Here is a 57,499-nt window from a genome sequence, read left to right on the forward strand (position 1 = left end):
CGGTCGTCCTTGAGCAATTCGGCGCTGCTGCTGGGGCCGGAATAAGTGGTGTAGCGCACGATGTCACGCATCAGGCGAATGAACGGCAGGTTGATCGACTCGCGGATGGCATCGCGCAGGGTCGGCAGGCGGCCGTTGTCCTCGTTGCGAAAGTTGTGGAACGTGTGCAGCCCGCCACCGGTGAAGAAGGCTTCACCGGGGCTGGCCGAGTATTTGCGGTCGAGCGCGGCGCCGAGCATTTTCGACAGGTCGCGGTCGTTGTTCTGGATCAGGTAATCGACGACCCAACGGCTCAGGCGATCCTGATCGGGGACGTCGGTTTTTTTCAACTCGGCCACGGTCTTGTCGGCGTACTTGTCGTGCAGCTCGGAAATGATCTGCAAGTATGTGGTCAGCACCCGCATCTTGGCGGTGGAACCCAGTTCCAGTTTGCTGCCTTCGTTGATGTCGAAGGGCTGGTCGGTGCTGTCAGTCTGCACCCGCACGCGAGAACCATCCGGGGTCAGTTCAAACAGCGTGAAGCTGTAGCGCACCGCCGTGGTACTGGTGGGGGTGAGCAGGCGTTCGCCGATCAGGCCGATCTGCCCGGCAAACACTGGGTCGGCGAGGTGCTTGAGGTACTCGGTGGCCTGGGCCTGCAGGTCACTTTGCAAAGTGCTGGTGGCTGACAGGTCGAGGCGGTCGAGGTCGTACAGCGGCCGGTTGAGCATCGACGCCAAGCGGCTGCGCGCAGTGCTGATGCCTTTATTGGTTTCAATCGGCTGGATGGTCGGTTGGGTCTGCCAGTCGCGGTAGGTGACTTTGCTGGCCAGCGCGGCGGCGGCGAACTGCGCATCAATGACATTGTTCTGGGCCAGCAGGCGGATGTGGCTGTCGGTGAGGTCGGCCAGTTCGTCATGACCTTTGGTCAGGTAGTGAGAAGGGCGGCGCTGGGCGATCATCAGCGACAGCATTTCACGCAGGGCCAGGCCTTTGGCGGCCATGGTCTTTGGATCCGTGGCGGTGCTGGCCAGGGTTTCATTGGCCTTGTTGAAATCGGCGCCGTACCAGACGCGCAAGCCTTCGGCCATGCCATGCACTTCACCGTGACCGGGAACGGCCGACAGCGGCACGCTGTTGAGGTAGTCGCGCACCACGTTTTGCCGCGACTGCAAGGTCTGCGGCCCGCTCTGATAGGCGCGCACGCTGGCGGAAATCATCTGGCGGATCTTCTCCGCGCCCGAGACGGTCAAGCCGTCGGGGGAGTGGCGGTATTTCTCAAGCTGCGTCGCCAAAGTACTGCCGCCCGCCGACTGCCCCGGCAAGTGCATCAGTTTCGCCACTTGGGACCATGCGGCCATGCCGAACCGCGGCCAGTCCACGGCCGGGTTGGCCAGGGGCTGCTTGGGGTCGAGCAGGAAACGGTTTTCGATGAATAGCAAGCTACTGACCACCACCGGCGGGATCGAATCGAAGCTGGAATACAGCTGTTGCGGATAGTTGAACTGGTACAGCGGCGCCGCGCGGCAATCGGTGATCGACAGCCCGGCCTGGATTTTCTCCGCATAGGGCACGAAAAAGCCCCGGTCGCTGTACTTCATCAGCGCCGGCGAAAAGCGGGTTTGCGAAGCGATGACGTAGTTGCGCTTGAGCAACCGGGCAAGAAAATCTCCCATGGAGCTGTAGCCCAAACGCAAATCGAACGGCCCCGCACCCGGGTAGCGAATCGCGTCGCTGGGACCGGGTTGAACCTCATAACTCAAGGACGCGGCAAATTTGCTGACTTCCCGGGCCTGAAATTTAGAGGTGCGCATTTCCTTGGCGGCGGCCAGCCCCAGCACGACCAGGATAATCAGCAGCAACAACCAGAATGCCTTCCAGCCGTGTTTGGCACGACGGGGTTTTTCAGGTAAAGGCGCATCATCCACACGTTCAGTCGGAACCACGGTTTTACTCGAATCGGATTGCCATAACGCGCCCATAGTCGACTGATCCATTCACGCAGATTGATCGGACTTGTCTGAAGCTTAGACGGTGGTTGGCGCTGGTGAAAAAATTGTGAATAGAGAAATATCGAAATCGTATGAGTGGTTGTGTGCAGTGAACGGACTTGCCCGTAAGTCCAACACAGTCTTGTGGCGAGCGAGCTTGCTCCGGGCGGCGTTCCGACGCCGGGCTGCGAAGCGGCCCCTTTTTGTGAGCGCTGCGCGCTCAAGCGGGAGCAAGCTCCCTCGCCACAATGAATGTCCAACCTTGGATCCGTGTTCAAAGCCAGCAAGCATCCCAAAGCGGATAGTCGCCAGTTTTCTCCACGAGCCCGGCACGCACCGGATTGGCAACGATGTAGCGGGCGAAAGGCCGAAGTTCTTCGCCGTCGCGGATCGCACGGTCGTGGTAGCCGCTTTGCCAGAATGCCCCACGAGTGCCTGACGCTCGATTGATACTCAATGTGCTGCGAGACTTGATGGCCTGCATCAGTTGCGCCAGAGAGCGCTGTTCCAATTGCACCAGCCAATGAAAATGGTCCGGCATGACAACCCAGGCTATTGAATTAACCCATTGCTGTTCATGGGCTCGCCTGAGTTCAGCAACCAGTAGACGTCCCAAGCGCCAATCACTGAAAACACGAAGACGTTGATAGACGACTGCAGTGATCAGATAGCCTCGCCCTTGTTCTGAGTAACGTCCATGACGCAGTCGATGGGAGTTCGGATGTGGGTGCATTCCATTGCGTCCTTTTGCAGTGACCTGAAAGAACCCTAGCCCGCTACCTTCCTACGTGAGCCGGCAACTACTGTCTGAAAATTCCGAAGCTGTCGAAGGACTAAAGCGCAAAACATTCCCTGTGGCGAGGGAGCTTGCTCCCGCTGGGCTGCGAAGCAGCCCCAATCCCGGTATCGCGGTGTGCCTGATAAACCTATATCACTGGGTTGGCGACTGCTGCGCAGTCGAGCGGGAGCAAGCTCCCTCGCCACAGGGTCTCATCGTCTGGAATTGCTGTGCTAGACGCTTGCGATGGGCCAATACGACCTGCGTCGATACATGACGACGCACCATTACCGTGCAATACTCCCCGCCGTTTCAGCAGCGAATAATCCTGCAAAACCCAGGTAATGCCCCTCCGTAAACCGGGCTTTTGGCGAGAGTTGTGCCTGAATGTTGTGGTTTATAGAGTGAAAAGCCCTGTCCGAAGCTTTTTATACTGCACGCCCCGCTGATCTTGCAGGTTTTGTCCTACAAGACGGGTTTGCCCACAAGGCAGGCCCGGTATCGGGAAGCGCTGGCTTACCGGTCTGCGCTTCGTTTACTCGGTGGTCACATCCAATAACAAGACGAGGTTGTACCCCTATGCCAGCAGGCAATCATCTGCCCCAAGGCGAGACCGCTCAGGGCGGCCCGCTTAAACGCGAACTGGGCGAACGGCATATTCGCTTGATGGCACTCGGTGCCTGTATCGGCGTCGGCCTGTTCCTCGGGTCGGCCAAGGCCATTGAAATGGCCGGCCCCGCGATCATGCTGTCCTACATCATCGGCGGTCTGGCGATCCTGGTGATCATGCGCGCCCTCGGCGAGATGGCCGTGCACAACCCGGTCGCAGGCTCCTTCAGCCGTTACGCCCAGGATTATCTCGGTCCGTTGGCCGGTTTCCTTACCGGCTGGAACTACTGGTTCCTGTGGTTGGTGACCTGCGTTGCGGAAATCACTGCGGTGGCGGTGTACATGGGCGTCTGGTTCCCCGACGTGCCGCGCTGGATCTGGGCGCTGTCGGCGTTGATCAGCATGGGCACCATCAACCTGATCGCGGTAAAAGCCTTCGGTGAGTTTGAATTCTGGTTCGCCCTGATCAAGATCGTCACGATCATTGCGATGGTGATCGGCGGTATCGGCGTGATCGCGTTCGGTTTCGGCAACGACGGCGTGGCCTTGGGGATTTCCAACCTGTGGGCCCACGGCGGCTTCATGCCTAACGGCGTGCAAGGCGTATTGATGTCCCTGCAAATGGTGATGTTCGCCTACCTCGGCGTCGAGATGATCGGCCTGACCGCCGGGGAAGCGAAGAACCCGCAGAAGACCATTCCCAATGCGATCGGATCGGTGTTCTGGCGGATCCTGCTGTTCTACGTCGGCGCGTTGTTTGTGATCCTGTCGATCTACCCGTGGAACGAAATCGGCACCCAAGGCAGCCCGTTCGTGATGACTTTCGAGCGTCTGGGGATCAAGACTGCCGCCGGCATCATCAACTTCGTGGTGATCACGGCAGCGCTGTCGTCGTGCAACGGCGGTATCTTCAGCACCGGTCGCATGCTTTACAGCCTGGCGCAGAACGGCCAGGCCCCGGCCGGTTTCGCCACGACCTCGAGCAACGGCGTGCCCCGTCGCGCACTGCTGCTGTCGATCTTCGTGCTGTTGCTGGGTGTGCTGCTCAACTACATGGTCCCGGAAAAAGTCTTCGTCTGGGTGACAGCGATTGCCACCTTCGGCGCGATCTGGACCTGGGTGATGATCCTGCTGGCCCAGCTCAAATTCCGCAAAGGTTTGAGCGCCAGCGAACGGGCCGGCCTGAAATACAAGATGTGGCTGTACCCGGTCAGTTCCTACCTGGCGCTGGCATTCCTGGTGCTGGTAGTCGGCCTGATGGCGTACTTCCCGGACACCCGCGTGGCGCTGTATGTCGGCCCGGCGTTCCTGGTGCTGCTGACGGTGTTGTTCTATGTGTTCAAGTTGCAACCGACCAATGTGGCGCAAGGTGCGGTGCGTTCGGCGTCTTGAAGTTGTAACGCCTGAAATGCAAAAGCCCCGGTCAATTGGCCGGGGCTTTTTGTTGAGGCACGCTTAACTGTGGCGAGCGAGCTTTTGTGGCGAGGGGGCTTGCCCCCTTTTGAGTGCGAAGCGCTCCCGGCATTCCTTCATTCAAACCGGATCCACAGGTTTGCGACTGCTGCGCAGCCGAACGGGGGCAAGCCTCCTCGCCACAAAGGGTGTCTTGCCGAAATCAAACGGTTACTGCTTGCACCGGCCGGTTCAAGCGCTTGTTGAAATCCAGCCAAACCCCCAGCAACGCCATCAACCCTGCCCCCACCAGCGCAGTGAAGATCTGCATGGCAAACGCATCGTCGGTCATGGCATTGACCATGTCCGCCAATGGCGCCAACAGCACACCCAGGCAGAAAACCTCCAGCGAATAACGCCCCATGCGACAGCTTTGCTGCGCCAGCCAGTTTTGCGTCCAGCCGCTGTCGGGCAATAACTTGGCGGTGACGTAGGCCAGCGCCAGGAAGTGCAGCAGGCGCACCGGCGACAGGTCGGTCTTGCTGATCGGGTAAAGCAGGTTACTCAGCCACGCAGGCATCAGCGCGTCGTGTATTTCCGGCCAGCGCCAGGAGATTGTAATCACCCCGGCGAGCACCGCGTACACCAGCGCACTGACAAACAACGGTTGGCGCATCAGCGCTCGAGTGTCGGGCAGGCGCAGCCGCTGCCCGTGAATCGCGGTAGCGCCACCGAGTACGAACAGCAGTTGCCAGACCACCGGGTTGAAGTACCACACGCCATCCTTGATGGCCGCCAGGTTCCAGCCAAACCACGGCGCCAGCAGGTACACGGTCAACGACACGGCCACCACCGCCCAAGGTGCGCGCACCAGCATCGGCAGCACCAACGGCAAACCGGCCAGCAGCACGATGTACAGCGGCAGCGGGTCCATGAGGTTCGGTTTGAAGCGCAACAGCAACTCATCCGTCAGCGCTTGCTGGGGATTGGTGATGAAGTGGTGCATGCCCATTTCTTCCACCAGATCGCGGGTTTCCACATGGCTGTTGGCGAAGAACACGATGCCCATCAGCATCGCCAGCAAAAAGATATGCACCACATAGAGCACCCAGGCGCGGCGCAGGATTTTCACGCAGGCGATCAGATAACCGTCGCGCTTGAGGATCTTGCCGTAGGCCAGGACTGCCGCGTACCCGGCCAGAAACACGAAAATTTCCGCCGCATCGCTGAAACCGAAATTACGCGGAGTGATTTGCCCGAGTGGGTTGTGCGGCACGTGATCCCAGAAAATGAAGATCAGGGCCAGGCCGCGAAAAAAGTCGATGCGGTGATCGCGTTCAGACGTCATGGCTGAGGGCTCTTGAACGGGTGTTGAGTAAGGAGCGCCACGCGGCGCAAAAGTGCCACGCATCGGCGGCGCGCAGGGTGGCGCGATTGGCCGGTAATTGCAAAGGCCGGGTATTACGGGATATTGCCCGGCATCGCCGTCTGTCGCAAAGCCAGTGATTTAGAGCCGGTGGCGGGTTCAATACGCTATGGGCTTAATGCAGTAACCCCAAGGGGCTCCGACATGCGCATGGGCGATTGGCTCGACAGAGAACTCGGCAGCCGGCGGGTCTGGCTGTGTTTTTTGTTGGCGACCCTTGCCTATGTTCTGCCGCTGATCCTCGCGGATTATCCGTACATCGATGACAACTGGCGTTCACTGGCCGCTGGCATGGGGTGGGCCGGGGAGGGGCGCTTATTCACCCAGCTGTTCTATAACTGGCTGACCTTTACCGATGCTGCGCCGAACATCTTCCCGCTGCCCTTGCTGCTGGCCACACTGGCGATGGCTTGGGCGCTGACCCGCCTGACCTTCCACTACTTTATCGAACCGACATTCACCCATTTTCTGGTGGTGCTCGCGTTCTGGTACAACCCGTTCTTCCTGCAAAACCTGTCGTATCAATATGACGGGCCGGCCATGACCTTGAGTCTGGTGGCGGTGATCTTCGCGATCACCTTTCGCAGTGTTTCGCGGGTGCAACAACTGCTGGTCCCCGCGTTGCTGATTGCCCTGGGCCTGGGGTTGTATCAGGTCAGTATCAACGTGTTTATCGGGCTGTGTTGCGTGGAGCTGTTGCGCTACGCGAACGACCGTCTGCCCTGGCCCGAAGGGTGCCGGATGATCGGCTGGAAAGTCGCGCAAACGGGGCTGGCCTGGTTGATCTACGCCGCCACGGCGTATGCCTACATGAACCCGAATCGCACTCTGTTATTGAATGGGCAGGCGAGCCCGCTGCAGCAAGTCGAAACCAATGCAGGCCGGGTGCTGGAAAAGGTCATGCTGCTGTTTCACGGTGGCTTCGGTTGGGTGTTTGGCGCGCTATTCCTGGGTGCGATTGCCGGCAGTGTGTTGGTGGGGCGACGCATCATTGAACGCAGGGATAACGGGCGGAAGAATGCGCTAATCGGGCTTCTGTGTTTACTGACCTTACCGATCGCGGTGCTGCTGGTACCCGGTGCCGCGCTGTTCTTCCGCGACTTCAATGAAGGCGCCCGAACCTTGATGGGTTTTTCAGTAGTGCTGTTGCTGCTGTTCTACCTGAGCCACTTGGCGCTGGCGGCCGTGCATCGACGATTGCCGCTGCTGTTGCTGGTCCCGCTGTTGGCCATGCTCTCGCTGTCCTACGCCTACGGCCGGGTGTTGATGCTACAAAAGACCTTCGCCAACACCGCGCTGAATGCCTTGAGCTACGACATCGCTTCGCGCCCGGCACTGCGCGATGCCAAGCGCATTTATATGTCGGTGACTTACTCCGATCACTGGCTGGTCGGGGCTGCCGGCTCGTTCAAACATTTGCCGGTGCTGCGCTATTTGCTGAACACCGATTACTACATGTTGGCCGAGAATCTGCCAAAAGCCGGCATCACCAACGTGGTGGCCGAGCGCGAGCGGCGCAATGCAACCCGGGTCGGGTATCAGGGATTTGTACCGTTGGTGGACAGTCAGTACTACCGCATTTATCTGCTGGGAGATTACGGTTTTATCGTCATGAAAGAGCCGAGGCCGATCGCTGAGTTGCAGTGGTGACCGTTCATCCAGAACAGCGGCAACCTGTAATTTCTGACAGTAGACGCCGTCGGGTGGTGCTTTTAGTTTGAGAAGCACCTCAAGTGGTAATGCGGGACAGAGCCGGCATGAAAGCCTTATGGAAAGGTTTCTCCAGTTACGCGGCGGTCGGGTTGGCCAACGCAATTATTCATTGGCAGATATTTTTCGTTCTCACCGCCGCCGCGGAGCTCAGTCAGGCCACCAGCAACTTTGCGGCGTTTTGCGTGGCCGCGTCGTTTTCCTTCTATGTGAATGCGCTTTACACCTTTGATGCCGAAGTCTCAGTAACCGGGTATCTGCTGTTCATCGCTGTCATGGGCATCCTGAGCTACGGCATCGGGCGCATAGGCGATACATGGCTGCTTCATGGCCTGGTGACGGTGACAACGTTTTCATTGTTGAGCCTGGTGTGCGGGTTTTTCTTTTCGAGGTTTGTGCTGTTTCGTGAGCGCCAGGCATGAGTCGGTTCCAGCCAATCGGCGGGTGTCCGTGCGGCTGGCGCCCAAACATTCTTTATGCCGCCGCTATCTCACCCGGCTCAAAACTATCCGCCCGCGCCATCTGCCACATCCGCGAATAAAACTCGCCGTTCACTTCCCCGGTCAACAACTCCCCCGGCTTCAAGAACACATGCAACTGCGAGAACAACTTGATCTCGGTCGCCGACATGCGCCGTACCAGATGCTTGGCCGACAATTGCGAAGGATGATCCAACCCGGCAGCGGCCAGCATTTCGGCCAAAGCCTTCAAGGTATTGCGATGGAAGTTGAACACGCGCTGAGCCTTGTCCGGCACCACCAGCGCACGCTGGCGCAAGACGTCCTGGGTCGCAACGCCGGTCGGGCATTTGTTGGTGTGGCAGCTTTGCGACTGGATGCAGCCGATCGCGAACATGAAGCCGCGCGCCGAGTTGGCCCAGTCGGCGCCGATGGCCAGTACGCTGGCTATGTCGAAGGCGCTGACAATTTTGCCGCTGGCGCCGAGTTTGATCTTGTCGCGCAGGTTCAGGCCGACCAGGGTGTTGTGCACGAACAGCAAGCCTTCGCGCATCGGCACGCCGATGTGGTCGGTGAATTCCACGGGCGCCGCGCCGGTCCCGCCTTCCTTGCCGTCGACAACGATGAAGTCCGGGAGGATGCCGGTTTCCAGCATGGCCTTGGCGATGCCCATGAATTCCCATGGGTGACCGAGGCAGAACTTGAAGCCCACCGGTTTGCCGCCGGACAGTTCGCGCAGTTGCTGGATGAACTGCATCAGTTCGATCGGTGTGGAAAACGCGCTGTGGCGTGACGGCGAGATGCAGTCTTCGCCCATCATGATGCCGCGGGTTTCGGCGATTTCCTTGGTGACCTTGTGCTTGGGCAAAATCCCGCCGTGGCCCGGTTTTGCGCCCTGACTCATCTTGATTTCGATCATCCGCACTTGCGGCGTCTGCGCCTGGGCGGCGAAGCGTTCCGGGTCGAAACGGCCGTCGGCGGTGCGGCAACCGAAGTAGCCGCTGCCAAGTTCCCAGGTCAGGTCGCCGCCGTTTTCCCGGTGATAGGCGCTGATGCTGCCTTCACCGGTGTCGTGGGCGAAATTGCCGAGCTTGGCGCCCTGGTTCAACGCGCGAATCGCGTTGGCGCTGAGCGAGCCGAAGCTCATGGCCGAGATGTTGAACACCGATGCCGAGTACGGCTGGGTGCACTGCGGGCCGCCGACCATGACGCGAAAACCGCTCGGGTCGCTCAACGGCGCCGGACGCATGGAGTGGCCGATGAATTCGAAGCCCGACTGATACACATCGATCAGCGTGCCGAACGGTTTATCGGCGCTTTCATTCTTGGCCCGGGAATAGACCAGCGAGCGCTGGGCCCGGGAGAAGGGCAGGGCGTCGCTGTCGGATTCGAGCAGGTACTGGCGGATTTCCGGGCGAATGCCTTCCACCAGATAACGAATGTTGCCGAGGATCGGGTAGTTGCGACGCACGGCGTGAGGGCTTTGCAGCAGGTCGAATATGCCGATCAGGCTGAGAATGCCGGTGACAGCGGTGATCGGCCAGAGCCAGTCGTGTTGCAGGAAGGGCAGGCTGGCGAGGGTGAATATCACGCAAGCGGCAAAGAAGGCGTAGCGGCTCAAGAGTGACAGGCTCATACGGTTTCCTTGGGTTCGGACTCGGTTATGTGCAACACAGTGAACTGTGGGGACACTGATATCCCTGTAGGAGCGGGCTTGCTCGCGAAGAGGCCATCACATTCAACATTGATGTTGTCTGACACACCGCTTTCGCGAGCAAGCCCGCTCCCACAGAAAAGCCCCCTCACTGGGCAGTCAGGCATTTTGTGCCTGGAGAAAAATTGAAAACAGCTCCTGCTGGGATTTGATCCCCAGTTTGCTGTACATGTGTTTCTTATGGACTTTCACGGTTTCTACGGAGATTTCCAGCTTACGGGCGATTTCTTTACTGGAGCAACCGCTGAGCATCAAGCGTCCGACATCCAGTTCCCGAGCGGTTAACTGCGCGCCTTTGAGTTGCTGCACCGACGCTTCCAGCTGGACCCGCCAATCAGGCTGCGGTGGGGCGGGGGCCAGGGCCACGACTTCGTTGATTTCATACGGCAGGCGCTGGCGCAACAGACCCAGGACCCACGGCTGGATCAGCGACAGCAAGGCGATCTGCTGGCCACTGAAACGCTGCTTGCTGCCCAGCGACAGGCACAGCGTGCGGTCGCCTTCGAGCTGGCAATTGAACTGGATTTCATCGGCCACCACATTCAGACGAAAGTAGCGCTGGTAATACTCGGTCAGCTCGAAGTGTTCGGGCGCAACTTCCGACAGGCGATAGAGCCCGGTGCGCGACTGTTCGCGGCAGGCGATGTAGAACGGGTCGAGCAGGTACAGACCGCGCAGGTAATCCTGGAACAACTGGTCGGGGCTGCCATCCTCGCCAGGGCATTCGGCGAACACCTGCGGGTGCTGGTCGGCGCTGAACAGCAGCACCACCCAGCTATCGAAATCCACGTATTGATCGAGCAACCGCACGAGCTGCGTCCAGAAATTCGGCTTGTCGAGGGCGTCGATCAGTTGCCCCACCGAGCGGTGCCAGGCGATGTCATCCAGCGAAAGTGTCATGCGTCTACCCCTATCGGGTTACCCCGGCCGCGTAATTCCCTGGCCGGTTGCTTGCTGCGCATACTGGCGCACAGACACCGACCGGGCAATCTTTCTGCAACCCCGGCGCACATAACAAGGAATACCCATGAAGGTCGAACTCGCCCAATTGGCGGGCCGTGACAACGACACGGCTTACAACCTCGAACGCGCCCTGGCCGCGATTGCCGCCAGCGCCGCCGATACGCAACTGATCATGTTCCCGGAAGGCCACTTGATGGGCTTCCCCTCGGAAGAATCCGTGGCCCAGGTCGCCGAGCCGCTGGACGGCCCGACCGTCAGCGCGGTGATCGCCGCCGCCCGTGCACGCAATATCGCCGTGGTGGTCGGCATGGCCGAGAACGACAACGGTCGTTTCTACAACACCACGCTGCTGATTACCCCTGAAGGCATTGCCCTGCGCTATCGCAAGACGCATTTGTGGGCGTCGGATCGCGGGGTCTACGAGCCCGGCGACCGTTATGCCACGTGCCTGTGGAACGGGGTGCGGGTCGGTCTGTTGATTTGCTACGACATCGAATTCCCCGAGACTGCCCGCGCCCTGGCGCAACTGGGCGCCGAAGTGCTGATCGTCACCAACGGCAACATGGACCCGTACGGCCCGACCCACCGCACCGCGATCATGGCCCGCGCCCAGGAAAACCAGGCGTTCGCGCTGATGGTCAACCGGGTGGAAGCGGGCGATGGCGGCTTGTTGTTTGCTGGCGGCAGTGCGCTGGTGGATCCGCTGGGCACTCTGCTGTTCGAAGCCGGGCGCGAGGAGGGGCAGTTCGCGGTTGAGCTGGACCTGAATCAGCTGGCGGCAGCGCGGCAGGATTATCGGTACCTGGATGACCAGCGGCTGAAGTTGCCGGGGGAGATTGTTGAGCATGCCAATGGACTGCGGGAGTTACTGATTCCCAGGAACTGATCCGGTTTTTGTGTCGATCGGGCTGGCGCCTTCGCGAGCAAGCCCGCTCCCACATTTGAAATGCATTCCCCTGTGGGAGCGGGCTTGCTCGCGAAGAGGCCCTCCCAGACGACACACCTGTTTCGATCGACCAAGAACAACAACGCAACACCCGTAATTTGCGCCGAACTCGGCTCTGCCATAAATCTAATAAATTCGGAGTAGTCGCTCATGGCTCGTTTACAACGCACCCTGTCATTGGGTTCGGTGGTGCTGTTCGGCATCGCCTACATGACGCCGATCATTGTGCTCGGCACCTTTGGCATCCTCGCTCAATCCACCGCCGGCATGGTCCCGGCCGCTTACCTGGCGGCGCTGGTGGCGATGTTCTTCACCGCCATGAGCTACGGGCGCATGGCCGCCGCGTTCCCGGTCGCCGGTTCGGCCTACAGCTATGTGCGCAAAGCCATCAGCCCAAAACTCGGGTTCATCGCCGGTTGGGCAGTGCTGCTCGACTACCTGTTCCTGCCGATGGCGATCTGGCTGATCGGCGCGGCCTACCTCAACTCCGCCTTCCCGGCGGTGCCGCAGTGGATCTGGGTGCTGGCGTTCATCGGCATCACCAGTGCGATCAACATCGTCGGCCTGAAACTGGCCAACGGCATCAACGCCTTGCTGATGCTCGTGCAGTTCCTGGTGCTGATCGCCTTCGTCGCGCTGTGCATCCACTACATCGGTGGCGACGCGAGCACGCCGCTGTGGACGGTCAAACCGTTCTTTAACGGCGACATGCAAATGCCGCTGATCATGAGCGGCGCGGCCATCGCCTGTTACTCGTTCCTTGGCTTCGACGCGGTCAGCACCCTGACCGAAGAAACCCGCGACCCGCGCCGCACCATTCCACGGGCGATCATGCTGATCACCCTGATCGGTGGATTGATTTTCGTCGGCGTGTCGTACTTCGTGCAGATTGCGCATCCGTCGTTCCAGTTCGACAACGTCGACTCGGCGGCCTACGAAATTGCGCGCAACATCGGCGGTGATCTATTTGTGTCGATCTTCCTGATCGGGCTGATCGTCGGCCAGTTCGCTTCGGGCCTGTCGGCCCAGGCCAGCGGTTCGCGGTTACTGTTCGCCATGGGCCGCGACGGCGTGTTGCCGAAGTCGTTCTTCGGCACCTTGCATGAGAAATTCGGCACGCCGGTCAACAGCATCCTGCTGTGCGCGGTGGTGGCTTTGCTAGCGCTGAAACTCGACGTGACCACCTCGACTTCGTTCATCAACTTCGGCGCCTTCCTGGCCTTCAGCCTGGTGAACCTGTCGGTGATCTTTCATTACTGGATCGCCGGCGAGAAGAAAGGCCCGCGTGAACTGGTGCTGTTTCTGGTGTTCCCGTTCATTGGCCTGGCGGCGGATCTGTGGCTGATGGTCAGCCTCGATCACCTGGCGATTTACCTGGGCCTGAGCTGGCTGGCGATTGGCGTGGTGTACCTGGCGATACTGACCGGCGGATTCCGTCGTCAGCCGCCGGAGATGGATTTCCAGGAAGCCACCTAACCTCGCATAACCCTGTAGGAGCGAAGCTTGCTCGCGAAGGCGGTGTGTAAGTCACTAATAATGGCGACTGACACACCGCTTTCGCGAGCAAGCTTCGCTCCTACAGGTGTTTCAGGCTTGAGTGGTTTTTTCGACCGACTGCATTTTTTCGTGGCTTTTTTGTTTGGCATTGGGCAAGTCGTTGATGCAGTAATTGACGTAATAAATCGTAAAAAGCAGGGTGTATACCCCCTTCATTCGCAACTCGAACTTATGTTCCATCAGCGTGTAGGCACGCAACGCGTTGCGTGCGCGAAATGCCCAGACAATCCCAAGGATGGTCGAAGTGAGCAGCATCATCCCACCTAATGGCACTACGTACGGATTTGCCGAGTTCAGGAAAAGGCCCCCCAGTCCCATCAACGCCAGGTAGCAGATGAAATACCGGGAACTCATGGTTTTGATCTTGGTGACCTCCTCCAGAAAAGCGTTGGTTTTATACATCCAGACAATGCAGTAAAGGCTGGACGTAATCAGGCCCAACAGGAAGAGGTGAAGGGTTTTAAGGTTGTTTCTGTCTTTAAGTGCGGAGATGTCGGACATGCCGGTTTTCCAATAGAGGTTAAGTTATATGGCCACCGCAGACTGCGGTGCCACGCAAACTATCAAACCCCTGCGTAGGACATTTCCGTAACTGTAAGCGGTTAATTCTTCTTATTACTCTTCGCCGTTCCCCCGGAGCTGGAGTTCCAAGGTTCCACACAGTGATGCCCTTACCAGTGGCGGTTCAACTCGCCAACTTGGTCTGATGCACTGGCAACTCAACCCTGAACGTAGTACCGGTCCCGACGACGCTGCGCACCGAAATATCCCCGTGATGTTTTTTCACGATCCCGTATGACAGTGACAACCCCAACCCCGTGCCTTGGCCAATCGGTTTGGTGGTGAAGAACGGGTCGAAGATTTTCTGCAACGTCTGCGGCTCAATGCCCGAGCCCGTGTCCGCCACCTCGATCCACACTGTCTCGCCCTCAAGCCCAGTGCTCAACGTGATGGTGCCGCGTTCCGTGCCGATGGCCTGGGAGGCGTTGACGATCAGGTTCATGATCACCTGGTTGATTTGCGAGGGCAGGCATTCGATTTCCGGCAGCACCTGATATTGCTTCACCACATCGGCCTTGTACTTGAGTTCGTTGGCGACGATGTTCAGGGTCGATTCGATGCCCTGTTGCAGATTGGCCCACTGCCATTCCTGGTTGGAATCCACCCGGGAGAAGTCTTTCAAGTCCTTGACGATCTGCCCGACGCGGTTGATGCCGTCCTTGGACTCCTTGATCAGCAGCGGAATGTCCTCGCGCAGGAATTCCAGCTCGACTCGCTCGCGCAGCACATTCAGCCGGTCGATCACCTCGGGTGAGGTAATCGACGCTTCGGCGCCCCGATAGGCGTCGAGCATTTCCTGCAACTGCTTGAAGTAGCCGTCGAGGCAGCCGAGGTTGGAGGAAATGAACCCGATGGGGTTATTGATTTCATGGGCGACACCCGCCGCCAGTTGCCCCAGCGATGCGAGTTTCTCCGACTGCACCAATTGCGATTCAAGCTGTTTGCGCTCGTCGATTTCCCGTTGCAGCTCGACGCTGGCTTCCTTGAACTGCCGGGTCCGGCGTTCGACCATTTGCCCCAGATGATCCACCTGCACACTGGCCCGCTCGGTCATGTCCCATTTGGTCAGCAGGGTATTGGCCATCTGCTGGACTTCGATGTTGTCGAACGGTTTTTTCAGGATCAGCAACCGGTCGTGGGCCTGCAAACGGTCCAGCAGTTCATCCCACGAATAATCGGAGTAAGCGGTACACACCACCACTTGCAGGCGCGGGTCTTCCTGCCAGAGGTGTTCGATGGTCTGCGCGCCGTCCCAACCGTCGGGCATGCGCATGTCGACGAAGGCCATGGCGTAAGGGCGCTGTTCTTTCATGGCGAATTTGAGTTTGCCCAGGCCTTCCTGACCGCCGAACGCCGAGTCCAGTTCGAACAGTGCGCTGGCGGATTTCGCTTCAGCGCCGAACAGCGCGGCTTCCATCTCGTCCAGTTCCACGTGTTGCGGCGGTGCAGGGGTGAGGATCTTGCGGAAATCCACGTGAATGGAGGGCGTGTCATCGATCAACAAAATGCGTCGATTCGAAGGGTTGCTCATGCGTCACCTGCTACGGTTTTCAGGGGGATCTGCAACGTGAATAGTGCACCTTTGCCCGGTCCGTCGCTGTGGGCGGTGAGGTGGCCGTTCATCTCGATGGCGGCCAGGGCGCAGCTGTGCAGGCCGAAACCGTGGCCTTCCTTGCGGGTGGTAAAACCGTGGGCAAAGATTCGCGTCATGTTTTCCGCGGGGATGCCTTCACCGTCATCCTTGACGCTGACTTGCAGAATGCTCTCGTCGACGATTTTCACTCCGAGGGTCATCTGGCGTGGACGGTCGCTGAGATCGGACATGGCGTATTTGGCGTTGCTGATCAGGTTGATCAGGATCAGCAGCAAGCGGTGCTTATCGCCCATGACCCGAGGTACTTCGGTGTACTCCTTGACCACCGTGACATGGTGCCGGGTCAGGGCGCCGGAGTTCATGCGCAGGGCGTCCTCCAGCAGTTCGCTGATCTGCACCGGCTCCATCAGGCTGTTGGCGCCTGCGTAGGATTGCTGGGTCGCGACGATGTCCTTGATGTGGTCCACGCTTTTGGTCAGTTGCGCCAGTTCGTCGGTCATGCCCTGTTGTTCGAGAGCGATGGCGTCCACCAGTTGATTGAGGTAGCCGGGCAGCAATTTGCCTTTGGGGTCGTCGCTCAGAAAACTGCCCAGGTCCGCAGGATGTTCGTTGATCAACTGCATCGCCTTGCCCAGCCCCAAGGCTTTGCTGCCGCGCAGTTTGCGGGTCACCAGATCGGCGGAGATGTTCACGCTGTTGAGCACGTTGCCGACGTTGTGCAACACGTTGGTGGCGATCTCGGCCATGCCGGCCTGGCGTGCCGTGTCGAGCAGTTCGCTCTGGGTGTCCTTGAGTTCCCGGGTGCGTTCTTCGACCCGCAGCTCCAGGTCATCATTGGCGGTTTGCAGCGCTTTGTTGACGCGACTGATCTCGGTGAAGCTGCGCATCAACCGGATCGCCAGGTACACCAGCACCAGGACCAGCAGCACGGAAAACACCAGCATGTAGAAATGGTAGCGCTGATAAATCGCGTCGGACTGCTGCTGATCCTGGTTCAGCAGGCTGGTGATGTCGTCCAGGCGCTGGGCCACCGGGATGGCTTCAATGTTTTCCAGCAGGCGATTGACGATCGGTTGCTCGCGCAGGATCAGCGCAATGTGGTTGCTCAGGATATCGATGGGGCTATGGAACGCCTCCGGCAGCCGGGTTTTATTGACCCCCATTTTGTTCAGGCCCACCAGGATGTCGGCAGCCTTGTCATCCGAGGTGACCTGGGCGAATTCCAGGGCGCTGAGCAGCAAGTCGTAGGTGTCGGTGGCGATGTTCTGCAGTTGTTGCTGGTCGCCACCTTCCACTTCGGTCAGGGGTTGCTGGATGTCGTCCTCGGCGGTGGGCAAGAACGCCAGTGAGTTGCGCAGCACCGCGTTGTGGGACTTGAACTGTTCCACCAGGCGGGTCTTTTCCTGGAAAGCGGCGAGGTACGCGTCATGACTGGTGTTCCAGGCGGGTGAGTCGTTGCGGCCGTGGTTCGATTCCATGCTGTCGAACCGCTGCCACAGCTCGGTCATTTCGGTGAGGGGCGAGACCAGCGGATCGTAGTTGTGACTGATCGCGACCCGGGCCTTGAGAATCTCGGTTTCCCACTGCGCGTTGAGTTGTTTCATCCGCGCAATCAAGTCCCGGGATTCGGTGTAGGTCGCGGTCTGGTCGGAGCTGGATTTGAGGTACAGGAACAGCAGGATCGAGGCCAGGGCGAGGGCCACCAGGCTGAGCAGCGCCAGGCTGCGACGTCGGGACATTTTCATAATGGCTTGCCCTCCCATTCACCAGTCAGGGTTTTGAGAAACAGGATAATCAGGTGCTGGTCATCGTCCGAGGGCACACGGCCAAGCTGAAACTTGAACATCACGTCCACCGCCTCCTCGAGGGTTTTCGCCGAGGCGTCGTGGAAGTACGGCGCGGTCACGGCGACGTTACGCAGGCTCGGGACCTTGAACACGTTGCGGTCCTCTTCATCCTTGGTCACCAGGTAGCGTCCCAGGTCGCTTTCGACGGGGTTGCCCCGGGCCTTGAAGTAATCCCCCATGACCCCGAATTTCTGGAACATGTTGCCGCCGATGTTCACCCCTTGATGGCAGGTAATGCAGCCGTAGTCCTTGAAGCGTTGATAACCGTACTTTTCATCGAGGCTGAGAATGTCGGTATTGCCTTGCAGGTACTGATCGAAGCGCGAGTTGCTGCTGAGCAGCGTGCGCTCGTAGCTGGCCAGGGCATTTTGCACATTGTTCATGCTGACGCCGTCCGCGTAAGCCTTGGCGAATGCGGCTTTATAGGTCGCGTCGGTGCTCAGCGTCTGCACCACGTGTTCCCAGTTGCTGCCCATTTCGCTGGGGCTCTGCACCACATCGTGGACCTGGGTTTCCAGGGTGTCGGCCCGTCCATTCCAGAACTGCCGGAAGTTCAACGAGGCGTTGAACACGCTGGGGGTATTGATGGCCACTGGTTGGCCGTTGAAGCCGATGGAGAACGGTTTGTTGTCGGCGCCGCCGCTTGCCAGTCGATGGCAATCGGCGCACGACAGGCTGTTGCTGACCGACAAACGTGGCTCATTGAATAACTGGCGACCGAGTTCAACCCGCAAGGGATTCTGCTGCGGCACGGCGGGTAACGGTTTGAGCGGTTCGTCCAGCGGTGCGCCGACGGCGGTCAGGCAGATCGCCAACGCAAACACCGCAAGGGCAAAGGCAGGTTTAGGCGACATCGGGTGATTCCTTGGCGGTTGGCCTGCGTGTCGTTGCGTACTGCTCATGCCTGGGCTGAAGGCAGGGGTTTTACCGACATCAGATAATGTGCGAACGCATCCGGCGCCACGGCTTTGCTGAAGTAATAACCCTGGCCTTCCTCGCAGTGGTGGGCCTTGAGGAAATCCAGTTGTTCAAGGGTTTCGATGCCTTCGGCGATGACTGTCAGCTTGAGGCTCTTGCCCAGGCTGATAATCGCGCTGACCAGCGCAGCATCGCTGCTGTCCCGGCTCAAGCCGCGAATGAATGACTGGTCGATTTTCAGCACATCGATGGGAAACCTGCGCAGGTAACTCAGGCTGGAATAACCCGTGCCGAAGTCATCGATTGCCAGGCGCACGCCCAAGGCCTTGATCCGGTTCAGGGCGGTCACGGTAGCATCGACGTTCTGCATCAATACGCCTTCGGTGATCTCCAGCTCCAGCAGCGTCGGTTCCATGCCGGTCTGCTTGAGAATCAGTTCGATGCTCTCGACAAAGTCGCGCTGGCGAAAGTCGATGGCCGAGACGTTGACCGAGATGCAGATATCCGGCAGCCCGGCGGTTTTCCAGATGCACGCCTGACGACAGGCCTGTGCCATCACCCATTTGGTCAACGGCACAATCAAGCCGCTGTCTTCGGCGACCGCGATGAAATCCGAGGGATAGACCCAACCTTGTCCGGGTTTTTTCCAGCGGATCAACGCCTCGGCGCCGACCACCTGGCCATTGCTCAAGTCCAGCTTCGGTTGGTAGTGCAGAACAAATTCGTTGCGCTCCAGGGCCAGGCGAATACCCGACTCAATGCTCTGCTGCTCCCGGGCGCGCTGGTTCATTTCATCGATGAAAAAGCTGAAATCGTTGGGGCCGTTTTCCTTGACGTTGCGCATCGCGGTTTCGGCTTTCTTGATCAGCACGATGGCGTCGAGGCCGTCCTCGGGATAGATGCTGATCCCCAGGCTGGCGGTCACGCTCAGGTCGTGGCCGGCAATGTGTTGCGGCGCGCGGATGGCATTCAAGAGTTTTTCGGCGATGCCCTTGGTCTGTTGCGGGTGACGGATATCGGCGAGGATCACCACGAACTCGTCGGAGCCATAACGAAACACCGAGTCGGATTCGCGCACCGTGGCCACCAGGCTTTGCCCGACGCGTTTGAGCATTTCGTCGCCGGCCGGATGTCCCAGCGCATTGTTGATGCGCTTGAAGCGGTCCAGCCCGAGAAACATCACCGCCAGTTGTTTGTCGTGGCGCCGGGACAAGGCCAGCGACTGGTTGAGGCGATCGCCGAGCAAGGTGCTGTTGGGCAACTCGGTGAGAATGTCGTATTGCAGCAAGTGCGAGACCTTGAGCAACTCATGCACCCGTGCCTCGATGGTCTGCTCGAGGCTCAGCACTTTCATCGCCGCGTCCTGGGCCATCTGCCATTTCCAGGTCAGGGCACTGGCCATCTGGCGGATTTCCAGGCTGTCGAACGGTTTTTTCAGCACCAGCAACTGATCGCCGAATTCCAGTCGTTCGGCCATGGCTTCCCAGCTGTAATCCGAATACGCGGTGCACAGGGCGATTTGCAGGCTGGGGTCGGCCTTCCACAACTCTTCAATAGTCTCCAGCCCGTCCCAGCCCGGCGGCATGCGCATGTCGGTGAACGCCAGGGCATACGGGCGACCTTCGGCCCGGGCGCGCTTGACCAGTTCCAGGGCTTCCCGGCCCTGGTACGCAGAGTCGAGCTCAAAGGTCAGCCGGTCCGGTTGCTGGGTGCCGAACAACGCTTCTTCGGTGCCTGCCAGGGACTGTTCCGCTTCCGCGTCGGGGTCGAGAATTTTGCGGAAGTCCAGATGGATCGACGGCGTGTCGTCAATGATAAGGATGCGCCGGTTGGTCCGCACGAAGGGGGTCTTCATCCGTTTTCCTCCGTGGAACGCGGCGGGCTACCCAGGCTTGGGTCATTTTCGCCTGCCGGGGGCACGATGCTCCCGGCCTTCAGCAGTTCGGCGGCTTGTTGGCTGCTGACCGCTTTACTGAAAAAATACCCTTGGGCATTCATCGGCGAACCTGTGGCCATCAGCGAACTGCGTTGCTCTTGGGTTTCGACACCTTCGGCAATGATTCCGATCCCTACGTCACGGGCGAAATTAATAATGGCGCGCAAGGTGTTCGCGCTCGCCGGATCCTGCGCGGCGGTATCGATGAAAGCCTGGGCGAGTTTCAGGTGATTGACCTGATAGGTCTTGAGGTAATCGAATGAAGAATATTCAGTGCCGAAATCATCGATGGCGATCTTCACCCCTAGCTCCCGCAGGCGCGGCAGCACATCGTTGTGGGTCCATTTGGTCTGTGCCAGGGTCGCCTCGGTGACGTCAAAACGCAGGTCCCAGGGGCACAGTTCCCAGCGCGCGGTAGTGCGCAGCACGTCATAGATCAGTTCGGGGCCGCTCTTGAGCTGGGCCAGGGACAGCTTGATCGCAATCACCGGCGGCGCCATGCCTTCGTCGCGCCACTGGCGCATCTGCCGACAGGCTTGGTCCAGCACCCAGTGACCAAGGGCGACGATGGTCCCGGTTTTTTCCGCCGCCGGCAGGAACGCCGGGCCTTCAAGCACGCCACGGGTAGGGTGGTTCCAGGTGACCTGGGCTTCCATGCCGAGGATCTTGCCGGTGCTCAGGTCCACTTCCGGCCAGTAATGCAGTTCGAGTTCTTCATGTTCGATGGCGGATTTCAGGTCGCTGGCGATGGTCATGCGCTCGACCACTTCCTGATTGATCTCCTCGGAATGGAAATGGTACTGGTTGCGGCCCTGCTCCTTGGAGCGATAGAGCGCCATGTCGGCCTGGGTCAGCAGGGCGTCGGCGCTGAGGATGTCCGGGGTGCAACTGCTGATGCCGATACTCACCGAGGCCCGTACATCGTTGCCGCCCAGGGAGTAGGGCAGCACCAGCGAATCGCGAACCTTGGCCGCCAGTGCCGCAGATTGGGTCGGGTCGCTGACATCCAGCTGCAAAATGGCGAATTCGTCACCACCGAGGCGCGCGACCACATCGTTTTCACGTACGCAGGCTTTGATCCGCCGGGCGACTTCCTGCAGCAACTGGTCGCCCACCGGGTGGCCGAGGGTGTCGTTGATGCGTTTGAAGTGATCCAGGTCCAGGTAAAAAATCGCGAACGCGTTGGCGCCACGCCGATTGGCCGCGTACGCCTGGTGCAGCCGTTCGATCAGGGTGGCGCGGTTGGCCAGCCCGGTCAGCCCGTCGGTGCGGGCCAGCAGGGCGATTTTCTCTTCAGCCAGCCTGCGTTCGGTGATGTCGAGGATGATGCCTTCGACTTCCAGCAACCGGCCTTCGGCGTCACGCACCGGGATGTAGCGGTTTTCGACCCAGCGCCAAGCGCCGTCGCCGGTGCGCATACGGAACTCGATGGACGCGCCCTCGGCATGCCGGTCCAGCACGCGTTCCATGGCGTCGTCGACTTTGGACAGATCGTCCGGGTGAATCAGCTCTTTGGACCAATTGGCCGACGCCACCAGTTTGGCTGCGGTGTGCCCGTATTTGGTGATGTTGTGGGAGATGTACATCAGCGGGAACGACGGTTCGCCGCGCAGGCGATACAGAATCGTCGGGCTGTTCTGCACGATGATGTTGGCGTCGGACAGTTCCCGGGTGCGTTCTTCCACGGCTTGTTCGAGCAGGGACATCTTCAGCGCTGCGTCTTCGGTCATCTGCCATTTGGCGGTGAGCGCACTGGCCATCTGACGAATTTCGATGGCATCGAAGGGTTTTTTCAGGATCAGCAGGCGATCACCCAGCTCCAGGCGTTCGTCGATGTCTTCCCACGAATAGTCGGAATAAGCCGTGCACAGCGCGACTTGCAGCTTGGGATCGACCTGCCACAGCCGTTCGATGGTTTCCAGCCCGTCCCAGCCTGGCGGCATGCGCATGTCGATGAAGGCCATGGCGTAGGGCATGTCGTTGGCCAGCGCCGTCTCGACCTTGTTCAGCGCTTCCAGGCCCTGAAAAGCCGATTCAAGGGTAAAGCTTTGCAAAGTAATAGCTGCCGTCGATCCGAAAAGGGCTCGTTCGGTGCTGTCCAGATCGTCGTCCTCGATAGTCTGAGGGCTGAGGATCTTCGCAAAATCCTGATGGATCGAGGCAGTATCGTCGACGATGAGGATGCGCCGGTTCGTCCGTGCAAGCAGCGCATTCATAGGCATCCGCCCGGGGCGACAGCGATTCGAAACGGTCTGTTCATAGGGGCATCCTTTCCCTGATCACCTGGCCGAACGGTCACAGAATGTGGATCCGAGTGACCTGAGCATAGCCCCCTTGTCTGGAGTTCGCTCGGGTGTGTGGAATGAATGAGTTGCCGGCAATGTCTGAAAATCATCTAGCCTGTAGATCAGGCTCCGGCAAGAGTGGACGTTTGTCGTCGCCTGCCACAACGTTGGACACGTTTCACTCGAGGTGACGCCATGGAAGAGCAACTCCCTACGACTTTGACCGATAAACCCAAGGTGTTGCTGGTCGACGACGAGGAATCAATCCTCAGCAGCCTGCGTCGTCTGTTGCGCGGCCAGCCCTACGACGTACTGTTGGCCACCAGCGGGGCCCAAGCCCTGGAAATCATGGCGCAACAGCCCATCGATCTGGTGATGAGCGACGCACGCATGCCCAATATGGATGGCGCCACGTTGTTGGCCCATATCCATCAGCTCTACCCGACGACCACGCGCATCCTGCTGACGGGGTACGCAGACCTGCCGACGATCATCAAGGCGATCAACGACGGGCAGATCCACCGTTACATCAGCAAACCCTGGAATGACGAAGAACTGCAGCTGACCTTGCGCCAAGCCCTGGAGCATCATCATTCCGAGCTGGAACGCCGGCGCCTGGTGCAATTGACCCGCCAGCAGAACGACCAGTTGAAAACCCTTAATACGACCCTGGAAAAACACGTCGCGGCGCGCACCTCCGAGTTGCAACAGACCGCCGACATGCTCGACCTGGCGTATGAGGAGCTCAAACACAGTTACGTCACCGGCACCGAAGTGTTCTCGTTGCTGGCCAACCTGCGCCTGCCGCCGGCCAAGCAGACCAACCGCCAGATCATCGAACTGGTGCGGGTGTACTGCAAACTTCACGGCCTGGACGAGGGCACCAGCCGCGACCTGACCATGGCCGCCGCGCTGTACAACATCGGCAAGTTGAGCTGGACCGACAGCATGATGATCACGCCGTCGGACATGCTGCATCACATTGATCGCGACCGCTATCGCGAGTATCCGAAGCAGAGCGAGTCGCTGCTGATGACCCTCGACCCTATGAAGGACGCCGCCCGCCTGATCCTGCACCACCAGGAACGCTGGGACGGCAGCGGTTTCCCGGACCGGCTCAAGGGCGAGGCGATTCCGTTTGGTTCGCGGTTGCTGAAACTGGCGGTGGATTTCATCGAATTGCAGCGCGGGCTGATCCTCGAACGGCAAATGAACAGCGACGAAGCGCTGGTGTATATCCGCAACTACGCCGGGCGGCTCTACGATCCCGAGCTGGTCGAGGATTTCATTCAGGTGTGCGCCGCGTACCTCAGCGATGTGACCCTGGCCGACCCGTCGGTCAAAGTGCTGACCACTCGTGACCTGGCGCCGGGCATGATCCTGGCGCGCAACCTCAACGCCGACAACGGCATGCTGCTGCTCAATGCCGGCAAGGTGTTGAACGCACCGTTGGTGGACAAGCTGATTGCGTTTGAAACCATGGAAGGGGCGAAATACAGCGTGTTTGTGAAAGTCCCCGAGGAAGTGGAAGCGCTGCTGGAGCGCGCAACCTCATAGCCGCTGCGGCACCGCTTTCATATCAAACACCGAACCTGTGGCGAGGGAGCTTGCTCCCGCTGGACTGCGCAGCAGTCCCCGCTTTTTTGGGGCCGCTTCGCAGCCCAGCGGGAGCAAGCTCCCTCGCCACAGGCAAGCCTGGCTCCTACAGGTTATTCTTATGGCCTTTTGACTAAGGCCAACTTCGATCCATGTCTACTTCCCCCCGCATCATCCACATCGCCGCCGCCCTGTTGATCGGCCCCGACGGCCGCACTCTGCTGGTCCGCAAACGCGGCACCGAAGCCTTCATGCAACCCGGCGGCAAGATCGAAGCCCATGAGCAACCGGTCCACGCCCTGGCCCGCGAACTGGAAGAAGAACTGGGCCTGGTCATCGACCTGACGCAAGCCACGTTTCTGGGCCAGTTCTCGGCACCGGCCGCCAACGAACCGGGTTTTGTCGTCCAGGCCGAACTGTTTCTGCTGAACATCGACGCAAACGTCACCCCGGCGGCGGAGATCGAAGAAGTACGCTGGATCGACCCGGCCACTAACGGCCATCTCACGCTGGCGCCATTGACACGGGACGTGATCCTGCCGTTTTATCGAGCCTCGCTGACCGCGATCGCCTGATCAACACCGGACCAAGGACTGCCCCATGATTCCGCTTCAAGACTTGCTGATCTTCGCCGCCGCCGCGTTGCTGATGGTACTGACGCCGGGGCCGAACATGATCTACCTGATCTCCCGTTCGATCTGCCAGGGGCGTAAAGCCGGGGTGACCTCGTTGCTCGGCGTGGTGGCGGGATTTTTCGTGCATCTGTTCGCCGCCGCCGCTGGTTTGACTGCGGTGTTCCTGGCGGTGCCGATGGCGTATGAAGTGTTGAAATGGGCCGGCGCGCTGTACTTGGTGTGGCTGGCCTGGCAAGCGGTCAAACCCGGCGCGCGCTCACCGTTCGAAGCACAGCAGTTGCCGCCGGACTCGTCGCGCAAACTGATCACCATGGGTTTTCTCACCAGCGCCTTGAACCCGAAGATTGCGGTGTTCTACCTGTCGGTGTTTCCGCAGTTCATCAGTCCGGAACATGGTTCGGTGTTTACCCAGAGCATCATCCTCGGCCTGACCCAGATCAGCGTGAGTTTTTGCGTCAATCTGCTGATTGCGCTGTTCGCTGCCGGCATTGCGTCGTGGTTCGTCAGCAACCCGACCTGGCTGGCGGTGCAACGCTACTTCATGGGTTTCGTGCTGTCGGCCTTGGCGGTGCGGCTGATGCTTGAACAGCGCAAGGCGGCGTGACCATGTGGATCGAACGCCTGGATGCCAGCCATGCCCTGGACTATCGGGAACTGATGCTCGAAGCCTACGACCGGCATCCGCAAGCCTTCACCTCCAGCGTGCGCGAACGTGCCGCGATGCCGCTGGGCTGGTGGGAATCACGATTGACCAGCAAGCTCGATGTAGTGTTCGGCGGATTCGTGGAGGGCAAGTTGTCGGGCATCGTCGGCCTGGCCTTCGAACCCCGGGAAAAGGCTCGGCATAAGGCGACGCTGTTTGGCATGTACGTGTCTGGTCAGGTTCGTCAGTGCGGACTCGGTTTTGAATTGGTCCAGGCAGCGCTGACGGAAGCGCAAAACCATCCGGGGCTGAAACTGATTCAGCTGACAGTTACGGCTGGCAATGACGCAGCGTTCAAGCTGTATCAGCGCTGCGGTTTCATCCAGTTCGGCCTGGAGCCTTTGGCCGTGCGGGTCGGCGAAGACTACTTCGACAAAATCCACATGTGGCGCGAGATCTAAGGGGCGCTGAGATCCCCTGTGGGAGCGGGCTTGCTCGCGAAGGCGGTGTGTCAGCTACACAAATGTCGACTGACACTCCCTCTTCGCGAGCAAGCCCGCTCCCACAGTTGATTGCATTCCAATCAACGGACCGCGCTAACCCCGTCTAGGGTGGAGAACGACGTGTCTTTCGCCGTCAGCAAGAAATCGCGCATGTACGGCGCATCCAGCATGTCCGCACGAATCCCCGCATACAACGTCGCAAACAATCCTTTCTCGCCCAGCCGCTTGGCCTTCACATAACCCCGTGAGCTGTATTCATGCAGCGCCCAATGCGGCATGCCGCACACACCGCGTCCGCTGGCCACGAGTTGCATCATCATCACCGTCAGTTCCGAAGTGCGGACCTGAGCCGGTTCGACGTCGGCGGGTTCCAGAAAACGCGTGAAGATGTCCAGCCGATCACGCTCCACCGGGTAGGTGATCAAGGTTTCCGTGAGCAGATCTTCCGGCACGATGTAGGCCTTGCTTGCCAACCGGTGCTGATTGGCCACCGCGAGCATCGCTTCGTAGGTGAACAACGGCACGTAGGTGATCCCGGCCAGTTCCAGCGGATCGGAAGTCACCACCAGATCCAGATCGCCCCGGGCCAGGGCAGGCAGCGGGGCGAACGAGAAGCCCGAGGCCAGGTCGAGCTCGACTTCCGGCCAGGCATCGCGGAACTGGTCGATGGTCGGCATCAGCCACTGAAAGCAGCTGTGACACTCGATCGCCATGTGCAAACGCCCGGCAGTGCCGCCGGCCAGCCGCGCGATATCGCGTTCGGCGCCACGCAGCAGCGGCAGGGTGGCGTCGGCCAGTTGCAGCAGACGCAAACCGGCACTGGTGAAACGCACCGGTTTGGTCTTGCGCACAAACAACGGCATGCCCATGCGTTCTTCCAGTTCTTTGAACTGGTGGGACAGGGCCGACTGCGTCAGGTGCAGGCGGTCGGCCGCATCCACCAGGCTATCGGCTTCGCGCAAGGCATGCAGGGTCTTCAGGTGACGGATTTCAAGCACCGGGGGCTCCATGAGGAAAACTTGTGATCAACACGAAAAGGTTGAGTTTGTCTCATGTTGGGTTGGCTGTCGACAATAGGCCCACGTTTTTACAACATCTTTAAAGGGAGAAATTCACCATGGCTCTGGCCCACACACTTGGTTTCCCGCGCATCGGCGCTGACCGCGAATTGAAAAAAGCCCTCGAATCCTACTGGAAGGGCGATCTCGATCAGGACGCTTTGAAAGCCGTTGGCCGCCAGTTGCGCGCCACCCATTGGCAATTGCAGAAAGACGCCGGCATCGATTTGCTGCCGGTGGGCGACTTTGCCTGGTACGACCAGGTGCTCAGCCATTCCCTGGCTTTCGGCGTAGTGCCCGAGCGTTTCGACAGCACCCTCGATGCCAGCGGCCAGCCGACCCTCGACACCCTGTTCGCCATGGCTCGCGGCGCCACTACCGCTTGCTGCGGCGGCGAACACAGCCAGTTGCAATACGCCCAGGAATTGACCAAGTGGTTCGACACCAACTACCACTACCTGGTCCCGGAATTCAGCGCTGACCAGCAGTTCAAACTGAGCTGGGAACAGCTGTTCGACGAAGTTGCCGAAGCCAAGGCCCTGGGCCACAACGTCAAACCGGTGATCATCGGCCCGTTGACCTATCTGTGGCTGGGCAAAGCCAAAGGCAACGACTTTGACAAACTCGAATTGCTCGAACGCCTGCTGCCGGTCTACAACGAAATCCTCGGTCGCCTCGCCGAGCAAGGCGTGGAATGGGTGCAGATCGACGAACCGATCCTGACCCTCGACCTGCCGCAAGCCTGGAAAAGTGCTTTCGAACGCGCTTACCACATCCTTCAATATTCGCCGCTGAAAAAACTTGTGGCGACCTACTTCAGCGGCCTGGAAGACAACCTCGGCCTGGCCGTCAGCCTGCCGGTGCAAGGTTTGCACATCGACGCCGTGCGCGCGCCGGATCAACTCGGCCAAGTGCTGGATCGCCTGCCAACCTACAAGATTCTCTCGGTCGGCCTGGTCAACGGGCGCAACGTCTGGCGCTGCGAACTGGAACAAGTGCTGGCGCAACTGCAACCGGCGCAAGAACGTTTTGGCGACAACCTGTGGGTCAGCAGTTCCTGCTCGTTGCTGCACAGCCCGGTGGATCTGGAGCGCGAAGACAAGCTCGACCCGGAACTGAAATCCTGGCTGGCGTTCGCCGTGCAGAAGTGCGGTGAAATCGCCGTGCTGCGTGATGCCCTCAACGACCCGCAAGCGTCCAAGGTGCAGGCCGCACTGGCCGAAAGCCGCGCGATCCAGGCCAGTCGTGCGCAGTCGCCACGTATCCATAAAGCCGAAGTTCAGGCCCGGATCAACGCTATCGGCGCGAAAGACAGCCAACGTCATTCGCCGTTCGCCAAACGCATCGAACAACAGCGCGCACGCCTGGAACTGCCGACGTTCCCGACCACCACCATCGGCTCGTTTCCGCAGACCGGCTCGATTCGTCTGGCGCGTCAGGCGTTCAAACAAGGCAAGCTGTCGGCCAACGATTACACCGACGCCATGCACAGCGAAATCCGCCACGCGGTGCAAGTCCAGGAGCGTTTGGGTCTGGACGTACTGGTGCACGGTGAAGCCGAGCGCAACGACATGGTCGAGTACTTCGCCGAGCAACTGGACGGCTACCTGTTCACCCGTTTCGGCTGGGTGCAGAGCTACGGTTCGCGCTGCGTGAAACCGGCGATCATCTACGGCGACCTGAGCCGCCCGAACGCGATGACCGTCGACTGGATCACCTACGCGCAAAGCCTGACCGCCAAGGTCATGAAAGGCATGCTCACCGGTCCCGTGACCATGCTGATGTGGTCGTTCCCGCGCGAAGACGTGTCGCGCAAAATCCAGGCGCAGCAATTGGCATTGGCCCTGCGCGACGAAGTGGTCGACCTGGAAAACGCCGGCATCAAAATCGTGCAGATCGACGAAGCCGCGTTCCGCGAAGGTTTGCCGCTACGCCGCGCGCAATGGCAGGAATACCTCGACTGGGCGGTGGAAGCCTTCCGTCTCACAGCCTCCGGTGTGCGCGACGAAACCCAGATCCACACCCACATGTGCTACAGCGAATTCAACGACGTGATCAAATCCATCGCGGCCATGGACGCAGATGTGATCACCATCGAAACCTCGCGTTCGGACATGGAGTTGCTGGAAGCTTTCGAAGCCTTCGACTACCCGAACGACATCGGCCCGGGCGTGTATGACATCCACTCGCCACGGGTGCCGGACACCGCCGAAATGGTCAAGTTGATGAGCAAGGCTGTGAAACGCATTCCGGCTGAACGCTTGTGGGTCAACCCGGATTGCGGTTTGAAGACCCGCGCCTGGCCGGAAACCGAGGCGGCGCTGGTGAACATGGTGGCGGCGGCGCGGCAGTTGCGCAGTCAGCTCGCCTAAGCACGGATGCGGCAATAAAAAGCCCGCTGAACCGGTGACGGTCAGCGGGCTTTGTTTTGGTTGATGGCCTACACAAGCTCCTTATGAAACTTTGTCCGGCAGGATTGACGCAGTACCGGGTCACCCCCAGATTTGCGCCATATTCGACGCTGATGACATCGGAGCGAGTGGCGCCCGATCCAGCGTCACCCATGCCATATCAAAAACATTCCCGCGACCACCCTCCATGCCGCTTTCGAGGTACAGCGTGCCCTCGGGTGTGGGTGGTACAAAATGCAGGCTGAGCACCTCGAGGACCTGATTGTTCAACCGCACAAAGTCCGACGCGGCGCCGGTGCTGGAGCGCAGGCGAAGGGATGGCTGAAGGTTGCCTGTTGCGGACTGGACCACGGCGACCTGGAGCCGATAGCTGGCGCCGGGTTGGAGGTTATTGAATGATCTGGACAGTATGTCCGCCGGGGCTGCACCGGATACGGTCTCGGTCTTGAGTACGCAATAGCGTCCGCCCGGCGCCTGGAAAAAGGAGAATACGTTCTTGAAATCCGGATCGTGCGGGACCCAGCCTTGATAGTCCGGGTAATCGAAAACCACTCGGTCCCCCGACAGACCTGGCTGGACCGTGAACACGTAGGGTGGCGAGTGCTGCGTGCTGTCGATCGACCGCACTGTGATGACATGGCGCGCCACCGCAAAGGCTCGCGCCGGCACGACCCACTCGCCATTGGCATCGACCGCGAAGCGTCCGAGATTGCGCACCCCTTCATAGACAACCACCGGTCGCCCCGCAGTCGCCCGGCCGCGAATAACCAGAGAGTTGCGGTAGTAAGTGACGCCAGTGTGGGGGATCACCTGATCCCTGGCGGTGACGGCGCTGATGATCGGTATCTGCGACGGTGGATCTTGCGGGTCGAGTACAGCGCCGGGGGCGAGCAGCATGTGTGTGGCTTGACCGATGGCTGCTCTTGATGCCGGCACATGGCGATGCACTCCGGCGTGATCGGCTTCGAAAACCACGTGCGCCGAATACGGTGCCATCGGGTCCGGGCCGTTTTTGATCTGGTCCTGCACGGTGTAGAAAAGCGTCAGTCGCGGACCGTTTGCAGCCTGCCTGAACTGTTGTGCCGTCAATGTCCTCACGATGCATTGCGGTTCGTTCGCCACGCATCGTGGAAGCTCATCGGGCGACACCGTGAAACGCACGGTCAGGTTGCCCATGGTCAGTTCGATGACGTCGTGAGGCCGACAATAGGGATAGCAAAAGCTCACCTCGACGCCCAGCGCGACACGCTCGGCATCCAGGCCATTATCGATAACGTCCTGTGGCAGTTTCAGTTGCAGTTCCGAGTGCCCGGGATTGCAATCGAGGTCCTTGTTGCCGGGGCGGATGGCGTTGTACAAGACCCTCAATGGCGACGAGGAGGTTTCGGTGTCATGGCTGACCCGGCTGATCGTGGCTTGCAGCAGGTTGATCCTGTCGGGCATGAGCTCAAGCTTGGGAAGCTTCATCTCATGCCGACAATTCACCGTGCCGGACTGGATGATAAGCGTGTCGACGATGCGCCCGTTGAGCAGGAGATCGACCACATCCAAAGCCACGGCCCCTGTCACCGGATTGATAAGGACCCTGGCACCGTTGAGGTCACTGTTATCGTAAATCCGTAGCGAGACACCGCAGTCGGCGCCTTCCACCGCCTCAGTCGCTCCCAAAATGGTTGGTTGAGCGATCTGCAACACACCGTCTTCGGGAGCGGCTGTTGGCTGATGCGGCGCCTCACTGATCCCGCGTGTGTGCCCGACAATCAGAATGTCCGTGGCCGGTAATGTCTGCGTAGCGCCATGGACGTCGGTGCGGGTGAAAAACAGCCGGGCGCTGCCACCGGCCAGTTCCTGCAGGACTGCGTTGGGAATCTTGAAGTCCAGCCTCGATGAGATTTCCAGGGTTTGTTCCAGGGTCAACATCTTCGACTTGCCCGTGCGGTCCAGGCCTCGCCAGACCAGTTTCAGTGTGTCACCGGGGGCAAAATCCTGAGTGTCGAGGCTGACCTTGGCCGAGCGGCTGCCCAATCGGCTCAAGTACAACGTGTGCTGCTGATCGGTGCATTCCACGGTGGGAAGTACCGGTTCATTAGTGCCGCGCTGGATCATCAGTACACAGCCCGGTGAGTGATCCCGCGCGCAATTTCTCAGTTCGTCGCACACCGTGTAATACAGAACGACCGCGCCATCGCCATTGCCAGCGATCTTGTCCCTGGACAGCGTAAACGTCAGTGGCTGTCCGACCTCGTCGGCCTTTACTGTGTGCAGCAAGGCCCAGTTGCCGAACATCAGCGTGACCTTATCGTTCGGGCACATGCCCTCATAGGCGGGCACGATGACGGTTTCATCCTGCTGAGCGTTGAGCGTGGTGGAGCTGATGTATGGCGCAGCCAGCGGTTTATCGATACCGCCGGGCAAACGGGTCTTGACCCGAACTTTCAGCGGGGCGGATCGCTCAAGGTTCACCCGGTACTTCAGGGTGAAAACCCCTTCCGGGATCAGCGTCGCGGGGATGTACGGGGTGATGGGCTGGCCGGCGTGATCCTTCTTCACCGGCAGGACCAGCACCAGCCGCGTGTCGAGGTACACCAACACACTGTCGCCGGGTTTGATTCCGTTGGAGTCAATGGCGATTGGCAAGCCTCGCTCCATGAGCATGACCTGATTGACGCCCATCTCCGCGCTCTCGACGGAGCTCATCGCGCCAGGTATTTCGAGCGCTGGGCGGGTGGCCAGTTCTTTTAGGGCTTCAGGGCAATTGGCTGTGATCATGAGCGCAACCTCTGAGTGTGCCTGGAGGGCCGAATTGAATACACAACAGGGGAGGCTGCCTACTGTCAGAAATAACAGGTTGACTAGATCTTTCGATGAGCGGCTGCAAGGACTTGCCTGGAGGATGCCGCGAGCCCCGACACGACCACTCGGCAATCTTCATCAAACTGTCACGCAACTGTGGCAGCGCGCTTGAACAAACTTCATCAGACTCGCGCTCTACTGGGGTTCTGCGTTTCGGTGTTTTTCATGTGTGTACGATTTTTTTCAAGGGCGGTACTGTTGGCTGCGCTTTTATTCAGCCTGCCGTCCCTTGCGGCTTCGCGTTGTGACGTCAATGTCCCGACTGAACATGTCGATCTGGACCAGGTAAGCCTGGCGTACCAGAGCATTGGTCGTGCGTCCGATCCGGCATTGCTGCTGGTGATGGGCCTGGGCGGGCAACTGATCCACTGGCCGGACGAAGTGGTGGTTGCCTTGTGTCAGCAGGGCTTTCGGGTGATTCGTTACGACAACCGCGATGTCGGGCTGTCGACCTGGCGCCAGACGCCGGCCAACGCCAACCTGACCTTCGAAGTGTTGCGCTACAAACTCGGCTTGCCGGTGGCGGCGCCGTACACCTTGACCGATATGTCCGAGGACGCGTTGGGGCTGATGGACGCGTTGCACATCGAGCAATTCCACGTGCTGGGCGCGAGCATGGGCGGGATGATCGCCCAGCACATGGCAGCGATGGCGCCGCAGCGGATCGAGAGCCTGACGTTGATCATGACCAGTTCCGGGGCCGAAGGCTTGCCGGCGCCAAGTGCGGCGCTGGTGCAATTGTTATCGCGTCGCGGCGCACCGAATCGCGAAGTGGCGTTGGAGCAACAGGCGGATTTGCTCGCAGCCCTGAGCAGCCCGAGCGTGAGCGATGACCGGCAAGTGTTGCTGCAACAGGCGGCGGCTTCGTATGACCGGGCGTTCAATCCCGAAGGCGTGAAGCGCCAGATCATGGCGATCCTCGCGGAGCCGAGCCGGGTAGCGTTGCTCAACCAATTGCGCGTGCCAACGCTGGTGGTGCACGGCACGGCGGACCCATTGTTGCCGGTGATGCACGGCGTGCACCTGGCGGCGCACATTCGCGGCAGTCAGTTGAAACTGATCCCGGGCATGGCCCATCGTTTCCAGGAAGCGTTCAAGGCGCCATTGCTCGCGGCGGTGTTGCCGTACTTGCAGTCCCACCGCGAAGACACCTCGCATTGGGCGCAGATCGAACCGGTGGCAACCCCCAACCTCCTGTAACCCCGCAAATCCAACTGTGGGAGCGGGCTTGCTCGCGAAGGCGGTATGACAGCTACATTGATGTCGACTGGCACGCCGCCTTCGCGAGCAAGCCCGCTCCCACAGGGGATTTGCGTTGGACACAGGGATCTGCTGCAACCCCAGCCCCGTCGGGTGTATTGTTCGAGCTTTCCGGCGCGACATTAGCCTGCGAGGTATGCGATGAGTAACTCCCTGAAAATCGATTTTGTCAGCGACGTGTCCTGCCCCTGGTGCGTCGTTGGCCTGTATGGCCTGACCAAGGCGCTGGATTTGTTGGGCGACGAGGTCCAGGCGGAGATCCGTTTCCAGCCGTTCGAGCTGAACCCGAACATGGGCCCGGACGGCCAGAACATCACCGAACACATCACTGAAAAATACGGCTCCACCCCGGAGCAATCGCAGAAAAACCGCGAGATGATCCGCGCCCGTGGGGCCGAGGTCGGGTTTGCGTTTCGCACCGACGGCAGCAGCCGCATCTACAACACCTTCGACGCCCACCGCTTGCTCTACTGGGCCGGGCTGGAAGGGTTGCAGTTCAACCTGAAAGAAGCGCTGTTCAAGGCGTATTTCACTGATGGCGGCAACCCGTCCGATCCTCAGCAACTGGCACAGATTGCCGAAAGTGTTGGACTGGATCGGCAGCGGGCCGAGGCGATTCTGGCGTCGGATGAATACGCCAAAGAAGTTCATGAAGAAGAACAGTTGTGGCTGTCGCGGGGAGTGAGTTCGGTGCCGACGGTGGTGTTCAACGGGCAGTACGCCGTGACGGGCGGGCAGCCGGTGGAAACCTTTGTCGGGGCGATCCGGCAGATCATGAGCGAGGCGAAGGGTGGGACCGTCAGCTGATCCTTCGGCGAACACCGTTAATGTGGGAGCGGGCTTGCTCGCGAAGGCGGAGTGTCAGTCACACATCAATGTAGCTGACACACCGCTTTCGCGAGCAAGCCCGCTCCCACAAGGTTTTGTGGTCAGCGGACGATCTTGTCCACATGAATCCCCAATTTCTTCAGCCGATACCAGAAGCTGCGCTCGGATATCCCGATCAACTGCGCCGCCGCTGCCTGCACGCCATTGCTCTGTTGCAGCGCTGCAAGAATGTAGGCCTTTTCAACTTCAGCCAGCGCCGCTTCCAGGTCCGCCGGCACGCCGTTGTTTTCAATCAGCACGCCACCGTCGGCAGGCCGCGAGGCGAACAGATACGCCGGCAAGTCATCCTCTTCAATTACCGACCCACTGGCCACAATCGTCGCGCGTTCCACGCAGTTCTGCAGTTCGCGAATATTCCCCGGCCACGAATAATTCGCCATCGCCTGCAACGCCTCCGCGCTAAAACCGCTGAACCGTTTACCGGCCGCAGCACCCAGCGTATTGGCGAAATGCCGGGCCAACGGCGTGATGTCTTCGACCCGTTCGCGCAGGGCCGGTAGCGGGATCGGGAACACGTTGAGGCGGTAATACAAATCTTCGCGAAACTCTTTTTTGGCCACCGCATCCAGCAAATTTTTGTTGGTGGCCGCGATCACCCGCACATCGACCTTGCGCTCACGCGGATCACCCACCGGCTCGATCACCCGCTCCTGCAACGCGCGCAAGATTTTCGCCTGCAAGGCCAAGGGCATTTCACCGATCTCATCGAGAAACAGCGTGCCCTTGTCAGCCTGCTGAAAGCGCCCAATCCGATCCGCTACCGCGCCGGTAAACGCGCCTTTGCGATGGCCGAACATTTCGCTTTCCAGCAAGCCTTCGGGGATCGCCGCGCAGTTGACCGCCACGAACGGCTTGTCGGCGCGGTTGCCGTGTTTGTGGATGGCGCGGGCGACCATTTCCTTGCCGGTGCCGCTTTCGCCGGTCAGCAGGATCGTCGCGTTACTTTCGCGCACCGAATCGATCGCTTGCAGCACCCGGCGGAAACTCGGGCTATCGCCCACCAAGCTATCGATCTGCTGGTGTTCGTCGAGTTCGGCGCGCATGCGCTGGTTGTCTTTGAGGATGTCGCGAAATTGCAGGGCCTTGCTGACGGTGATGTCCAGTTCGTCGATGTCGAACGGCTTGGCAATGTAGTCGAACGCGCCGTTGCGCATCGATTGCACGGCGTTTTTCACCGTGCTGTAGGCGGTCATGACGATCACCGGCAACTGCGGAAAACGGCTTTTGATTTCCGCCAGTAACTGCGGGCCGTCCATGCCGGGCATGCGCCAGTCGCTGATCACCAGGTCGATGTCCTCGCACTCCAGCACCTTGAGCGCGTGCAGGCCGTTGCCGGCGGTGAACACGGTGATGCCGTTCTGACTCAGGGCCGATGCCAGCAGGTCGCAGAGCTTGGGCTCGTCGTCGACCACCAGTACGTTATGTGTCATCGCTCGCCTCGTCGAAGTCGTCGCCATGGGTCGGAATGTACAGGCTGAACGTCGCACCGGCATCTTTTTCGCTGGTGCATTCGATGTGCCCGTCATGGTTTTCCATGATCGAAAACACCTTGGCCAAACCGAGGCCGGTGCCCGACGCCTTGGTGGTCACGAACGGGGTAAAGATCCGCTCCAGCATGTCGGGCTCGATGCCCTGGCCGGTGTCCGCGACGCTGATGATGGTGTGGGCGGCGTCGCGGTGGATGCCGAGTGTCAGGTGGCCGCCGTCGGGCATGGCGTCGATGGCGTTGACGATCAGGTTCAGCCCGGCCTGCTTGAGCTGGCGCGCGTCGGCGTACAGGGTCGCGCCCGGCGCCTGATCGTCGATGTGCACCTCGATGTTGTGGCTGGCCAGTTCCGGGGCGCAAAACCCGACCAGTTCATCCACCAGCGGCCGCGCCGGTTGGGTCGAGCGCAGCGGCGCGCTGGGTTTGGCGAAGTCGAGAAAATCGGTGATCAGGTCATTGATCCGGCTGACTTCGCTGACCACGTATTCCAGATGCCGCTTATCGGTCTCGGGCAGATCCGCGCGGCGGTGCAGCAGTTGGGTGGCGGTCTTGATGATGCCCAGCGGGTTGCGGATTTCATGCGCCAGGCCCATCGCAACTTCGCCCAGCGCATGCAAACGGTCGCGGCGGCGCAGTTGAGATTCCAGGTGTTGCAACTCGCCCAGGCGTTCGCTCATGTGGTTGAAGGTGCTGCTCAGTTCCGCCAGTTCGTCGCCGCCGGTGACGGCCAAGCGCTGGCGATAGTCCCCGGCGATCACCGCTTGCACGCCGTTGGACAAACCGCGCAACGGTTGGGTCAGGCGTTGCGAAACCAACCAGCCGACCCCGAGGGATGCTGCCGAACTGAGCAGGAAAATCAGGATGAACAGGTTGCTCTGGTTCACCAGCCCCACCAGGCTGGTATGGCGCAGCAAGCCGCTGAAAATCACGCCTTGCAACTCGCCGTTTTCATTGAGGATCGGCCGATAGATGCCGCTGTAGCGACTGGTGAATTGTTCGGTCGGCTGTTTGGTGGTGCGCAGGATCTGTTCGATTTTTTCCGGCACCGCCGCCGGGTGATCTTCGAAGCGCTGGCTGGAGAAAATCTCGGAAAAGTCATTGCCCTTGGCCAGGTACAACCGCAGGTCCAGCGAGTGCACATCGGAGACGCTGGTCAGGAAGCTGTTGTCGAGGTAGGTGGCGATCACCAGTTTGTAATCGACGCCATCCTGTTCAGTTTCAAACGTCGACACCACCGTGCCGGTCGGTACACCGCCGATCTGCAAGGTCTGCATCACCGCTTTGGGCGCGGTGCTGATCTGCCGCACGATGTCATCGGCGGCGGTGCTGAACACCACTTTGTGATCGCTGTTGCGCACCAGCGCGACAACATCGATGCCCATCGAATCGGCGATGTCAGTGGTCAATCGGTCGTGGCGCAGCGACAACTTATCCACCGGCGGGCGGACGTAGCGCAAGAACAACTGCGCGGCCCGGGCGTTGTCACGGAGGATTTCGCTGATCTCGTCCTCGACGATCTTGGTCGATTCCTGCAGCCAGATGCGCACGTTGCTGTCGAAAATCTGCGACAGGGTGGTGGCCGCCAGTTCTGCAGCGATCATGGTCGGGATCACGCTGACCAGCCAGAAGGCCAGGACCAGTTTGCGTTGCAGGCTCCAGCCGGAAAGGGCGAAGGGTCGGGCGTTGGCAGGTCGGTGTTTGGTCATCGGGTTTCGCTTGTCGAAAGCCATGGCGGGAGAAATCGTGAGGCCTGGTTCAATACATTAGCCGACATTGCCCCGCCGGTGGCGACCCGTCTGCAACCGGGTTCGCCATGGGCTCAGGCCAGTTGCCGATATTCCTGGCGCAGAGGTCGCGGGATGGATCGCTGTTGAATGAAACGCTGTTGGATAAAGTCCACGCTCAGCTCAATCACCCGGCGGTATTGCAGGTCGACGGTGATCATGTGATAGCAGTCGTCCAGCAGCACCTTGACCACCGGCCCGCCGAGTTTGCGTTCGACGTAATCGGCGTTCCAGCGGCTGGTGATGTCGTCTTCGATGGAGTGCAGCACCAGTGCCTGGGTGGTGATCGATGGCATGCACTTTTTCACCACGGCATTGAGTCGGTGCAACTCGCGCACGGTGACGCCTTCCATGGTCAGCAAACCCGCTGCGCTGCTTTCGCCTTCCTTCATCTGGCGTTCGACGATGGCGCGCAGGCGTTCGTTCTTGATGCCGTAGGGCGGTTTTTCTTCGAAGCTGCAAAGGTGCACGCCGAACGGGATGCGCATCAGCAACGGCGTGAGGAACGCCAGTTTGTTGATGCTCCAGCCGTCGTAGCGCAGGGTCGTGGAATACAACAGCAAGCCTTCGATTTGCCCCGGGTGCTCGGCCGCCAGGTACATCGACAACACCGCGCCCATGGACAAGCCGCCGACGAACACATGCTCGTGTTTGCGCCGCACACCGACGAAGGTGTTGCGCGCGCTTTCGTACCAGTCGCGCCAGCCAGTGGCTTGCAGGTCGGCGTTGCCGCCGCAGTGCCCGGCGAGGGTCGGCACGTAGACCGTGTGCCCGGCTTTCGCCAGGCCCATGGCCACCCGACGGAGTTCCGTCGGGGTGCCGGTGAGGCCGTGGATCAACAGCACCGCGACCTCGCCCGAGCCGAGAACGAAACCGGCGCTGCCTTCGCCCATATCGATCTCGTCATGCATCATCTTTTCATCGCCCGGTGCAAGAGACGGTCGAGGAGGGCGAGACCCAGGTCAATTTCCGGGTAGCTGATTTCCAGCGACGGGGCCAGGGTGATCACGTTCTTGTAGTAGCCGCCCACGTCGAGGATCAGGCCCAGGCGTTTGCCGTCGATTTCGATGTCGCCCTTCATGCCTTCGTCGACCATGAAATCCAGGGTCGCCTTGTCCGGCGTGAAGCCGTCCGGACCGCAGATTTCGCAGCGCAGAGCCAGTCCCAGGCCATCGACGTCGCCGATGATCGGGTAGCGTTTCTGCAGGTCTTTCAGGCCTTCGAGGAAGTATTTGCCCTTGGCCATGACCATCGCGCCGTAATCGACTTCGCTGGTCATCTTGAACATTTCCAGGCCGACCGCAGTGCCCAGCGGGTTGGACGCGAAGGTCGAGTGAGTCGAACCCGGCGGGAAGATTTTCGGGTTGATCAGTTCTTCCTTGGCCCAGATGCCACCCAGCGGGTTGAGGCCATTAGTCAGCGCTTTGCCGAAGACGATCACGTCCGGTTTGACGTCGAAGTGCTCGATTGACCACAGCTTGCCGGTGCGCCAGAAACCCATCTGGATTTCATCGACCACCATCAAGATTCCGTGCTGATCCAGCACGTGCTTGAGTTCGCTGTAGAAGTTCATCGGCGGGATCACGTAGCCGCCGGTGCCCTGGATCGGCTCGACGTAGAAGGCTGCGTATTCACTCTGGCCGACTTTCGGGTCCCAGACGCCGTTGTATTCAGTCTCGAACAAACGGGCGAATTGCTGCACGCAATGGCTGCCGTATTCTTCCTTGGTCATGCCTTTCGGGCCACGGAAGTGGTACGGGAACGGGATGAAGTTGGCGCGCTCGCCGAAGTGGCCGTAGCGACGGCGATAGCGGTAGCTGGAGGTGATCGACGACGCGCCGAGGGTGCGACCGTGGTAACCGCCTTCGAAGGCGAACATCAAGCTCTTGCCGTTGGTGGCGTTACGCACGACTTTCAGCGAGTCCTCGATGGACTGCGAACCGCCGACGTTGAAATGGACGCGACCGTCGAGGCCGAATTTTTTCTTGGCATCGACCGCGATCATTTCCGAGAGCTCGATCTTGCCTTTGTGCAGGTACTGGCTGGCGATCTGCGGCAGGGTGTCGATCTGCTGTTTCAGCGCGTTGTTCAGGCGCGGGTTGGCGTAACCGAAGTTGACCGCCGAGTACCACATTTGCAGGTCGAGATAGGCCTGGTCTTCGGTGTCCCACACGTACGAGCCTTCGCAGCGGCTGAAAATGCGCGGCGGGTCAATGTAGTGGACGGTGTCGCCGTAGGAGCAATATTTGGCTTCTTTATCCAGAAGGATCTGGTCTTCGGCGGTAGCGATTCGAATATCAGACATGATGGAAGAGTTCCTGTGTTTCGACGTTGAAAGAGGTGGCGTTGGCGCTGCTGGCAACAGGCAGCTGAGCCAGCAGGGCTGGAAGTTCGGCGAAGCTGTCGAAGCGTGCGTAGGCGATGCCGTTGCGCTCGCAGTGCTCGGCCAGGCGATCCTTGGCGAACACGAAATCGGCGGTGGACGCCACGCACATGTCCGACTGACCGTCACCGATCACCAGCACCCGTTTGCTCTTGGGCGTGGACTTGCATTTGCAGTTGCCGGACGCGGCGCGGCAGGCGTCGCTGGAGTACGGGAAGTCGATGCGCCAGCTCTCGTGGCCGAGTTGGCGCAAGCGGTTGGCGAGAATCGGCAGCAGGGTCACGTAGTTGCGCGCAAGAATTCGCGCGATGCCTTGCTCGATGCCGTCGCTGACCACTTCGAGGGTGGCGCCGAGGCCGATCACGTGGTCGACGAAGTCGGGGAAGTCCGGGTCGATTTCGATCGTGTCGAAAAACGCGAGCAGTTCGTTCGGCGTGGCCTTGACCAGCGAGAGCTGGCGGCTGAGGCATTCACGGGAACCGATGTCGCCTTGCAGCCACTCGTTTTCGATCGCTTCCCAGCTCGGGTCGGCGAAGCGCTGGAGGATGCTGTCGATCACGTCGGTGCGGGTGATGGTCCCGTCGAAATCACACACGATATGCCAATCATTCATCTGCATTACCTATTGGGGCAGGGCGCGCTGTTTGCGCTTGCAGAAGGGGTAGAGCAGGGACTGTGCCAATCGGCTTGGGCCCCGTATTTACTGGGTTTCAGCAGGTGTGTGCGTCAGCGAAGCTACAATTTTTGTAGGTTGCTACAAACAACATGAGTGCTTGCGCAGGCAGGGCGAAAAGAGGATTGATGCGCGCATATCTTGTTAAGGAAGGGCCTCATGTCGAGGATTACTGTTGCTCTGTTTGCGGCGCTGACGTGCTTGTCAGCCAACGTTCTGGCCGATGGCATTACCGGTGAGGCCGGTGCGGGGCTGAGTTATCAGCCTCATGACCCGACCGGCAGTCGCCATGAAGTCCGGCCGGTGCCGTATGTCGATCTGGACTGGGGCGATGTCAGCCTCAGCACCGACGATGGGCTGACCTGGAGCGCGTTGAAAACCAACGGTTTCAGCGCCGGGCCGTTCCTCAATTACCTCCCGGGGCGCACCGCCAACGGCAGTTTGCAGGGCCTGCACGATGTGCCGGACATGGGCGTGGTCGGTGGGTTCGTGCAATACGCGCCGGCTGATTTCTGGCGGGTGTTTGCGACCGTGGGCGAGGCCGTCGGCGGGCAGCAAGGCGTGGTCGGCAGGGTCGGTGGCGAGATCGGTTATCCATTGGGTGGCGGGGTGATTGGCAGCAGCAACCTGACGGCACACTTTGCCGATGCGCAGCAGAATCAGGCGTTTTATGGGGTGAGTGGTTCAGAGTCGCAGGCTTCGGGCATTGCCCGCTACAACGCTGGTGGCGGTTTGCAGAATGTGGCGTTGACCCAGAGCTTTGAGTTTCCGCTGGCAACCCATTGGTCGCTGTTGACCAGTGCGAGCTGGATTCACCTGACGGGCTCGGCGGCGGACAGCAGCATCGTCAAACAGGTCGGGCAACAGGATCAGGGGGAAGTGCAGGCGGCGGTGGCTTATAAGTTTGATTGACTCTGACACCCTGAAATTTTGTGGCTCCCGAAATACATTGTGGCGAGGGAGCTTGCTCCCGCTTGAGTGCGCAGCACTCACAAAATTAGTGCTCGTTGCCGGAATCTTGGGGCCGCTTCGCAGCCCAGCGGGAGCAAGCTCCCTCGCCACAATTGATCGCGGTGTTATCAGGCTTGTTCGCCTTCAGCCAACAACGCAATCCCCGCAATAATCACCGCCACGCCCACCCAGTGCAGCAAGCTGATCTGCTCGCCCAGCCCCAACCACGACCCCAGCAATACCCCGACAAACACCAGCGAACTCAGGGGAAACGCCAGGGACAAACTGCTGCGGCGCAAGATCAGCATCCAGACAAAGAACGCGCCGATGCCGCAGCCCACCGCAAACAAAACCCCGGGGTCGACGATCACTGCTTGCAGCCAGTGCAGGGTAAAAGTCATCTGGCCCAACTGATCGCCACCGACCTTGGTCGCAATCTGCCCGGCACTTTCCAGCGTAATCAACAGCGCCCAGAGCACCACCGTGCCGAGTCGCCCGTGCAGCCAACCCATCGATTCGGCATTACGCATGGCCAGCACACGCGAGCATCACGCCCACCGTAATCACCAGCGTTGCGAGCCAGCGCCGGCGGCTGACTGTTTCGCCGAGCACCACTTTGCCCGCCAGCACCACGCCGCAATAGGCCAGGGCCCCGGCCGGAAACAACAGGCTCAACGGTGCCCGGGACAAGGCTTCGAGCCAGACGAAAAACTCCAGGGCATAGGCGCTGATCCCGCACCACAACAGCGGCGCATTGAACACCTGGCCCCAGAACGCGTTCAGCCGAAAACCGCCTTCGAGTTCCGGCAAACGGTCCAGGCCGAGTTTGAAACAGAGCTGGCCGATCACATCCAGCACGATGGAAAACGCCACCAGCACAATGACGGTGAAGGTCATGGGCGTGGTGCCTTTTTGAGAATATTCACGGTCAGGATCTACCCCTGGGTGGGCGCTTTCAGACACCGGGCTCATCAGGTATGAGCACCGGCCGAGAGGGCTTTGGGGGTAAATGCAAGGGGCGGGCCAGCCGCTGGCGACGCAGTTCCCTTGTGGGAGCGGGCTTGCTCGCGAAAGCGGTGTGTCAGCCAACATGGATGTTAAATGTGCTGGCCTCTTCGCGAGCAAGCCCGCTCCCACAGGGGATGGTGGGGTGATCAGGCGTGGACGCGTACCCAGACGCTGACGAGCACGGTCGCGGCCATCAACCAGGCCACCGCCGCCACGGCCAGCGAAGCTTCCAGGCGCATGCGATCCACCATCACGTACAACGTGGCCAGGTACACGAAGTAGGGAATGATCGACCACATGCCAAACACGATGGTGGTCTTCAAATCGTCGAGTGAGCGGCCCTTCCCGACGATGTAGTGCGCGATCAGCGCGAAGGTTGGGAACAGCGGCACCAGCCCGGCGATGTAATAGTTTTTGGTCTTGGCCAGCGCGGCAAGGATCAGTACCACCGCCGCGCCCAGGAGCGCTTTGATCATCAGGTCCATCAGTGGCTCAGTCCGTACTTTTTGACTTTGTCGAACAGCGTGGTCTTGGCCATTCCCAGTTCCAGGCTGGCCTGGGTCAGGTTGCCGCCGCTGCGCTGCAAGGCGTCGTTGAGCAGGTTGCGTTCGAACGCTTCCACCGCTTCGGCGAACGCCAAGCCTTGATTGCTGCCACTGGCGCCGGACTTTTTAAAGGCTGGCAAACCGAGGGCGAAACGTTCGGCGACGTTGCGCAGTTCCCGCACGTTGCCCGGCCAGTCGTGGCTCATCAGGTTGGACAGGGTCTGGTTATCCAGCTCCGGCACCGCGCGGTCAAAGCGCAGGGACGACTGCTGCAGGAAGTATTCGAACAGTTGCAGGATGTCTTCGCGACGTTCGCGCAGCGGCGGCAGTTCCAGGGTCACCACGTTAAGGCGGTAATACAGGTCGCTGCGGAACTCGCCCTTTTTGCTCGACTCGTCCAGGTCGGACTTGGTCGCCGCAATCACCCGGCAATCCACCGCCACGCTCTGGTTCGAGCCGAGGCGTTCGAGGGTGCGTTCCTGCAACACCCGCAGCAGTTTTATCTGCAACGGCAGCGGCATGCTTTCCACTTCATCGAGGAACAGCGTGCCGCCGTCGGCGTGTTCGATCTTGCCAATCCGCCGCTTGCCGGCGCCGGTAAAGGCGTTTGCTTCGTGACCGAAGATTTCGCTTTCGAACAGGTTTTCCGGGAGGCCGCCGCAGTTCAGCGCGACGAACTGTTTGGTGTGGCGGCGACTGAAGTCATGCAGGCAACGGGCGACCAGTTCCTTGCCGGTGCCGGTCTCGCCTTCGATCAACGCGTTGGCCGAGGTATCGGCGACGTTGGCGATCAATTCGCGCAGGTTCTGCATCGCTGGCGAGCGGCCGATGATCCGGCCTTCCAGGGAGTCCCGTTCCGCCAGTTGTCGACGCAGCGACGAGACTTCGCGAGCCAGGCTGCGTTGCTCCAGAGCGCGGCGTGCCACGTCCACCAGACGTTCCGGGGAGAAGGGTTTCTCCATGAAATCGTAGGCGCCTTTCTGCATCGCGCCGACCGCCATGGAAATGTCGCCATGACCGGTGATCAGCACCACCGGCAGGCTGCGGTCGCGGGCCTTGAGGCGGGTCAGCAGTTCGAGGCCATCGATGCCCGGCAGGCGGATGTCGCTGATGACGATCCCGGCAAAGTTGTCGCCGACCCGCTCTAGGGCTTCTTCGGCGCTGCCGACGCCGACACAGGGAATGTCTTCCAGGGTCAGCGCCTGTTGGCAGCCGAGCAGCACATGGGGGTCGTCTTCGACGATCAGCACACTAAGGTCGTTGTTCATATTGGCTCGGCGGGAGTGGGGCTTACCAACGGTAAACTGAGGACGAAGGTGGTACCACCGCTGGCCGGGTGTTCGACACCCAAGTGACCGCCGGTGGCCGCGGCCAGGCTGGCGGAGAGGGTCAGGCCGAGGCCCAGGCCCTGTTCGCCGGGTTTGGTGGTGAAGAACGGTTCGAACAGATGCTTGCGCGCTTCGGCGTCGATACCGTGGCCGTTGTCGCGTACCCGCAGGCGATATTTACCGTCAAACTCTTCGCCTTCCAGCCACAGCTCGGGTAGCGGTTGCGACTGCATGGCGTCGAGGGCGTTGCCGATCAGGTTGACCAGGATCTGCTCCAGCCGCGTCTGGTCGATCTGCACTTGCACGTCTTTCAAGTCGCGGTGCAGGTCCAGATGTACGCTTTCCATTCGACTACCGAGCAGTTGCAACGCAGCGTCCACGGCTTTGCCGAGACTGGCCTGGCCCTTGTCGTCGCCGCGCCGGGCGAAGGAGCGCAGGCTGGCGGTGATGCGGCCCATGCGGTCGATCAGTTCGTTGATGGTTTTCAGATTGGTGCTGGCGACGTCCAGTTGACCGCGCTCCAGGAAGCGCACGGTGTTGCCGGACAAGGTCCGCAGTGCGGCCAGTGGCTGGTTCAATTCATGCGCGATGCTGGTCGACATCTGGCCGATGGCCGCCAGTTTGCCAGCCTGGACCAATTCATCCTGAGCCCGGCGCAACGTCTCTTCGGCCTGGCGCCGTTCGCGGATCTGACCCTTGAGCCGCTCGTTGCTGGCGCGCAGGTCGGTGGTGCGTTCGGTAATCCGACGCTCCAGTTGATTGTTGGCTTCCTGCAAGGCTTCCCGAGCCGCGAGACGGGTGGCGATGACCTTGCGCCGCTCGTTCCAGGCGATCAGCAGGAACGCCACGAGGGCAAACGCCACCGCTACCAGAATCCCCTGATTGATCGCTTCCCGGCGCAAATCCGCGAGGGGCGTCAGCAGGGTGAAATTCCACGGGGTGTCGCTCAAGGGGCGGGTTTGTGCCAGATAGGTGATGTCTCGCTCGTCGGACGCCAGCTCGCTGTTGGCGGGGAAGGTCAGTTTCTCCACGCCTTCGGCCAGGGTTTCCCGGGCCAGCGGTTGCAATTCGTTCAGCGGAAACCAGTAGTACTGCAGACTGCGGGCGAGTTTTTCCTTGGTTTCGTCGCTCAGCGGCACCACGGATTTGAGCCGGCGCGCGGGATCGCTGGAGAGAATGATGATGCCGTTCTCATCGCTGACGAAAGCTTCGAGGCGCGCACGCTGCCAGCGTTCTTCCATGGCTTCGAGGCGTACCTTGACCACCGCGACGCCGATGATCTTGCCGTGTTCTTCCAGGCCGTGGGCCAGGTAATAGCCGGGTTCGCCGTTGGTGCTGCCGATGCCATAGAAGCGGCCCGGCTGACCGCGCACGGCGTTCTGGAAATAGGCGCGAAAGGACAGGTCTTCACCGAGGTAACTGTCGACATCGCGCCAGTTGCTGGTGGCCAGCACGCGCCCGGTGGTGTCCATGACGTAGATGGCCCGACTGCGGCTGCGCCGGTTCAGGCCTTCAAGGTAATCGTTGACCGTTTGCCGGGTTTCCGGGGTCGGGTCGTCCAGCAGTTTTGAAACACTGGATTCGAGTTCCAGCAGGCTGGGCAGGTAGGTGTACTTGCTGATCTCGCTCTCGACGGCGCGGGCGTGCAGTTCCAGCTGGCGCTGGCCGTTCTCGCTGAGGCTGCGGATCCCGTAGTGTTCACTGACCCAGAAGCCGATGTAACCCAACCCGATCATCAGGGCGATGACCAGCGGCGGCAGGAACAGATGGCGAATCAGACGGGGTTTCACGGCGAGTGATGGCGGCGCTGCGCGATAGAGAGTGGGGTCGCATTTCATCACAGATGCCTTGGGTCAACCAGCGTGGCAACAGGCTTGCTCTGGTTTCCAGTCGAACGCGGACCTGTGGCGAGGGAGCTTGCTCCCGCTCGGCTGCGAAGCAGTCGTAAAACCGGCCAATGCGGTGTGTCAGACAGCAGGCGTTTGCCGGTTTTGGGGCCGCTACGCGACCCAGCGGGAGCAAGCTCCCTCGCCACAGAGTTCGGTGTATTGCTTTTAGTGCTGCAAAATCTTGTTAAGGAAATGCTGCGTACGCTCGGCGCGGTGGCTGATGTCGCCGAAGAACTCCTCTTTCTTGCAGTCTTCGATGATCTTGCCCTGGTCCATGAAGATCACGCGGTCGGCCACTTTGCGGGCGAAGCCCATTTCGTGGGTCACGCACATCATGGTCATGCCTTCGTGGGCCAGTTGCACCATCACGTCGAGCACTTCGTTGACCATTTCCGGATCGAGCGCCGAGGTCGGTTCGTCGAACAGCATGACGATCGGGTCCATCGCCAACGCACGGGCAATCGCCACACGCTGTTGCTGGCCACCGGAGAGTTGACCCGGATGCTTGTGGGCATGGGCCGACAAGCCGACGCGCTCCAGCAGTTGCAGGCCTTTCTTGGTGGCTTCTTCCTTGCTGCGGCCCAACACCTTGATCTGCGCGATGGTCAGGTTTTCGGTGATGGACAGGTGCGGGAACAGCTCGAAATGCTGGAACACCATGCCGACGCGCGAACGCAGTTTCGGCAGGTCGGTCTTCGGGTCGGCGATGGACGTGCCATCGACGACCACGTCGCCTTTCTGGAACGGTTCCAGCGCGTTGACGCATTTGATCAGGGTCGATTTGCCCGAGCCGGACGGCCCGCAGACCACGATCACTTCGCCTTTTTTGACCTCGGTGCTGCAATCAGTCAGCACCTGGAAGTCGCCATACCACTTGTTGATGTTCTTGATAGAGATCATACGGCAAACCTTTTTTGCAGACGCTTGACCAGCAGCGAGGCGGCAAAGCTGATTGTGAAGTACGTAAGCCCTGCGAAGATCAGGAACTCGTTGGAGCGACCGATGATGTCGCCACTGGCGCGCGAAGCATTGAGGAAGTCCACCAGGCCGACCGCGTACACCAGCGAGGTGTCCTGGAACAGGATGATGCTCTGTTGCAGCAGCAGCGGGGTCATCTTGCGAAACGCTTGTGGCAGGATGATCAAACGCATCATCTGGCCGTACGTCATGCCCAAGGCCTGGGCAGCGCCCATCTGGCCCTTGGAGATCGACTGCACGCCAGCCCGGACGATTTCGCAGAAGTACGCCGCTTCGAACATCATGAACGCCACGATGCACGAGGCGAACGCGCCGATCGGCGTGTCTTCGCCAGTGATCCAGCGCAGTACGAACGGCACCGCCAGGTAGAACCAGGTGATCACCAACAGCAACGGGATCGAGCGGAAATAGTTGACGTAGGCGCCGGCAAGGTTCGACAGCAGTTTGTTGTGGGACAGACGCATCAGCGCCAGGATCGTGCCGAGGATGATCCCGCCGACCACGCCCAGTGCCATCAGTTGCAGGGTCATGATCATGCCGTTCCACAGGCCCGGCAGGGACGGAACGATGCCCGAGAAGTCGAATTCCATCATTTACCCCCTAGGGAGATCAGGCCCGGTACGGCGACTTTCTTCTCGACCAGGCGCATCAGCAACATCAGGCTCATGTTCAGGGTGAAGTAGATCAGCGTGGCCAGGGTGAAGGCTTCGAACAGGTTGGCGGAGAACTCGGCGGTCTGCTTGGTCTGCGCGAGCAGTTCCATCAGGCCGATCAGCGAAGCCACGGACGAGTTCTTGAACACGTTCAAAAATTCCGAGGTAAGCGGCGGAATAATGATGCGGTAGGCCTGGGGCAGCAGCACGTTCCAGTAGATCTGCGGCAGCTTGAAGCCCATGGCGCGAGCCGCGGATTCCTGGCCGCGTGGCAACGCCTGGATGCCGGTGCGCACCTGTTCGCAAACACGAGCCGCGGTAAACAGGCCCAGGCACACGACGACGCTGAGGTAGGCCGAGGTGGTCGGGTTCAGGTCCTGCTTGTACCAGTCTTGCAGGTTCTGTGGCAGCAGGTCGGGCACCAGGAAGTACCAGATGAACAGCTGAACCAGCAGCGGCACGTTACGGAAGAGTTCGACGTAGCAGGTCGCGATGCCCGATACGACGCGGTTCGGCACGGTACGCATGACACCCAGGATCGAGCCCAGCGACAGCGCGATAATCCAGGCCACGACGGCGATGGCGATGGTCCAGCCCAAACCGGAGATGAACCAGTCGAGATAAGTCTCGCTGCCCACGCCGGTGGACTTGAAGAACACGCCCCAGTCCCAGTTGTAATTCATTAGGGTCTCCCCTCGGATCGATCAATGTACAAGTGCCCGCCTGGGGAAGCTCCGTTCCCGCCCGAACTTGAAGTTCAGGCACACACGATCGGCTCGACAGCCACCGGTTCGAGTGTTTCCAAAAAATGCCAGCAGGGAGTGACAAACCCCTGAAAGGGCAGTGGCCCTCTCAGGAGATAAGGTTAGTCAGGAATCAGGACTTCTTGTCGTCAGCCGCTTTATCGGTCGGATTGGCGATCAGGGCCTTGAGCTCGTCGCTCATCGGGAAGTTCAGGTTCAGGCCTTTAGGCGGGATTGGCGCCATGAACCATTTTTCGTAGATCTTGTTGATCTCGCCCGACTTGTAGGTGGCCACGATGGCGTCGTCTACAGCCTTCTTGAACGGCTCGTCGCCCTTACGGACCATGCAACCGTAGATTTCGTAGGACTGTGGAGTGCCGGTAACGGCCCAGTCATCAGCTTTCTTGGCTTTGGCTGCTTCGCCGGCCAGCAAGGCGTCGTCCATCATGAACGCAACAGCGCGGCCCGATTCCAGCATCTGGAAGGACTCGCCGTGGTCTTTGGCGGAGATGACGTTCATGCCCATCTGCTTGTCGGCGTTCATCGACTTGAGGATGCGCTCGGACGTGGTGCCCGCGGTGGTCACGACGTTCTTGCCTTTCAGGTCGTCGAAATCTTTGTACGCGGAGCCTTTCTTGGACAGCAGGCGCGTACCGATTTCGAAGATGCCGACGGAGAAGTCAACTTGCTGCTGACGTTCTACGTTGTTGGTGGTGGAGCCGCACTCGACGTCCACGGTGCCGTTCTGCACCAGCGGGATACGGGTTTGCGAGGTGACCAGGTTGTATTTGACCTGCAGGTTAGGCAAGTCGAGGTCTTTCTTGATGGCTTCGACGATTTTCAGCTGGATATCGTGGGAGTAGCCCATCGGCTTGCCGGAAGCGTCCGCGATATAGGAAAACGGAATGGAAGCGTCACGATGCCCGAGGGTGATCACACCGGACTCTTTGATCTTCTTCAGTGTGCCGGTGAGTTCGGCAGCGAAAACTGGAGTGCTAATCAGAGCGGCAGCAATGGCTGCGCCCAGGATATGGGGAACGATGCGCATCAAATTTTCCTCGACATTGTTTTTTTTATGGAGCCAGTTTGTCGGCCCTTTTGTGCTTCGAATGCGTGGCGGCACCTGAAGGGTGGGCTCGACAATACATTCGTCCAAGAGTGTAGAGCATGACTCGTGCCAGGCCAGGCGCTAAGGATCAAAGTGTTGATTTATAAAGGGATTAAATATTTATGGCGGGATTTTTAGCGAGGAAGAATCCGGTTAACCGAATTGACCGACAGGTCGCGTTCGGAAAACCGAATGCCATGCCTTGCACATAAACCTGTGGGAGCGGGCTTGCTCGCGAATGCGGTGCATCAGTCGACATTGATTTAGCTGACACACCGCATTCGCGAGCAAGCCCGCTCCCACAGGGGTAGGTGGTGTTTGGCAGAATACAAAAAGCCCCTGAATCTCTCGATTCAGGGGCTTGTGTCTAATCGGTTTCCCTATCAGGCCGCTTCGATCTTGCTGCGGTTCTGCTCGACCTTGCTCAGGTAATCCGCCAGTTTCTGCTGCTCGTCCGGGGTGGTGAACAACCCGAGCTTGCTGCGGCGCCACAGAATGTCGTGGGCGGTGGTGGCCCATTCTTCGCTGCACAGGTAATCGACTTCGCGGGTGTAGAGACCACCGCCGATGTGTTCGCCCAGGTCATTGAGGTTCTGCACGCCTTCGAGCATGCGCCAGGTGCGGCTGCCGTAGGTGGTGGCCCAGCGGCGCGCGATCTCGGTCGGCACCCAATCGAAGGTGTCGCGGATCTTCGCGCACAAGGCTTGCGGCGTGGTCATGTCTTCGCCGCCGGGCAGGGTGGCCGTCGCGGTCCAGCTTGGCTTGATCTGGGTGAAGTACGGTGCCAGTTGCGCCAGCGCCGATTCGGCCAGTTTGCGGTAGGTGGTCAGCTTGCCGCCGAACACCGACAGCAAAGGCGCTTCTTCACCGCTGCCAGACAATGCCAGGGTGTAGTCGCGGGTCACGGCCGAAGGGTTATCGGATTCGTCATTGCACAGCGGGCGCACGCCGGAATAGCTGTGCAGGATGTCGTCGCGGCTGACTTGCTTCTTGAAGTGAGCGTTGACCACTTTAAGCAGGTAATCGGTTTCGCCTTCGGTGATCGCGACTTTCGCCGGATCGCCAGTGTATTCGCGATCCGTGGTGCCGATCAGGGTGAAGTGGTTCAGGTACGGAATGGTGAAAACGATGCGCTGATCTTCGTTTTGCAGAATGTGCGCGTGTTCGCCTTCGTACAGTTTCGGCACGATCAGGTGGCTGCCCTGGATCAGGCGGATGCCGTACGGCGAATCCATCTTCAGGTCGTCACGGATGAACTTGGCGACCCACGGGCCGGCGGCGTTTACCAGTGCCTTGGCGCGGATCGAAAACAGGCTGCCGTCGGCACGTTCCAGGTTCAGGTGCCACAGGCCTTTGGCGCGACGGGCGCTGATGCAACGAGTCTGGGTGTGAACGTGGGCGCCTTTCTCGCGAGCGGCCATGGCGTTCAGGACCACGAGGCGGGCATCGTCGACCCAGCAATCGGAGTATTCGAAGCCTTTGGTAATTTCGCTTTTCAGCGGGCTGTTCGGGCCGAACTTCAGGCTTTTCGAACCTTCCAGTTTTTCCCGTTTGCCCAGGTGGTCATAAAGGAACAGACCGGCGCGGATCATCCACGCTGGACGCAGGTGCGGGCGATGCGGCAACACGAAGCGCATCTGTTTGACGATGTGCGGGGCCTTGGCCAGCAGCACTTCGCGTTCGGCCAGTGCTTCGCGCACCAGGCGGAATTCATAATGTTCGAGGTAGCGCAGGCCGCCGTGGATCAGCTTGCTGCTGGCCGACGAGGTGTGGCTGGCCAGATCGTCTTTTTCACAAAGGAACACCGAAAGACCGCGACCGGCGGCATCCGCTGCAATCCCCACACCATTGATCCCACCACCGATGACGGCGATATCGTAGACCTCGGCGAGAGGGGGCGTAGGCAAGGTAGAAGTGGGCATCGGCTGGCCTCGGGCTTTTATGATTTTCGATATTGGAATTCGAACATTAATGTTCATTTGCGAAAATGGTAGCCCATAAAGCCGCGCACAGCCAGTCAACTTCGATTGAAAATACTGATCGAAGGGCGGTTAAAGGAAAATTTACGAACATTTATTGATGGTGAGGTTGGCTCTTGTGGCGAGGGAGCTTGCTCCCGCTGGGCTGCGAAGCAGTCCTGAAACCGGTCATCGCGATTTTTCAGAAAGAGCATGTCGTCTGATTTGCGTCTGCTGCGCAGCCGAACGGGAGCAAGCTCCCTCGCCACAAGGGAGCGCGCTGTGTTCGAAAGGGGTTAAACCACCTCGAGCCGAATCTTGTGCTGACTCAATAACTGCGCCAACGCCGGAACCGGCTGCTGATCGGTCACCAGGCAATCAATCAGGCTGATCGGCCCCAGGCGAATCATGGCGTTGCGCCCGAATTTGCTGGAGTCCGCCGCCAATATCACCTGCCGGGCGTTAGCGATAATCGCCTGGGACACCCGCACTTCCTGATAATCGAAGTCGAGCAGGCTGCCGTCTTCATCGATACCGCTGATGCCAACCAAGGCGAAATCCACCTTGAACTGGTTGATGAAGTCGACACTCGCCTGACCGACCACACCGCCGTCACGCCGTACGTTGCCGCCCGTCAGCAGGACATCGAAATCGTCCTTGGCGCTGAGCATCGAGGCTACGTGCAGGTTGTTGGTGATGATTTTCAGGTGATTGTGGTTGAGCAGTGCCCGGGCAATCGATTCGGTGGTGGTGCCGATATTTATGAACAGCGAGGCGTGATCGGGAATCTGCGCCGCAATGGCTTCGCCGATACGCTGTTTTTCATCGCGCATCTGGTCGGCACGCATGGCGTAGGCGGTGTTCTCGACACTGGAATCGTAGGCTGCGCCGCCGTGATAGCGACGCAACAAATTGGCTTCCGCGAGCTGATTGATATCGCGGCGGATGGTTTGCGGTGTAACGACGAACAGCGTAGCCATTTCCTCGATGCTGACATAGCCGCGTTCGCGGACCAGTTCGAGGATTTGCTGCTGACGGGGAGGCAGATTCATGGGGCTTCCTTTGGGCTGCCGTGCAAAATTTGCCCATGATGCCGCAGGAATCTGCTCCCGACCAGTTACAACCGGATACGAGTCCGGTCCTTGGCTTATTCAGCCCCTTCGTGCGGCTCCCAATCGCGGGTGCGGCTGACGGCTTTTTTCCAGCCAGCGTAGAGTTTTTCCTTCGCCGATTCTTCCAGCGCTGGTTCGAACTCGCGCTCGATCACTGCCTTGCCGCGCAACTCGTCCAGGCTGCCCCAGAAGCCGCACGCCAGGCCTGCCAGGTAGGCGGCGCCGAGTGCCGTGGTTTCGCGCATTTGCGGACGCTCAACCTGAGTGCCGAGGATGTCGGCCTGGAATTGCATCAGGAAGTTGTTCGCCACTGCACCGCCGTCCACACGCAGGGACTTGAGGCGTTCGCCGGAGTCCTGTTGCATGGCGTCAAGCACGTCACGGGTTTGATAAGCGATCGATTCCAGCGCGGCACGGATGATGTGATCCACGCGTACGCCACGGGTCAGGCCGAACAAAGCGCCACGGGCATACGGGTCCCAGTAAGGTGCGCCCAGACCGGTGAAGGCCGGCACCAGGTACACGCCGTTGCTGTCCTTGACCTTGCTGGCGAAGTATTCGGTGTCGGTGGCGTCGGCGATGATCTTCAGCTCGTCACGCAACCACTGCACGGTCGAACCGCCGTTGAACACCGCGCCTTCCAGTGCGTAGGCCACTTCGCCTTTCGGGCCGCAAGCGATGGTGGTCAGCATGCCGTGCTTGGACTTCACGGCTTTGTCGCCGGTGTTCATCAGCAGGAAGCAGCCGGTGCCGTAGGTGTTTTTCGCCTGGCCTGGCTCGACGCACATCTGGCCGAACAGCGCCGCTTGCTGGTCACCCGCGATACCGCCGATGGCGATGCCGCTTTTGGTGTGGCCGTAGATTTCCGACGACGATTTAACTTCCGGCAACATCTCGCGGGGGATGTCGAGGATCTCCAGCATCTTCGCGTCCCACTCCAGCGAGTGGATGTTGAAGAGCATGGTGCGCGAGGCGTTGGTGTAGTCAGTGACGTGGACTTTGCCGCCGGTAAATTTCCAGATCAGCCAGCTGTCGACGGTGCCGAACAGCAGTTCGCCGTTACGTGCACGCTCGCGGCTGCCTTCGACGTTGTCGAGGATCCACTTGAGCTTGGTGCCGGAGAAGTACGGGTCAGTCACAAGGCCCGTGGTGTCGCTGATGTATTGCTCGTGGCCATCGCGTTTGAGCTGCTGGCAGATCTCGGTGCTGCGGCGGCACTGCCAGACGATCGCGTTGTAGATCGGGCGGCCAGTGGTCTTGTCCCAGACCACGGTGGTCTCACGCTGGTTGGTGATGCCGATGGCGGCAACCTGGTCGTGGTGCAGGCCGGCTTGTGCCAGGGCCTCGACCATCACGGCGCTTTGGGTCGCGAAGATTTCCATCGGATCATGTTCGACCCAACCGGCTTGCGGGTAATGCTGCACGAACTCGCGTTGTGCAGTGCAGACCACGTTCGCGTCACGGTCGAAAATGATCGCGCGGGAGCTGGTCGTACCCTGATCGAGGGCAATGATGTAGTTCTTATTCTGAATATCGGTCATGTCGATTGCCTTGGACGAAATAAGGTGTGAGGTCAGGCGCGGGATCAAAGGGCAGGATCACGCGCCAACGGTATCAAGAAGTTCTTGGTTTGCCGTCAATGGCCGGTGTTGCGTCCTTTGTAGCAGGTTCGGTGCCAGGCAGATGACGGGCAATCAGCCCGCGATATGCAGCAGCGCCGAGGCAGGCACCGACAATCGGTGCAAAAATCGGAATCAGGAAGTACGGGATATCGCGCCCGCCGGTGAAGGAAATTTCACCCCAGCCAGTAAAGAAAGTCATCAGCTTAGGACCGAAATCACGCGCCGGGTTCATCGCGAAACCGGTCAGCGGACCCATCGAGCTGCCAATCACTGCAATCAGCAGGCCGATCAGCAGTGGCGCCAACGGACCCTTTGGCAGGCCGTTGTTGTCGTCGGTCAGGGACATGATCACGCCCATCAGGATGGCGGTGATGATCACTTCAACCAGGAACGCCTGGGCCGTGGACAGGGCCGGGTGCGGGAAGGTGGAGAACACCGACGCCAGCTCAAGGCTTGCCTGAGTGCCACGAACCATATGGTGAGTTTGTTCGTAATCGAAGAATAAATTGCTGTAGAGCGTGTAAACCAACAACGCTCCACAGAACGCGCCAGCGACCTGCGCGAGGATGTAGAAGGGCAGTTTGCGTTTTTCGAAATCGGCGAAAATGCTTAAGGCGATACTGACGGCAGGATTGAGGTGAGCCCCGGAAACACCGGCGGTCAGGTAGATCGCCATGCTCACGCCAACACCCCAGATGATACTGATTTCCCAAAGCCCGAAGCTGGCACCCGCGACCTTGAGCGCGGCAACACACCCCGTCCCGAAAAAGATCAACAGCGCAGTGCCCAGGAATTCGGCCATGCATTGGCTCGAGAGTGGCGGTTGTTTCAAAGCAGTTGTCATCGAAAACCTCTTTTTTGTTGTTGTCTGGCGCCTTGTCATCTTGGCCAAGGCGCGATTTTCACCGAGTCAGGATCCCCATCCTGATTTTGGTTTACTGCCGAGTACTTACTTCGGGATCATTCCTACAGTATTCGCAAACGAAAAAATATAGACAAGAAACGCCGCTGTCAAAGGTCGAAAGTGAACCATCAGTCATATTTAAACTATTCGTCTCGTGAATGATCGTGTTGATGGCGTTTTGAGTTGCGTCAAAACCCATGCAGCCGGGCCTCGCCAAGCCGTTGAAATAGCTCCGCAATAGAGCCTTTTGTTGATCAATGGCCTAGAATCCGAGGCAGTATTTTTCTGCTGCCGCCAAGCCTGGAGCTGCCATGACCCCCGCATTGGATTTGTTGAAAAAAGTTCGCGCCGAACATCGTGTGCACAGTTACGAACATGATCCGAAGGCGGCGTCCTATGGTCTGGAGGCAGCGGAAAAACTGGGCTTGGACCCGGCGCAGGTGTTCAAGACATTGCTGGCGGCCAGTGAGAAAGGTGAATTGCTGGTGGCGGTGGTGCCGGTCGTCGGAAGTCTCGACTTAAAGCACCTGGCCCATGCGGCCGGCGTCAAAAAAGTCGAAATGGCTGACCCGGCGGCGGCGCAGCGAGCGACGGGTTATTTGCTGGGAGGCATCAGCCCGTTGGGGCAGAAGAAACGTCTGCGTACGTTTATCGATAGCTCGGCACAGCCCTTCGCCAGCATTTTTGTCAGTGCGGGACGGCGTGGTCTGGAGGTGGAATTGGCGCCTGCGGTATTGGCCGAGCACACCCAAGCGACGTTCGCTGATATCGGTCGTGTCTGACGAGCAATGTCGATTGGGGGTGTATGGTGAAAATCGGACTTCACTGTCACTGGCGCCGGAAAAGTCGTGGCTTCATGCTCGGCGGCCGGACTTAGGGAGAAGGTTATGCAGCTTGAATTTCATCAGGTCGATGCGTTCAGTGATCGACCGTTCAGTGGCAATCCGGCGATGGTGTATCGGCTTGATGCCTGGCTCGCCGATGATTTGATGCAAAAGATCGCCGCCGAGCACAACCTCGCCGAAACCGCTTTCGTGGTGCGCGAAGGCCAGGCCTGGCATATCCGCTGGTTTACCCCGACGACCGAAGTGCCGCTGTGCGGGCATGCGACCTTGGCCAGCGCGTTCGTGCTGTTCGAAATGTATAAGGAGCCGGCCGAGCGCCTGGATTTCATCTGCAAATCCGGCCCGTTGAGCGTCAGTCGTGAAGGTGGGCGGTTGTGGTTGGACTTTCCGGCGATCGTGCCATCGGAGGTCGGCGTGACCCTGGATGTCGAGCGTGCGCTGGGTGTGGAAGCAGTCGATGTGTTGGGTTCGAATGAGCTGCTGGTGGTGCTGGAATCCGAACAGGCGGTGCTTGATTGCAAACCTGATATGGCAGCATTGGCGAAACTGCCGTGGCCGGGCGCCATCGTCACGGCCAAGGGTGGCAAGCATGATTTTGTATCCCGGTACTTCGCGCCGGCGATTGGCATCAATGAAGATCCGGTAACCGGGTCGACCCATTGCAGCTTGATTCCGTACTGGTCGAAACGGTTGGGCAAAACGATGCTGACGGCCTATCAGTGCTCGGCCCGAGGCGGGGAGCTGTTCTGTCGGCTGGAAGGGGAGCGGGTGAAGATTGGCGGGAATGCGACGCTGGTGGCGAGTGGCAGGTTATTGCTCGGATGATGTCTTTGTAGGAGCGAGGCTTGCCCGCGAAGGCGTCTGACCAGCCGATAACGATGTCGACTGACACGGCGCCTTCGCGGGCAAGCCTCGCTCCTACAGGTTTTGGTGTCAGCTGGCCGTACTGTAGCGGCGGACGCCGGTTTCGACCGTTGGAATCTGCGCGGCCGTACTGCCGGAGGCCTGGAACAACACC

The 57,499-nt window shown here is 59.8% G+C and carries 47 protein-coding genes (2 of these 47 cut by a window edge); 15 read left to right on the top strand and 32 right to left on the bottom strand.

The features are described from left to right. Positions 1-1,961, bottom strand: the 5' portion of a protein-coding gene (locus NK667_RS01375) for a transglycosylase domain-containing protein (protein WP_054613644.1). The gene continues 1,150 nt to the left of window position 1, outside the view; the window shows 1,961 of its 3,111 coding nt (coding positions 1-1,961); it begins with the start codon at positions 1,959-1,961; the stop codon falls past the left edge of the window. Between the two features lie 283 nt (positions 1,962-2,244). Beyond that, positions 2,245-2,703 (bottom strand): REP-associated tyrosine transposase, encoded by a 459-nt coding sequence (locus NK667_RS01380; protein ID WP_054613645.1) that lies wholly within the window; start codon positions 2,701-2,703, stop codon positions 2,245-2,247. A 624-nt stretch (positions 2,704-3,327) separates the two neighbouring features. On the opposite strand from NK667_RS01380, the gene NK667_RS01385 reads away from it, so the two are divergent. Beyond that, the gene (locus NK667_RS01385; RefSeq protein ID WP_054613646.1) at positions 3,328-4,749 is read left to right on the top strand and encodes an amino acid permease; all 1,422 of its coding nucleotides are present in this window, start codon (positions 3,328-3,330) and stop codon (positions 4,747-4,749) included. A 223-nt stretch (positions 4,750-4,972) separates the two neighbouring features. Here NK667_RS01385 and NK667_RS01390 read toward each other — a convergent pair whose 3' ends face one another. Beyond that, complete coding sequence (locus NK667_RS01390; protein WP_054045288.1) at positions 4,973-6,097, bottom strand: OpgC family protein; 1,125 nt, start codon at positions 6,095-6,097, stop codon at positions 4,973-4,975. 222 nt (positions 6,098-6,319) lie between these two features. Between NK667_RS01390 and NK667_RS01395 the strand changes: the two genes are divergently transcribed. Further along, a complete protein-coding gene (locus tag NK667_RS01395; protein ID WP_236708548.1) occupies positions 6,320-7,825 on the top strand; it encodes a glucosyltransferase domain-containing protein in 1,506 nt (501 codons plus the stop codon). 107 nt (positions 7,826-7,932) lie between these two features. Further along, complete coding sequence (locus NK667_RS01400; RefSeq protein WP_054045287.1) at positions 7,933-8,307, top strand: GtrA family protein; 375 nt, start codon at positions 7,933-7,935, stop codon at positions 8,305-8,307. Between the two features lie 52 nt (positions 8,308-8,359). Here the strand turns inward: NK667_RS01400 and NK667_RS01405 are convergent, their stop codons facing one another. Beyond that, the gene (locus NK667_RS01405; protein ID WP_054613647.1) at positions 8,360-9,979 is read right to left on the bottom strand and encodes an FMN-binding glutamate synthase family protein; all 1,620 of its coding nucleotides are present in this window, start codon (positions 9,977-9,979) and stop codon (positions 8,360-8,362) included. A gap of 177 nt (positions 9,980-10,156) precedes the next feature. Then, positions 10,157-10,957: a helix-turn-helix transcriptional regulator gene (locus NK667_RS01410; RefSeq protein ID WP_054045282.1), complete on the bottom strand. Its 801-nt coding sequence runs from the start codon at positions 10,955-10,957 to the stop codon at positions 10,157-10,159. Between the two features lie 127 nt (positions 10,958-11,084). On the opposite strand from NK667_RS01410, the gene NK667_RS01415 reads away from it, so the two are divergent. After that, a complete protein-coding gene (locus tag NK667_RS01415) occupies positions 11,085-11,906 on the top strand; it encodes a carbon-nitrogen hydrolase family protein (RefSeq protein WP_054045280.1) in 822 nt (273 codons plus the stop codon). 210 nt (positions 11,907-12,116) lie between these two features. Continuing rightward, positions 12,117-13,442, top strand: coding sequence for an APC family permease (locus NK667_RS01420; protein ID WP_054613648.1), 1,326 nt, complete (start codon positions 12,117-12,119; stop codon positions 13,440-13,442). A gap of 111 nt (positions 13,443-13,553) precedes the next feature. Here the strand turns inward: NK667_RS01420 and NK667_RS01425 are convergent, their stop codons facing one another. The 6 genes from NK667_RS01425 to NK667_RS01450 form a co-directional block, all read right to left on the bottom strand. Then, positions 13,554-14,024, bottom strand: a complete 471-nt coding sequence (locus NK667_RS01425; RefSeq protein ID WP_054613649.1) for a DUF4234 domain-containing protein — start codon at positions 14,022-14,024, stop codon at positions 13,554-13,556. A 184-nt stretch (positions 14,025-14,208) separates the two neighbouring features. Next, a complete protein-coding gene (locus NK667_RS01430; RefSeq protein WP_054613650.1) occupies positions 14,209-15,615 on the bottom strand; it encodes an ATP-binding protein in 1,407 nt (468 codons plus the stop codon). Continuing rightward, positions 15,612-17,423, bottom strand: a complete 1,812-nt coding sequence (locus NK667_RS01435; protein ID WP_054613651.1) for a DAHL domain-containing protein — start codon at positions 17,421-17,423, stop codon at positions 15,612-15,614. The genes NK667_RS01430 and NK667_RS01435 overlap by 4 nt, the downstream gene beginning before the upstream one ends. Beyond that, positions 17,420-18,379, bottom strand: a complete 960-nt coding sequence (locus tag NK667_RS01440) for a cytochrome-c peroxidase (RefSeq protein ID WP_054045273.1) — start codon at positions 18,377-18,379, stop codon at positions 17,420-17,422. Before NK667_RS01440 ends, NK667_RS01435 begins: the two co-directional genes overlap by 4 nt. 44 nt (positions 18,380-18,423) lie before the next feature. Next, the gene (locus tag NK667_RS01445; RefSeq protein ID WP_054045270.1) at positions 18,424-20,298 is read right to left on the bottom strand and encodes a putative bifunctional diguanylate cyclase/phosphodiesterase; all 1,875 of its coding nucleotides are present in this window, start codon (positions 20,296-20,298) and stop codon (positions 18,424-18,426) included. Then, positions 20,295-22,601: an EAL domain-containing protein gene (locus tag NK667_RS01450; RefSeq protein ID WP_054613652.1), complete on the bottom strand. Its 2,307-nt coding sequence runs from the start codon at positions 22,599-22,601 to the stop codon at positions 20,295-20,297. The genes NK667_RS01445 and NK667_RS01450 overlap by 4 nt, the downstream gene beginning before the upstream one ends. A gap of 258 nt (positions 22,602-22,859) precedes the next feature. On the opposite strand from NK667_RS01450, the gene nosR reads away from it, so the two are divergent. The 4 genes from nosR (at position 22,860) to NK667_RS01470 (ending at position 25,999) form a co-directional block, all read left to right on the top strand. Then, entirely contained in the window at positions 22,860-24,221 is a 1,362-nt protein-coding gene (gene nosR / locus NK667_RS01455; protein ID WP_054045266.1) for a response regulator c-di-GMP phosphodiesterase, NosR family, read from the top strand. 191 nt (positions 24,222-24,412) lie between these two features. Beyond that, the gene (locus NK667_RS01460) at positions 24,413-24,835 is read left to right on the top strand and encodes an NUDIX hydrolase (protein ID WP_054613653.1); all 423 of its coding nucleotides are present in this window, start codon (positions 24,413-24,415) and stop codon (positions 24,833-24,835) included. Between the two features lie 25 nt (positions 24,836-24,860). Next, entirely contained in the window at positions 24,861-25,499 is a 639-nt protein-coding gene (locus NK667_RS01465; protein WP_054045262.1) for a LysE family translocator, read from the top strand. 2 nt (positions 25,500-25,501) lie between these two features. Beyond that, positions 25,502-25,999 carry a GNAT family N-acetyltransferase gene (locus tag NK667_RS01470; protein WP_054045261.1) on the top strand — a complete coding sequence of 166 codons (498 nt, stop codon included), beginning with the start codon at positions 25,502-25,504 and terminating at the stop codon, positions 25,997-25,999. A 122-nt stretch (positions 26,000-26,121) separates the two neighbouring features. Here NK667_RS01470 and metR read toward each other — a convergent pair whose 3' ends face one another. Further along, on the bottom strand, positions 26,122-27,039 hold the full coding sequence (gene metR, locus NK667_RS01475; protein WP_054613654.1) for a transcriptional regulator MetR: 918 nt from the start codon (positions 27,037-27,039) through the stop codon (positions 26,122-26,124). 119 nt (positions 27,040-27,158) lie between these two features. Between metR and metE the strand changes: the two genes are divergently transcribed. After that, complete coding sequence (metE, locus tag NK667_RS01480; protein ID WP_054613655.1) at positions 27,159-29,471, top strand: 5-methyltetrahydropteroyltriglutamate--homocysteine S-methyltransferase; 2,313 nt, start codon at positions 27,159-27,161, stop codon at positions 29,469-29,471. Between the two features lie 120 nt (positions 29,472-29,591). On the opposite strand, the gene NK667_RS01485 is transcribed toward metE, so the two are convergent. Then, entirely contained in the window at positions 29,592-32,279 is a 2,688-nt protein-coding gene (locus NK667_RS01485; protein ID WP_152980838.1) for a hypothetical protein, read from the bottom strand. A 249-nt stretch (positions 32,280-32,528) separates the two neighbouring features. Here NK667_RS01485 and NK667_RS01490 point away from each other — a divergent pair, with 249 nt between their 5' ends. After that, entirely contained in the window at positions 32,529-33,563 is a 1,035-nt protein-coding gene (locus NK667_RS01490) for an alpha/beta fold hydrolase (protein ID WP_054045253.1), read from the top strand. Positions 33,564-33,764: 201 nt separating this feature from the next. After that, positions 33,765-34,430: a DsbA family oxidoreductase gene (locus NK667_RS01495; RefSeq protein ID WP_054613657.1), complete on the top strand. Its 666-nt coding sequence runs from the start codon at positions 33,765-33,767 to the stop codon at positions 34,428-34,430. 122 nt (positions 34,431-34,552) lie between these two features. On the opposite strand, the gene NK667_RS01500 is transcribed toward NK667_RS01495, so the two are convergent. The 5 genes from NK667_RS01500 to NK667_RS01520 form a co-directional block, all read right to left on the bottom strand. Next, complete coding sequence (locus tag NK667_RS01500) at positions 34,553-35,941, bottom strand: sigma-54-dependent transcriptional regulator (protein ID WP_054613658.1); 1,389 nt, start codon at positions 35,939-35,941, stop codon at positions 34,553-34,555. After that, positions 35,931-37,703: a sensor histidine kinase gene (locus tag NK667_RS01505; protein ID WP_054614064.1), complete on the bottom strand. Its 1,773-nt coding sequence runs from the start codon at positions 37,701-37,703 to the stop codon at positions 35,931-35,933. The genes NK667_RS01500 and NK667_RS01505 overlap by 11 nt, the downstream gene beginning before the upstream one ends. A gap of 113 nt (positions 37,704-37,816) precedes the next feature. Continuing rightward, positions 37,817-38,695, bottom strand: a complete 879-nt coding sequence (locus NK667_RS01510) for an alpha/beta hydrolase (RefSeq protein WP_054045247.1) — start codon at positions 38,693-38,695, stop codon at positions 37,817-37,819. Next, positions 38,692-40,086 (bottom strand): aspartate aminotransferase family protein, encoded by a 1,395-nt coding sequence (locus NK667_RS01515; RefSeq protein WP_054045244.1) that lies wholly within the window; start codon positions 40,084-40,086, stop codon positions 38,692-38,694. Before NK667_RS01515 ends, NK667_RS01510 begins: the two co-directional genes overlap by 4 nt. After that, positions 40,079-40,777, bottom strand: coding sequence for an MtnX-like HAD-IB family phosphatase (locus NK667_RS01520; RefSeq protein WP_054613659.1), 699 nt, complete (start codon positions 40,775-40,777; stop codon positions 40,079-40,081). Before NK667_RS01520 ends, NK667_RS01515 begins: the two co-directional genes overlap by 8 nt. 219 nt (positions 40,778-40,996) lie before the next feature. Here NK667_RS01520 and NK667_RS01525 point away from each other — a divergent pair, with 219 nt between their 5' ends. Then, positions 40,997-41,749, top strand: a complete 753-nt coding sequence (locus tag NK667_RS01525; RefSeq protein WP_054613660.1) for a MipA/OmpV family protein — start codon at positions 40,997-40,999, stop codon at positions 41,747-41,749. A gap of 167 nt (positions 41,750-41,916) precedes the next feature. Here the strand turns inward: NK667_RS01525 and NK667_RS01530 are convergent, their stop codons facing one another. From NK667_RS01530 to NK667_RS01590, 13 genes are all read right to left on the bottom strand, one after another. Continuing rightward, positions 41,917-42,318, bottom strand: a complete 402-nt coding sequence (locus NK667_RS01530) for a DMT family transporter (RefSeq protein ID WP_054614065.1) — start codon at positions 42,316-42,318, stop codon at positions 41,917-41,919. Beyond that, complete coding sequence (locus NK667_RS01535; RefSeq protein ID WP_054613661.1) at positions 42,311-42,685, bottom strand: DMT family transporter; 375 nt, start codon at positions 42,683-42,685, stop codon at positions 42,311-42,313. Before NK667_RS01535 ends, NK667_RS01530 begins: the two co-directional genes overlap by 8 nt. Before the next feature lie 257 nt (positions 42,686-42,942). Beyond that, positions 42,943-43,272 carry a GlpM family protein gene (locus tag NK667_RS01540; protein WP_161807654.1) on the bottom strand — a complete coding sequence of 110 codons (330 nt, stop codon included), beginning with the start codon at positions 43,270-43,272 and terminating at the stop codon, positions 42,943-42,945. A gap of 8 nt (positions 43,273-43,280) precedes the next feature. Continuing rightward, complete coding sequence (gene aauR / locus NK667_RS01545) at positions 43,281-44,609, bottom strand: two-component response regulator AauR (protein ID WP_054613662.1); 1,329 nt, start codon at positions 44,607-44,609, stop codon at positions 43,281-43,283. Next, positions 44,606-46,507, bottom strand: a complete 1,902-nt coding sequence (aauS, locus tag NK667_RS01550) for a two-component sensor histidine kinase AauS (protein ID WP_054613663.1) — start codon at positions 46,505-46,507, stop codon at positions 44,606-44,608. Before aauS ends, aauR begins: the two co-directional genes overlap by 4 nt. 216 nt (positions 46,508-46,723) lie before the next feature. Then, on the bottom strand, positions 46,724-47,458 hold the full coding sequence (locus NK667_RS01555) for an amino acid ABC transporter ATP-binding protein (protein ID WP_054045228.1): 735 nt from the start codon (positions 47,456-47,458) through the stop codon (positions 46,724-46,726). Further along, positions 47,455-48,126, bottom strand: coding sequence for an amino acid ABC transporter permease (locus NK667_RS01560; RefSeq protein WP_054045226.1), 672 nt, complete (start codon positions 48,124-48,126; stop codon positions 47,455-47,457). The genes NK667_RS01555 and NK667_RS01560 overlap by 4 nt, the downstream gene beginning before the upstream one ends. Continuing rightward, the gene (locus tag NK667_RS01565) at positions 48,126-48,872 is read right to left on the bottom strand and encodes an amino acid ABC transporter permease (protein ID WP_054045225.1); all 747 of its coding nucleotides are present in this window, start codon (positions 48,870-48,872) and stop codon (positions 48,126-48,128) included. Before NK667_RS01565 ends, NK667_RS01560 begins: the two co-directional genes overlap by 1 nt. 193 nt (positions 48,873-49,065) lie before the next feature. Continuing rightward, a complete protein-coding gene (locus NK667_RS01570) occupies positions 49,066-49,980 on the bottom strand; it encodes a glutamate/aspartate ABC transporter substrate-binding protein (protein ID WP_054045223.1) in 915 nt (304 codons plus the stop codon). A gap of 443 nt (positions 49,981-50,423) precedes the next feature. Then, on the bottom strand, positions 50,424-51,962 hold the full coding sequence (glpD, locus tag NK667_RS01575; protein WP_054613664.1) for a glycerol-3-phosphate dehydrogenase: 1,539 nt from the start codon (positions 51,960-51,962) through the stop codon (positions 50,424-50,426). Positions 51,963-52,294: 332 nt separating this feature from the next. Next, entirely contained in the window at positions 52,295-53,050 is a 756-nt protein-coding gene (locus tag NK667_RS01580) for a DeoR/GlpR family transcriptional regulator (RefSeq protein ID WP_007916700.1), read from the bottom strand. Positions 53,051-53,145: 95 nt separating this feature from the next. Then, complete coding sequence (gene glpK, locus NK667_RS01585) at positions 53,146-54,651, bottom strand: glycerol kinase GlpK (protein ID WP_054045219.1); 1,506 nt, start codon at positions 54,649-54,651, stop codon at positions 53,146-53,148. A 73-nt stretch (positions 54,652-54,724) separates the two neighbouring features. After that, a complete protein-coding gene (locus NK667_RS01590) occupies positions 54,725-55,576 on the bottom strand; it encodes an MIP/aquaporin family protein (protein ID WP_054045218.1) in 852 nt (283 codons plus the stop codon). A 371-nt stretch (positions 55,577-55,947) separates the two neighbouring features. Here NK667_RS01590 and ybaK point away from each other — a divergent pair, with 371 nt between their 5' ends. Then, positions 55,948-56,418 carry a Cys-tRNA(Pro) deacylase gene (ybaK, locus tag NK667_RS01595; RefSeq protein ID WP_054045216.1) on the top strand — a complete coding sequence of 157 codons (471 nt, stop codon included), beginning with the start codon at positions 55,948-55,950 and terminating at the stop codon, positions 56,416-56,418. A gap of 105 nt (positions 56,419-56,523) precedes the next feature. After that, positions 56,524-57,306 carry a PhzF family phenazine biosynthesis protein gene (locus tag NK667_RS01600; protein WP_054613665.1) on the top strand — a complete coding sequence of 261 codons (783 nt, stop codon included), beginning with the start codon at positions 56,524-56,526 and terminating at the stop codon, positions 57,304-57,306. Between the two features lie 108 nt (positions 57,307-57,414). On the opposite strand, the gene NK667_RS01605 is transcribed toward NK667_RS01600, so the two are convergent. Continuing rightward, on the bottom strand, positions 57,415-57,499 hold the 3' portion of the coding sequence (locus tag NK667_RS01605; RefSeq protein WP_054613666.1) for an ABC transporter ATP-binding protein. It continues 1,025 nt past the right edge of the window; the window shows 85 of its 1,110 coding nt (coding positions 1,026-1,110); its start codon lies beyond the right edge, outside the window — the gene reads right to left on this strand; it ends in the stop codon at positions 57,415-57,417.

The sequence above is a fragment of the Pseudomonas nunensis genome (assembly GCF_024296925.1).
Lineage (GTDB): Bacteria > Pseudomonadota > Gammaproteobacteria > Pseudomonadales > Pseudomonadaceae > Aquipseudomonas > Aquipseudomonas nunensis.

What these genes read in the sequence shown, in the direction of transcription:
- NK667_RS01560 (WP_054045226.1), bottom strand. Translation starts at nt 48,126, where the DNA reads ATGGAATTCGACTTCTCGGGCATCGTTCCGTCCCTGCCGGGCCTGTGG.
- NK667_RS01555 (WP_054045228.1), bottom strand. Translation starts at nt 47,458, where the DNA reads ATGATCTCTATCAAGAACATCAACAAGTGGTATGGCGACTTCCAGGTG.
- NK667_RS01395 (WP_236708548.1), top strand. Translation starts at nt 6,320, where the DNA reads ATGCGCATGGGCGATTGGCTCGACAGAGAACTCGGCAGCCGGCGGGTC.
- NK667_RS01520 (WP_054613659.1), bottom strand. Translation starts at nt 40,777, where the DNA reads ATGAATGATTGGCATATCGTGTGTGATTTCGACGGGACCATCACCCGC.
- NK667_RS01485 (WP_152980838.1), bottom strand. Translation starts at nt 32,279, where the DNA reads ATGATCACAGCCAATTGCCCTGAAGCCCTAAAAGAACTGGCCACCCGC.
- NK667_RS01425 (WP_054613649.1), bottom strand. Translation starts at nt 14,024, where the DNA reads ATGTCCGACATCTCCGCACTTAAAGACAGAAACAACCTTAAAACCCTT.
- NK667_RS01490 (WP_054045253.1), top strand. Translation starts at nt 32,529, where the DNA reads ATGTGTGTACGATTTTTTTCAAGGGCGGTACTGTTGGCTGCGCTTTTA.
- NK667_RS01580 (WP_007916700.1), bottom strand. Translation starts at nt 53,050, where the DNA reads ATGAATCTGCCTCCCCGTCAGCAGCAAATCCTCGAACTGGTCCGCGAA.
- glpD (WP_054613664.1), bottom strand. Translation starts at nt 51,962, where the DNA reads ATGCCCACTTCTACCTTGCCTACGCCCCCTCTCGCCGAGGTCTACGAT.
- NK667_RS01470 (WP_054045261.1), top strand. Translation starts at nt 25,502, where the DNA reads ATGTGGATCGAACGCCTGGATGCCAGCCATGCCCTGGACTATCGGGAA.
- NK667_RS01570 (WP_054045223.1), bottom strand. Translation starts at nt 49,980, where the DNA reads ATGCGCATCGTTCCCCATATCCTGGGCGCAGCCATTGCTGCCGCTCTG.
- NK667_RS01530 (WP_054614065.1), bottom strand. Translation starts at nt 42,318, where the DNA reads ATGCGTAATGCCGAATCGATGGGTTGGCTGCACGGGCGACTCGGCACG.
- ybaK (WP_054045216.1), top strand. Translation starts at nt 55,948, where the DNA reads ATGACCCCCGCATTGGATTTGTTGAAAAAAGTTCGCGCCGAACATCGT.
- NK667_RS01525 (WP_054613660.1), top strand. Translation starts at nt 40,997, where the DNA reads ATGTCGAGGATTACTGTTGCTCTGTTTGCGGCGCTGACGTGCTTGTCA.
- NK667_RS01505 (WP_054614064.1), bottom strand. Translation starts at nt 37,703, where the DNA reads ATGACCAAACACCGACCTGCCAACGCCCGACCCTTCGCCCTTTCCGGC.
- NK667_RS01460 (WP_054613653.1), top strand. Translation starts at nt 24,413, where the DNA reads ATGTCTACTTCCCCCCGCATCATCCACATCGCCGCCGCCCTGTTGATC.
- NK667_RS01510 (WP_054045247.1), bottom strand. Translation starts at nt 38,695, where the DNA reads ATGATGCATGACGAGATCGATATGGGCGAAGGCAGCGCCGGTTTCGTT.
- NK667_RS01565 (WP_054045225.1), bottom strand. Translation starts at nt 48,872, where the DNA reads ATGAATTACAACTGGGACTGGGGCGTGTTCTTCAAGTCCACCGGCGTG.
- NK667_RS01435 (WP_054613651.1), bottom strand. Translation starts at nt 17,423, where the DNA reads ATGAAAATGTCCCGACGTCGCAGCCTGGCGCTGCTCAGCCTGGTGGCC.
- NK667_RS01600 (WP_054613665.1), top strand. Translation starts at nt 56,524, where the DNA reads ATGCAGCTTGAATTTCATCAGGTCGATGCGTTCAGTGATCGACCGTTC.
- NK667_RS01450 (WP_054613652.1), bottom strand. Translation starts at nt 22,601, where the DNA reads ATGCCTATGAATGCGCTGCTTGCACGGACGAACCGGCGCATCCTCATC.
- aauR (WP_054613662.1), bottom strand. Translation starts at nt 44,609, where the DNA reads ATGAACAACGACCTTAGTGTGCTGATCGTCGAAGACGACCCCCATGTG.
- NK667_RS01410 (WP_054045282.1), bottom strand. Translation starts at nt 10,957, where the DNA reads ATGACACTTTCGCTGGATGACATCGCCTGGCACCGCTCGGTGGGGCAA.
- NK667_RS01445 (WP_054045270.1), bottom strand. Translation starts at nt 20,298, where the DNA reads ATGAAGACCCCCTTCGTGCGGACCAACCGGCGCATCCTTATCATTGAC.
- NK667_RS01380 (WP_054613645.1), bottom strand. Translation starts at nt 2,703, where the DNA reads ATGCACCCACATCCGAACTCCCATCGACTGCGTCATGGACGTTACTCA.
- NK667_RS01420 (WP_054613648.1), top strand. Translation starts at nt 12,117, where the DNA reads ATGGCTCGTTTACAACGCACCCTGTCATTGGGTTCGGTGGTGCTGTTC.
- aauS (WP_054613663.1), bottom strand. Translation starts at nt 46,507, where the DNA reads ATGAAATGCGACCCCACTCTCTATCGCGCAGCGCCGCCATCACTCGCC.
- NK667_RS01495 (WP_054613657.1), top strand. Translation starts at nt 33,765, where the DNA reads ATGAGTAACTCCCTGAAAATCGATTTTGTCAGCGACGTGTCCTGCCCC.
- NK667_RS01405 (WP_054613647.1), bottom strand. Translation starts at nt 9,979, where the DNA reads ATGAGCCTGTCACTCTTGAGCCGCTACGCCTTCTTTGCCGCTTGCGTG.
- NK667_RS01390 (WP_054045288.1), bottom strand. Translation starts at nt 6,097, where the DNA reads ATGACGTCTGAACGCGATCACCGCATCGACTTTTTTCGCGGCCTGGCC.
- NK667_RS01515 (WP_054045244.1), bottom strand. Translation starts at nt 40,086, where the DNA reads ATGTCTGATATTCGAATCGCTACCGCCGAAGACCAGATCCTTCTGGAT.
- NK667_RS01430 (WP_054613650.1), bottom strand. Translation starts at nt 15,615, where the DNA reads ATGAGCAACCCTTCGAATCGACGCATTTTGTTGATCGATGACACGCCC.
- NK667_RS01465 (WP_054045262.1), top strand. Translation starts at nt 24,861, where the DNA reads ATGATTCCGCTTCAAGACTTGCTGATCTTCGCCGCCGCCGCGTTGCTG.
- metE (WP_054613655.1), top strand. Translation starts at nt 27,159, where the DNA reads ATGGCTCTGGCCCACACACTTGGTTTCCCGCGCATCGGCGCTGACCGC.
- NK667_RS01440 (WP_054045273.1), bottom strand. Translation starts at nt 18,379, where the DNA reads ATGTCGCCTAAACCTGCCTTTGCCCTTGCGGTGTTTGCGTTGGCGATC.
- nosR (WP_054045266.1), top strand. Translation starts at nt 22,860, where the DNA reads ATGGAAGAGCAACTCCCTACGACTTTGACCGATAAACCCAAGGTGTTG.
- NK667_RS01385 (WP_054613646.1), top strand. Translation starts at nt 3,328, where the DNA reads ATGCCAGCAGGCAATCATCTGCCCCAAGGCGAGACCGCTCAGGGCGGC.
- NK667_RS01415 (WP_054045280.1), top strand. Translation starts at nt 11,085, where the DNA reads ATGAAGGTCGAACTCGCCCAATTGGCGGGCCGTGACAACGACACGGCT.
- NK667_RS01500 (WP_054613658.1), bottom strand. Translation starts at nt 35,941, where the DNA reads ATGACACATAACGTACTGGTGGTCGACGACGAGCCCAAGCTCTGCGAC.
- NK667_RS01590 (WP_054045218.1), bottom strand. Translation starts at nt 55,576, where the DNA reads ATGACAACTGCTTTGAAACAACCGCCACTCTCGAGCCAATGCATGGCC.
- NK667_RS01535 (WP_054613661.1), bottom strand. Translation starts at nt 42,685, where the DNA reads ATGACCTTCACCGTCATTGTGCTGGTGGCGTTTTCCATCGTGCTGGAT.
- NK667_RS01400 (WP_054045287.1), top strand. Translation starts at nt 7,933, where the DNA reads ATGAAAGCCTTATGGAAAGGTTTCTCCAGTTACGCGGCGGTCGGGTTG.
- glpK (WP_054045219.1), bottom strand. Translation starts at nt 54,651, where the DNA reads ATGACCGATATTCAGAATAAGAACTACATCATTGCCCTCGATCAGGGT.
- NK667_RS01540 (WP_161807654.1), bottom strand. Translation starts at nt 43,272, where the DNA reads ATGATCAAAGCGCTCCTGGGCGCGGCGGTGGTACTGATCCTTGCCGCG.